We start from the raw sequence: 54,865 nt of genomic DNA on the forward strand, positions 1-54,865 counted from the left end.
CCCTCGGCGGCGGGGATGGTGGTGGTGGTGCGGTGCGGCCGGTAGAGGTTGTCGTAGAGCTGGTAGGCCACGGTGTAGGCGGAGCCGGTCGCGCCGCCGACGTAGCGGGTGGCGGTGGAGAGCTGGCCCTTGTAGCCGGTGGGGTCCCACACGTGCTTGGTCAGCAGCGGTCCGGTGGCGTCGCCGTCGTGGGTCTCGGTCTCACGGCCGAGGCCGTCGTAGAGGTGGGTGATGGTCCGGCCGCGCTGGTCGGTGGTGGAGACCAGCTGGTTGCGGTCGTCGAAGACGGAGGTGGTGGTCCCGTTGTCGGGATCGATCGCCTGGTACGGATTGCCGCGCTGGTCGTAGGTGTAGTTCCAGACGTTGCCGCCGGGGCTGGTCAACTTCGACAGCTTGCCCGACGGGTCGTAGTCGTAGAGCGTCCTGTCGTAGGCGCCGGTCGGGGTGGAGGCGTGGTACTGGTCCAGTTCGCGGGTGTTGCCGCGGGCGTCGGTGATGGTGGTGGTCGGGGTGGCGCCCGCCGGCGGAGTGACCGTGGTGCGGTCGCCGCCGTAGCTGGTCGTGGTGGTGGACAGCACCCGGCCGCCGTCGCTGTTGCCGGCCACCTGCTGGCTCTGGGTGACCCGGCCCAGACCGTCGTAGCTGTTCCAGGTCTGCGTCTCCACCGCCGCGGCGTCGTTGGGCGAGGAGAGGACGGTCGAGGGCGCCGTCGCGGTGTAGTAGGGGGCGAAGGACTTCTCGACCAGGCCGCGGGCGTCGTAGAAGGTGTCGGCCACCAGCATGCCCCCGTGGGGGCCGGGTGTCTGGGTCTGGCGTGCCCGCAGGAAGCCGTCGTAGAGCGTGTAGCTGGTCTGGGTGCCCGTGCCCGCGAGGGTGGTGGTGCCCACCGCGGTCGGCTTGCCGTCGGTGAACGTGTAGGAGAACGAGTAGTTGGGGGTCTGGTTGTTGGCCTTGGACCGGTCGGCCAGCCAGATCTTGGAGTTGCGGCCCAGCGCGTCGTAGACGGTGTCGGTGCGCTTGGAGTTGGTGTCCACCACCGTCAGCGGCAGGCCGCGGACCGCGTCCAGCGTGGTGGTGGTGGTCTGCGCGGTGGCGGAGTTCCCCGCCGTGGCCGGCGGAGTGGTCACGGCCACAGTGGTCGGGAAGCCGGTGGTCGGGGTGAAGACCATGGTGGTGGTCCGGCCGTCGGTGCGGTCGGTGCGCGTCGGAGTGCCGGTCTCGGTGGCCGTCACGTTGCCGGTGAGATCCGTGGAGGAGGCCACCCGCCCGTAGGAGTCGTAGGCCTTGCCGGACTCCAGATAGGTGATGGTGGTGCCGTTGTTGGACTTCAGCGTCGCAAAACGGGTCGCGTCACCGACGGTCGGCGCGGCGCCGTAGGCCTGCCCGTCGTAGGCGCTCAGGGAGTCGGTGACCACGTTCTTGGAGTAGTCCGGGGTGGCCGAGCAGGCGACGGACAGGACCAGTACCCGTGCGGACGCCTCCAGGATCCAGGCGCTGGTGTTGTCCACGTACGTGGTCTTGGTGCACCGGTCGTCGGTGGACGTCGAGATGTCGCCCTGGTCGTCGGTCTGGATGATGCGGCCGGCGGTGTTCTCGAAGGTGTTGGCGGTGTCGGTGATCCGCCACTTGGCGCCGGCGCCGTTGTCCAGCGAGGTCCAGGTACGGGTCTCGGCGGTGCCGGTCAGGTCGGCGGCGATCGATCCCCAGATCCGCACGACCGCCGCGGTCTGGTGGTGCCAGGGGGTGTCGACGGTCTTGTCCAGGACGCCGCCGCCGGGCCCGGAGTAGTCCTCGGTCTTGTACTCCGTCCCGGACAGGGAGTCGTGGTCGGTGATGGTGCCGCCGTTGTCGTCCGACACACTCACACTGCGGGTGCCACTGGAGGTCTTGTCGCCGTCCATGCCGCGCAGGAAGTAGTGGTCACTCTGCGAGAGCATCCCGACGGGGTCCTCACCGCCGGTCTCCACCCGCACATGGGCGAAGCCGCGGAAGGTGGACCAGGTCTTGTACTTCTCCTTGGTGATGCCGTCGTCCGAGTCCCAGTGCCACGCGGCTCCGCCCAGATAGTCGTAGCGGGTCACCGCGTCCGGGGCACTGCCGGTGCGGTCGGTCTCGATGACCTGGTTCACCACGTACTTGTTGAACCACTGCAGGGTGGGGTTCTCGTCGCCCTGCTTGGTGAAGTACTGCGGGAAGCACAGGGTGGTGTTGGAGTCAGGGGTGGGCAGGCTGGAGGCGTTGCAGGCGGCGGTGGAGTAGGTGACGTCGATCTGGCCGCCGGACTCGTCGTCGACGGTGGAGACGCGTTCCTTGATGAACGGCGAGGTGTTGTCACCGGGGATGTCCAGGCGGTTGGTCCGCTGGTCGTAGCCGAAGGTGACCTTGGGCAGGGTGATGTCGGGCGCGCCCTCGGGGGTGTCGGCCTTGCCGGTGTGCTGGATGGAGGCCAGTTCCAGCTGGTAGTCGACGTCGGCCATGCCCCACTGCTGGGCCAGGTCCCAGGAGTCCACGGGCGTGTAGCTGCCGTCGGACTTCAGCACCTGCGTGGTCACCGAACTCAGCCGCCTGCGTGACCAGAACGACATGGCGAAGTTCTCGCAGTTGCCGGTGGACTTGCAGTTCAGGTCCCACGGTGTGTCGTACCAGTAGAAGGACTTGGTGTCGATGTTGGCGGCGTCGCAGGTGCCGGAGGTGGTCTCCAGGCAGCGTTCCGCGGAGCCGAAGTCGACCCGGGCGAGGGCCTTGGCCGAGTAGACGGCGGTGGACTTCAGTCCGTACTCGATGTGGTCCAGGGAGCCGCCGCGGTCGTAGGCGGTGGGGGTGGAGGCGGTGTTGTCGCGGCCGTAGTAGTTGGATTCCTTTGTGTAGTAGTAGGCGATGGCGTTGCCGTGGGTGTCCACGGCGTAGTCCAGGTTCCATCGCCAGCCCTGCTGGCACCAGGAGGTGGCGTAGGTGGAGCCGTTGCAGGGCTCACCGGTGTTGTTGCCGTAGACCGGTGCGGTCCAGGTGGAGTTGGTGGTCGTGTTGCCGCTGGTCCAGCCGGGCAGCCGGTTGTAGCCGAAGTAGTAGCGGGTGCCGTCGGTGGTGGTCACCCGCCAGTACTCGTCGTTGTGGGCGCCGTTGGAGCGCACATCGGTGGAGCTGCCGTAGATCCGGTCGACCTTCGTACCGTCGTCGCCCGTGATGCGGAAGGAGTTGGTGCCGGTGGCGACCAGCTGACCGGAGTGGCCGTTGAAGGAGATCGTCGCGTTGTCGTACGCCCAGCACAGGTCGCCGACCTTGTAACCCGAGGAGTCCTTCACACCCTCGTCGGCGCAGGGCTTGTAGCTGCGCTCGACGAACCCCGGCCACAGGTCGAAACCGTCACCCGCCCAGGAGGACTGGTTGTTGGTGTTGCTGGTGCGTCCGTCCACCGCGCCGGAGTCGTAGGACAGGCCCACATCCGGGGTGAAGCTGCCCGGTACGTCGGGCACCGGCATGTCGTAGGACCACGAGAAGTCACCGGTGTTCAGACCCACCACCGTCGCCGAGGACGGGGCGAGCGACGAGGCCGAGTAGTCTCCCTGGTCGCTGGAGGCGCCCGAGGTCGCAGCCAGTACCACCGCGCTGCCGGCGGTGCTGCTCATGGGGGCCAGGGACACCGCGTCGGTGGTCAGCGTGTGGGCGGCCGGGTCGTTGAGCGTACGCAGAGGGGTGGGCGTGGTGCACGACGCCTTGCCGGGGGTGGTCAGCGCACACCCGGGCAGCTTCACCAGGTGCAGCCGCGCCGTGTACGCGCCGCCGTAGGCCTGCGCATAGCCGGAGTCGTCCAGGCGCACGCCGACGGTGTCGCCACTCGCACCCGGCTGCGCCGTGACGGTGAAGAGCAGGCCGTCCACCCCGGCAGCCCGCGCGGCCTTCTGGTCGAGCATCCGCACCGTGGCGGCCCCGCTCAGCGGTACGGCCCCGCCCCGCGCGGCCTTGGTGCCCGAGCCGGTCGCCGTCGCCGCGGGCACGGTCAGGGTCACCGGGAGGCTCCCCGCCCGGACGGCCGACGTCCTGCTTCCGGCGGCCGGGAGGGTGACGGCGGCGCTGCCCGGTTCCGCCCAGGACCGTGCGGGGGCGTGCGCCGGGTGGTGGGGCAGTCCGTCGCTGGTGCGCGGGACCGTGGTGGTGACCGAGTGGCCGGTGACCGGCTTGCCCGGGGAGGGCCTGCCGGGCATGTCGTCCGCCTGGGCCGCCGGTGCGGCGCCGGCCTGCAGCAGGCCGGCGACCAGCAGGCCGCAGACCAGGAAGGTGGCCCGCCGTGCGGCCCCGCCCCAAGGTGCGCGTCGTCCTCGTACCGAAGGTGCGCGTCGTCCTCGTATCACGCTCGTCCAGTCCCCGTCCCTCAACGTCCGTGGTGGACCGCGGCTGCGGCCCACCGGGGCACGGTCGCCCCGTCGGTCACCACGTCCAGCAGGTTGTGCGCAGGGGCGGCGCGCGGTGACCTCTTGCGCGCCGCCCCTGTTCTGTGCCGCCCCTGGTCAGGGGCCTGTGGTGGTGTCCAGATCGACCCCGGAGGCGAGTGCGGCGATCTGGGTGTCCGAGGCGACGCCGGTGAAGGTCCACACGTCGTCGATGACACCCGGCCAGTACTCACCCCAGGTGGAGGTGCCGGTCTTGATACGGCCCAGCTGCAGGCCCTTGGTCGCGTCGAACGGCAGGACGGAGGAGTTCCAGGACACCGTCTCCGTGCAGGTCGGGTCGTCCGGGGTGCCGTTGTCGTCGCTGTCCGCGCACAGGTTCTGCTGCAGCTCCCCGTTGACGTACAGGCGCATCTGACCGGCCATCAGGTCGTAGACGACCGTCAGGTGGTCCCAGGCGCCGTTGTTCTGGAAGCTGGTGTCCGGGGCGGTCGAGACGGTCGCACTCGTGCTGTCGGCGTTGGCCATCTGCAGCTGCCAGCTGCCCGCGTTCACCGGGTCGGTGGAGTCGGGCACATACCGGACGGCGAAGCCGTTGGCGTTGGTGCCGGCCATGCTCATCACCGTCACCGGCTTGGTCGGCCGCGCCGGGGTGGACACCCATGCACTCACGGTGAAGCTGGTGTTGGTGTGGATCGGTGAGGCACTGGTCGAGGCGTAACCGGTGCTGGTGCCGTTGAGCACCAGCGCCCCCATGCCCACCACGCTGCTGCCGCCGGTGGCGTCGATCTGGGCACCGCTGCCCAGGGTCAGCGGATGCCGGTCGGCGGCCGTCGCCAGGGAGTCGGGGGAGACCTGCGGGGTGCCCGTGGCGCTCTCCAGACCCCAGCGGCCCTGGACCTGCAGCTGGTTGTCGTACATGGCGGCTGCCTCCGGTGCGGACAGCGCCCGGTCGAACAGCTGGACGTCGTCGATCTGGCCGGGGAAGAAGCTGCCTGGCGCGCCGTCGTAGGAGCCGGCGCCGATCTGGGTGGCCCCGCCGCCGTAGAACGGCGCGGCGAAGGTGGTGGTGGCCACCCATGCCCCGTTGATGTACAGCCGCATGTCGTCGGTGTTGGCGTCGTAGGAACCCAGGAGCTGTGTCCACACCCCGGCGGGGGAGTGGGTGGTGTCGCCCTGGGCGGCGCGGACGATGTCGGCGGTGTCGGAGTCGGCGGTGTAGGCATCGAACGACCAGCCGTAGGTGGCGGAGTAGTACAGCTCGAAGCCCGGCCGGTAGGTGCCCGCCTGGGTGGCGATGATGGCGGCGTGGCTGGGTTTGGTGGACAGTTTCGCCCACGCCACCACCGAGTAGCTGTGAACGTTGTTGACGTGGGAGGAACGGGTGGCCGCGTAGCCGGTGGTGCCGTCCAGGGTCAGGGCCTGGTTCTGGGCGCCCGCGCTGCCGGCGGTGGCGCCGCCGTGCAGGACGGCCGGCTCCACGTCCGCCCGCCCGGTCACCTGGGTGGTGGCCGTGCCGTCGGTCTGGGTGGCGCCCTCGTCGAGCGGGAAGACCGCCCGGGCCGGGCGTCCGGTGCCCAGCGGCTCGCCCTTGTACAGGTGGGTCACGTCCGTGGCCACCAGCGGCTTGTCGAAGATGCGGACGTCGTCGATGGTGCCGGGGAAGAAGCTGCCCGCCGTGCCGGAGTAGTTGCCGGCGCCGATCTGCAGGCCGCGCCGTGCGTCCCAGGGGGTGCTGTAGCTGGTGGTGCCCACCAGCTGCCCGTTGACGTACAGCGAGAGCAGCTTGTCACCGTAGCTGTAGCTGCCGACCAGGTGGTACCACTGCCCGGCGGTCACCCCGCCGGCGGTGGACGCCATCGCGCGGACCGGAGTGGCGGTCGCGGTGTCGGCGGTGTACTGGTTGAACACCCACCGGTCGTACGCCTGGGAGTAGTACAGCTCGAAGCCGGGGGCGTCGTTGCCCGGCTGGGCCGCGATGATCGCCGCGGTCGTGGGCATCCGGTCCAGCTTCACCCATGCCGCCACCGAGAAGCTGATGTCGGTGTGCACGGTGGGGATGTCGGAGGCCAGATAGGAGTCGGTGCCGTTGAAGTCGATGCCGGTGCCCACCTTGCCCGGTGCACCCAGCGTCGGGGATCCCGTCACACTCAGGGTCCGGTCACCGGCGGTGCCTGCCGCCTGGGTGGCGCCCGCGGCGTCGTCCAGCTGCCACTGCGCCTCGGCCGGCTGGCCCTCCTTCACCCGGAACTCGTACACCTCCGGCTCGGAGGCGTTCCCGGCACTGTCCCAGGCCTGGGCATAGACGAAGTTGGTGCCCGCCCGGGTCGGCCGGAAGGTGACCGACTTCGCCGCACCGCCGGTGGTGGCCACCGTGTGGTCGGCGTCGCACACCGCGTCGGCGTTCACGCCGTAGCAGTACTTGACCACGTCCGTGGCGGTGGAGTCGAGGGTGAAGCTGCCGTCCCGGCCCACGCCGTCGTAGGAGGGGTCGTTGGGGTCGGAGTCGTTGACGGCGGGGTAGTCCCCGGAGGTGATCACCGGGCCGGCCGGCACACTGGTGTCGTACACCCAGTAGCAGTCGGTCGCCGAGCCGGTGTACGACCACGGCGAGTAGCTGTAGTACTTGCCCTCGTCGTAGTCCTGGGCGCGGACCGCCCAGCCGATCGTCTTGTTCTTGGGGATCGCCTTGCCGGACAGCGTGGCGGTCAGCTTGGTGGAGAACGTCGACCCGGACTTCTTGGGCCCGATCTTGGCCGACGTCCACTGGGTGGTGAAGCCCTTGCCGTCACCCGCGTCCCAGGACAGCTCGAACTGGACGCTCACCTGGTCCCCGTCGGGGTCGGTGACGTTCCCGGCGGTGATGGACGGCAGGGAGCCGATCCGCACCGGGCTGGAGGGGCTGTGGCACGACCCGCCCGGGCTCATCGACAGCTGCGACATGCTGATCTGCTTGGGCGGGAGGTTGTAGTGCACCCGCAGGTAGGCGTCGTCGGAGAACCGCTTCCACCCGTACGCGTCCGACTCGTCCGTGGCCCGCAGCCCGAACGTGGTGGTCGAGGAGTTGTGGGAGGCGGCGTACTTGACGCCGGTGGTGGCGTCGAACTCCACATCCGAGGCGGCGCAACCGGAGTAGCCGTTCGCGGTGCTCACCGTGTCCAGGCGCTCCAGCCAGTTGTCCGACGAGGAGTTCCAGGTCGTCCCGGAGGTGAAGCCCTTGGTGCGCCAGAGCTCGACCTTCCTGGCGCTGCAGCTCGGCGACCAGGTCTCATGCCCGATGAACGTCGCGCTCAGGATCGACTTGCCCGCGAACCGCGAGGTGGGGAAGGAGTAGAAGAGCCGCTTGGTGTCGTACGGCGCACAGTAGGACCAGCCGCAGTAGCCCACGCCCTCGTCCGAGTCGCCGTTGAAGCGGTACTGCGGGCTGGAGGCCCAGTACTTCGACACCATCGTCCAGTCCCCCGCCTTGGGGGTGTAGGTCTGCGGGTCGATGTACAGGGGGTAGGTCGCGCCGGTCAGCAGGGACTGGTCGGGCGTCAGCGTGAGCTGCGACGTCTTGGAGTCGACCGCGGCCGCGATCGGCGCGACCCGGGAGGTGCCCGTCGGGCCCTGCCTCGGATCGGCCTTGGCCTTGGCCTCGGCGGCTCCCGCGGAGGTGCTCCGCGCCGCCGCGCCGGCCGCCGTGCCGGTGCTGGAGTCCCACATGATCGGCTTGGGTGCGGCGAACACCACACCGCCGCCGTCCGCACTGTCGGTGGCCTGCAGGCCGCCGTCCTTGGTCCTCGACAGGGTCAGGCCGGTGGCCCGCACTCCGAGGGTCAGCCGCTTCAGGGCCGGGTTCCTCGCGGCGGCGGCGGAGTTGACCACCACCAGCTCGTGGAAGCCGTCGACGTCCGCCCGCATCTGCAGGTCCACGCCGGGCAGCACATCCGCGTAGGTCGCGGTGTCCCCGTTGAGCTGCGGAGCCGGCAGCGCCGACGGCCAGGTGTACGAGAGCTTCCGCCCGGCGCGCTCCACGGTCACCAACGGACCCGGGCCACCGCCCGACAGGGTCAGCCCGACCGCCGCCACCGCGGGCCCGACGCTGCCGTCGGGCCGCTTGACCAGCGTGTTGTCGATCGCCTTCCAGGCCCCGCCGACCCGCGCCCGCACCGGCCGAAGATGCTGATCCATCTCGTAGCCGCCGTCGGGGGTCGCATAGGTCTCGCTGGACTCCGTCAGCAGCGACGAGATCTCCACCTTCTGACCGGTGCCGGTCGCCTCGGTCACCGCCGCGCTCTCTGTCAGCGCCGTACGGTGCGCGCCCGCCCCGGCGGACTTCACCGGCTTCACGGTCTCGGCCGGCACCGCGGCACCGGCCTGGCCGGCACCGGCCAGGCCGACCGCGGGTGCGGCCCCCGCTACCAGTGCGGCAACCAGCAATGTCCTCAGCGCCCGCCGGGAACGCTGCCCTCCAACCCCACCCAACGCCATGTCCTCCTCAGGAAGGCAAACCCCACAGGCCCCACAGTTCACATGATCAACGAGAAACGTAGAGTGCCATGTTCACCTCAGGAAGACCTGATGGTGGGACTTGACCTACCTTTTACAAAGGACGCCGGGGGAGACTCGGACAATTGATGACGATGTATCACATTGGTTGAGTCGAACCACATGCAGGGGGCGCAGGCCCCCACGGGATCGGCACCGTTTCCCGCACAAACCGTGACGAGCCCGGCAGGGCGCCGGCGGCGGCGCCCTCCGGAGCGGCCGGGGGAGAGGACCGCGGCGCCGGGGACGATCGGCACTCCCCGTCAGGGGCGCCGCCCCGCGCCGCGGTGCGCAGGGCCCGCGGGCCGGCAGTGCCACGTCCCGGCGCCGGGGTGAGTGTCCGCCGATCGTGACGGTCCGACTCAGCGGCGGAGCATCCGGGAGCCGGAGATCGCCACCAGGACCGCGGCGAGGGTGACAAGGCCGACGAGCACGGCGACCGTGGGCCAGACGCTGAGCGCGGCGGCGGTGAGCAGCGGCGGGATGGTCATCCCGGCGTAGGCGATGAGGAAGATCCCGGCGAGCGCCTCGCCTCGACGCTCTCCGTCCACGACCGCGGTGACGGTGCCGAGGGCGGCTCGGAACAGGACGCCGATCCCCGCGCCCGCGATTCCGCCGCCGATGAGGAAGAGCGGTAGCGAGGCGGCGACGGCGGCACCACCGATGCCCGCCAGCCCGAGCGCTGCGAGCGCGATGGAGAGCCGGATCTGACGGTGCGTCGCCAGGCGCGCCGTGACGATCTGGCCGAGGGCCGCCGCCATGAAGACGACGAAGGGCGCCAGGCCGGCGAGCAGGTGCGAACGCAGCCCGAGAAGACCGACGAGGAAGGTCGAGGAGAGACCCATGAAGGTGCCGAACACCGCGAACGCCCCGAACGCCGCCGTTCCGGCCGCCCAGAACGCGCCCCTTCCCGCCGCCGGCACCGCGATGCGCTGCGGCCGGTAGGCAGGGCGCTTCTCACGGCGCTCGACCGTCTCGGGAACGAAGGCGACCAGGATGCCCTCGGCGACCAGGAGGACGGCGAAGGCCACGAAGGGCACCACGAGCGGCCGCGTGGCCCAGGTGGCGATGAGCCCGCCGATCAGAGGGCCGAGGCCGATGCCGCCGAGGTTGGCGAAGGCCACCACGAGGGCGACGCGCCCCTTGGCGTGGTTGGCCGCAGCGCCGAGCTCGGAGAGGTGTGCGGTCGCCGTGGCGGTGAGGATGCCGATGCCGAGTCCGCTGACGAAGCGGGCGGTGATGAGACCGGCGACGTCGTTCCAGACGATGAAGAGGACCGCGGCCGACAGGTTGGCGAGCAGCGAGCCGATGATCACCCGTCGGCGTCCGAGCCAGTCGGAGGTGTGGCCCGCGAGATAGAGGCTCAGCATGACCCCGACCGCGTATGCGGCGAAGACGACGGTGAGGACGATCGTCGGGAAGCCGTCGCGCTGCTGGTAGATCGCGTACAGGGGCGTGGGGACGGCGCAGAACGCGAGCTCGGTGCTGAAGGTGAGCGCGACCAGCCAGAAGCCCGTCCCGTGGGGGAGTCGTCCGAGGGCCGGCGTTCTGGCCGGATTGACGGGGGGAGCTGCCGTTGTCGTCATGCCTCCATGCTCGGCGTCTCCCCGTCATCGTGTCCAACGCATACTCTTGGTCACAGTTATCGTCGTGAACGATGGAACAGGAGACGCAGGGATGGAGACCCGACTGGTCGAGTACGCGATCGCGGTCGCCGACGAGCTGAGCTTCACCCGTGCCGCCCAACGGGTCCACGCAGGACAGTCGACCGTCTCCGCCGGCGTCCGGGCGCTGGAACGAGAGCTGGGCTCCGCGCTCTTCGAGCGGAACCAGCGAGGGGTGCGGATCACCGCCGCCGGAGAGGCGGTGCTGCCCGCGCTTCGCGCGCTCGCCGACGCCGAGGCGCGCGCCCGCACCGCAGCCGACCCGCGCGGCGAACTACGGGGCGAACTGCGCATCGGGGTGTTCTCCAGCGTGAGCTACCTGGCGATCCCGCGCGTCATCGGTGCGTTCCACCGCGACCACCCGCTCGTCGACCTCCGGCTGCGCGCGTCTCCGTCAGGCTCGGCGGAACTCGCCGACGCGGTGCGGCGGGGGCGGCTCGACCTCAGCATGTACGGGCTCCCGGCGGCCACCGCGGGACCGGGGCTCGCCGTGCACCGGCTCGCCACCACGCCCTACACGGTCATCCTCCCGGCCGGGCACCAACTCGCGTCGCGCACGGGACTGGCGCTGGCGGACCTCGCCGACGAGCGCTTCGTGGACGCGCCCGTCGGCTTCGGCAACCGGGACGTCCTCGACGCCGCGCTCAGCGCACGCGGGGTCGTACGCGACGTCAAGGCCGAGGCGACCGAGACCAGCGCGATCCCGGTCTTCGTCGCCAACGGCCTCGGCGTCGCGCTGCTCCCCGAACTGCTGGTCCCGCCGAGCGAGGGCATCGCCGTCGTCCCGCTGAAGGAGCGCATCACGTGGGAGCTCAACGTGGTGACGCGGACCCCGACCGGCGAAGCCACCGCGGCTCTGCTGGAGCGGTTGCTCGCGGCCTATCGCCCTCGGCGTGAGTGATCGCCGTACTACCCGGCGGCCGGTGCGTAGTGGAGCACGAAGTCGGTCATGTCGGCGAGGCCGCTGCCGTTCCGCAGCAGTTCCTCGCCGTGCCCCGAGCCCTGGTAGACCTTGAGGGTCTTCTGCGCGTCGTGGTCCGCCTTGTAGAGGTCCCTGGCGTTGTCCACATACGGGGTGTCCTCCGACTTGGCGGCGAAGAAGGCCGGCACCTTCAGCCTCCCGGCGGCCGCCATGGCGTCGGTGGTGTCGTACTGCGACGGCGCGCTCAGACTCACCACGGCGGCCACCTGCACACTGCCCGGGGCCGCGGCCGCCGCCAGTGACGCGGTGCCGCCCTTGGAGGCGCCGACCAGCACGACCTTCCGGGATCCGCGCCGGACCAGTTCCTGCGACGCCTTGAGGACGGCTCCGGGGTCGGCGCCGTCCATGGTGAAGGCGAGCACCCGGTAGCCGTGCTGGGTGAAGTGGTCGAAGTAGTCGGCCCATTCGCACAGGTCGCCGCCGAGGTGGTGGGAGAAGACGATGCCGACCTTCCCGTCCCCCTGGACATAGGCGTCGAGTGGGGTGCCGTCGTAGTCGAGGGTGATCGACCCCGCCGCGGCCTGCTTCTCGCTGAGGCAGCCGTAGTCGTCGGGCGGCGGACCCGCCTTGGCGCTGCCGCCGCCCGAGCAGCCCGTGGCCGCGAGCAGCGCGGCGCAGCCCAGCAGCGCGGCGACTGGTCCGCTGCGTCCGCGCATGACGGTACGGGTACGTCCCACGGCCTTGTCCCCCTGACGCCGGACCGGCTCCCCGGTGCGCGGACGGCACTGGTTCCGGAGCCGGACTCAACGGTTGGGGACCGTAGGCGGCGGCGCCGGGACGCGTCAAGCCGTACCGGCCCGCGCAGTGGATCAACCATGTCGTACCGCGATCGATCACGGGGTGTGCGGCGCGCCCCGCGCGGAGTCGGCGGCCGTGCCCCGCCGGGGGCGCGGGGGTGCGCCGCGGAGCCTGCGTACGGACTGCCCGTACGCAGGCTCCAGAGGTGCTCCCGGGGTGGTCAGCCGGCGGTCTTGGGCAGGCCGGGAGGGTTGATCTCCGAGGTGGTGACGGCCTCGTTCGACAGGCCCCAGCGCTTGAGCACCTGGCCGTACGTACCGTTCTTGATCACGGCGTTGAGGGCCTCGCTGAGCGCCCTGACCAGGCCGTTGTCCTTCTTGGTGGTGGCTGCGATCTTGCCCTGGACGGTGGCGCCGGCGCCCGAGTACGTCCCGATGATCTGGGTCTGCCCGGCGGTGGCGACATGGTAGGCGGCGGAGGGGTTGGGGCCGAGCCAGGCGTCGATGCGGCCGGAGCCGAGCGCCAGATAGGTGTCGCTGGTCGTGTGGTAGTACTTGATGTCGACCGGCTTCAGACCGTTGCTCACATCCTCCTTGCTCCACTCGACCAGCAGCTTCTCCTGGTTGGTGCCGCTGTCGACGGCGATCGTCCGGCCCGCCACGTCCCTGGGCCCAGTGACCTTCCAGTCGGTGCCCTTCCTGGCCTCGAAGGCGAGGTTGTCGAGGCGGTAGGTGGCGAAGTCGTACTTCTCCTTGCGCTCCTCGGTGTCGGTGATGTTGCTGAAGCCGACGTCGTACTTGCCGCTGTCCAGGCCGACGAAGATCTGCGCCCACTCCACGGGGTTGTAGTGCACCTTCAGGCCGAGGACGTCGGCGACCAGCGAGGCGATGTCGGGCTCGACGCCGATGACGGTCTTGTTGTCGGTGGCGTAGAAGCCCAGCGGTGGAGTGGATCCGCTGGACTCGACGACCTCCAGGGTGCCTCTCTTCCGGATCGCCGCCGGGACGAGAGCGGCTATCGCGTCCACTTTGGGGGTGGTGGTGCGGTTCTGTTGAGCGGTCAGATTGATCTTGATTCCGTCTGTGGTGGTGACCGTGTCTCCTGCCTTGTCCGTGGAGGTGCCGCCGGTCGAGGCGGTGCTGCTGCAGGCTGCGAGGACGAGGGCGGCGGCGAGACCGAAGGCGGTGCCGGCGGCGCGGCGGGGGAGGCGGGTCGACATGGATGTCTCCTTGCGAGGGGGCGTGTCAGGGGGAGGGGGCCGAAGGTGGAGAAGCTGAACGTGGAGGGGACGTCAGAGGACCTTGGACAGGAACGCCCTGGTCCGTTCGTGCTGCGGCCTGTCCAGCAGTTCCGAGGGGGGACCCTGCTCGACGATCACACCGCCGTCCATGAAGACCACGGTGTCGGCGACCTCACGGGCGAAGCCGATCTCATGGGTGACGACGATCATGGTCGTCCCGGCGCGGGCCAGGTCCTTGATGACATCGAGGACCTCACCGACCAGCTCCGGGTCGAGGGCGGAGGTCGGCTCGTCGAAGAGCAGCACCTTGGGCTCCAGGGCGAGTGCGCGGGCGATGGCGACCCGCTGCTGCTGGCCGCCGGACAGCTGGCGGGGGTAGGCGTTCGCCTTGTCCGCCAGACCCACCCGGGCGAGCAGCCGCTCGGCCTGCCGCACGGCCTCCTGGCGCGGCCGGCGCAGCGCGGCGATCGGTGCCTCGATGATGTTGTCCAGCACGGTGAGGTGCGGGAAGAGGTTGAAGTTCTGGAAGACGAAGCCGATGTGGGTGCGCTGACGCAGCACCTCACGCTCCTTCAGCTCGTGCAGTCTGCTGCCGGAGCGGCGGTAGCCGATCAGTTCGCCGTCGATGCTGATGTAGCCCCGGTTGAGCTTCTCCAGATGGTTGATGCTGCGCAGCAGCGTGGACTTGCCGGAGCCCGACGGGCCGAGGATGACGGTGACCTCGCCGGTGCGGACCTGGAGGTCGACCCCGCGCAGCACCTCCAGCGGGCCGAAGCTCTTGTGGACGCCGTGGACGTCCACCATCACCTGGGTGCTCACTCGGCACCTCCCTGGGTCCTGAGGGCGAGGCGGCCCGGCTGGACGGCCTCGGTGCGCCGGGCGGCGGCCCCGCGCAGGTCGCGGGCGAAGGAGCGGGCCCGCTGCAGCGGGGTGGGCGGCGGGTTGCGGTCCGCGCCGCGGGCGAAGTACCGCTCGACGTAGTACTGCGCGATGGACAGCAGCGTGGTGAGCAGGATGTACCAGACGGTGGCGACCATCAGCAGCGGTACCACCCGGCCGTTTCTGCCGTAGATCACCTGGACCTGGTAGAACAGCTCGCCGATCGCCATCACGGAGACGATCGAGGTGCCCTTGAAGAGGGAGATGACCTGGTTGGCGGCGTTGGGGAGGATGGCGCGCATCGCCTGGGGGAGCACGATGCGGCGCAGCTGCCGCAGCCTGGGGATGCCGAGGGCTGCGGCCGCCTCCAGCTGACCGCCGTCGACCGAGATCACTCCGGAGCGGACGATCTCGGCCGAGTAGGCGGCCTCGTGCAGGGAGAGTCCGATGACGGCGGCGCCGATCGCACCGACCAGCGCGTTGGTGCTGAAGGACCACAGGGTGGGGCCGAACGGGACGCCGAAGCCGAGCCGCCGGTAGAGATAGGAGAGGTTGAACCAGAACAGCAGCTGGACGATCAGCGGGATGGAGCGGAAGGCCCAGATGTAGGTCCAGGCGACGGTCTGCAGTACGGGGTTGTCCGACAGCCGCATGAACGCGAGGACGATGCCGAGGACGAATCCGAGCACCGTGGCGTAGAGGGTGAGCTGGAGGGTCACCCCGACGGCCTTGATGATCGTGTCCAGGGTGAGGAAGTCGGCGAAGGTGCCCCAGTCCCAGCCCGGGTTGGTGGCGAGGCCGTGCGCGAACTGTGCGACGACCACCAGGACGGCGGCGGCGGCCGCCCACCGGCCGTAGTGGCGGGCGGGTACGACCTTGAGCGAGGCGAGGTCGTCGTGGGCGGCCGTATGCGGTGCGGCCTGCGACGGGAGGTCTGCGGCGAGCGCCGGGGGGTCGGTGGCGAGTCCCATGGTGATGCTCCTGGTCACTGCTTCTCGGGTGGTCACCGCCTGTCGGGCGGTCACCGCCTCGTGGGCGGTCACTGCTTCTCGGGCGGGTTGATCTGCGACTCGGAGACGGCGGACTCGGTGGTCCCCCACTTCGCGAGGATCCGGGCGTACGTGCCGTCCTTGATCAGCTCATTGACGGCCGCCTGGAAGGCGGTGGTCAGCTGGGAGCCCTTCCTGAAGGCGAAGCCCACGTCGAGCCGGTGGAACTCGCCCAGGAACCGCACCCCGGCGGCGGGCTGGGCCGCCTGGTAGCGCAGGCCGTTGATGGTCGACATGACCACGTCGATGCGGCCCTGCTGGAGGCTGGTGAGGATCGCCCCGGTCTCGGCGAAGACCTTCACCTGGTAGGGCTTCCGGCCGGACTTGGCGCAGAGCCCCTTGTTGGCGTTCAGGGTGGACTCGAAGGTGGTGCCCGCACCGGTGCCGATGGTCAGACCGCACAGCTGGGTGAGATCGGTGACCTTGTTCAGGGTGGTGTTCCCGCGGCTGACGCCGAAGCCCTGCCCGTCGTCGATGTAGGTGACGAAGTCGATGGTCTTCAGACGCTCGGTGGTGACGCCGAAGTTGCCGGTGCCCAGGTCGTACTTGCCGCTGCCGAGGGCCGGGAGGATGGTCTCGAAACTCGCCACCTCACGGTCGACCTTCAGGCCGAGGAGCTTGGCGGCGGCGTCGGTGAAGTCGATGTCCTGGCCGACGGGCGTCTTGGAGCCGTCCGCGTAGTACCCGCTGGGCGGGTAGCCGACGGAGCTGCCGACCCGGACGGTGCCGGCCCTGCGGACGTCCTCCGGCAGCAGGGCGGCCAGGGCGTCGATCTTCCTGAGCCCCGCGACCACGTTCTCCGAGGGAGCGGGCGAGGCGCTGCCCCCGGGTGCCGCCGCGGCCGTGGTGGCGGCACCGGAGCCGCAGGCGGTGAGCACCGGCAGCGGGAGCAGTGCGGCGGCGGCCGCTGCGACGGCCAGGCGGCGTCCACGGTGAGGGCGGCGTGCGAAGCGGGCGTTCACGAAGTCAGGCCTTTCCGGTTCTGGTCGAGTCGGGGTCGAGGTGCTTCTCGAAGGGCAGCGGGCCGACGGTCTCCGGGTCGGCGTCCGTGTCGAACAGCGGCGTGTAGCCGGTGGCGAGGTACAGGCCGCGGGCCTCGGGCTGGCGCGGGCCGGTGGTCAGGTGGATCCGGCGGTAGCCGCGGGCCTCGGCCTCCCGCTCCAGTTCCGCGACGACCCGGCGGGCGAGGCCCCGGCGGCGGTGGGCGGCGGCCGTCCAGATCCGCTTCAGCTCGGCGGTGGAGTCGTCGTACCGCCGGAAGGCGCCGCCTGCGATCGGCTCACCGTTCTCCAGCACCAGGAGCAGCACCCCGTGCGGCGGCGCGAACTCCTCGGCGGGGTAGCGGTTCAGCTCACCGCGGGCGTCCCCGCCGTAGCGGGACGAGTACTCCCACTCCAGTTCCCGCAGCAGCGGCTCCACCAGCGGGTCGGAGACCGAGGCCCGGACCACCACCAGACCGGCGGACGGCTCGGCGACGGACGTCATGAGCGCACCGCCGTGAGTCCGGGGCGGTGCTGCCCCGCGGCGCGCTCGGCGTCGCGCTTGGCGACCTCCTCGCGGACGATCGGGATGACGTACCGCCCGAAGTCGACGGCGTCGCCCAGCAGGTCGTAGCCACGGGCGGAGAGGATGTCGACACCCAGGTCGTAGTAGTCGAGCAGCGCCTGGGCGACCGTCTCGGGGGTGCCGACCAGGGCGTTGGAGTTGCCGGCCCCGCCGGTGACGGCGGCGGTCGGGGTCCACAGCGCCCGGTCGTGCCGCTCACCGCTCTCCGCGATGGCGATCAGGCGCCGCGAGCCGGTGTTCTCGGGCGCGGCGCCCGTGTGGTGGCGTACGCCCACCGGGGCGCCGCTCGCCCGGCGGGCCCGGATGGCGTCGACCGTGCGATGGGCCTTCTCCCAGGCGAGCTCCTCGGTGGGCGCGATGATCGGCCGGAAGGCGACCTGGAAGCGGGGCGGTTCGGTACGGCCCGCCGCGGCCGCCGCCGCCTTCACCGCCTCGATCTGCTCGGCGGTCTGGGCCAGCGGCTCGCCCCAGAGGCAGAAGATGTCGGCTTCGGCGCCGCCGGCCGCGTACGCCGCCGGGGACGAGCCACCGAAGGAGACACCGGGGCGGGGCTGCTGCACCGGGAAGACGTCGCTGACGAAGTCGTGGAAGGTGTAGTGCTCGCCCTCGTGGTCGAAGGGCTCATGGGTGGTCCAGATCCGCTTGACGATCTGGATGTACTCGCGGGTGCGGGAGTACCGCTGGTCCTTGGTCAGCGTGTCGCCCTCGCGCCGCTGCTCGTGGTCGTTGCCGCCGGTGATGAAGTGGACGGTGAGCCGGCCGTCGCTGATCCGGTCCAGGGTCGCGAAGGTCTTGGCGGCGTACGTCGGATAGGAGACGTTCGGCCGGTGGGCGAGCAGGATCTGCAGCTTCTCCAGCCTCGCGGCGACATACGCGGCGGCCGGCGCCGGGTCGGGCGAGCCGGAGCCGTAGGCGAACAGCACACGGTCCCAGCCGTGGTCCTCATGGGCACGGGCGAGCCTGAGTGTGTAGTCCTTGTCGAACGAGGCGCCGGACCGCGGGCTCGTCTCCGAGCCGTCGTTGGTGGCGGCGATGCCGAGGAACTCCACAGGCATGGTGGTGGCCTTTCGGGCTGGGCGCAGCCGTACGCGGGCATGCCGGGAAGGCCCTCGGCGCGCGGACGCGACTGCGGTCGGAAAGGGATGCGGCTCTGGTGCGGTGGAGCAGGCGTGATGACGCGTCGGTTCGGAAGCGTCCGGGAAGGAGGAGCGGCAGCGTGCGCCCGTGGTCCGTACGCCGGCGGACAGCCCTGGTCACAGGGCGATGCGGCGGTACGGGAGAAGAACTCGGCCCGCGACGGGGTCACCGAGGGAGGGAGGGGCCGATCAGGCGGCCCGCTGCCGAATCAGGCGCGACGACACGCCGCGGACCACACTCGACCAAAGTCGATGTGGCCACGGCTGACCAGGCGCTGTTCGGCGTTCACCCCGCTAGTTGAGCAGCGAGCCGTGCAGTTCGTCAACCACCGTCCGGATCGCGGCACTTGCTTGACACCCGCACCTCGGCCACACGTACGATCGATGCGGACCGGCTCCGTTCCACCGGCGGCCGGTCCTGCCGCGTTGAGGGACGTGGCGCGCGTGATGACGCCGGAAAGGCCCGGCCGACCGTCCAGCGGTCGCAGCCGTGCCCGCGAGCCGCTGTGTGCACCACCGCAGCGAGTCGCCCCCCGCCCGCCGCCCGCTACTCCCTCCCGGAGGGCCTGCCATGGCCGCATCCCCAGACGTCATACCCGTGGCCTCCGTGCCACGGCCGAGGACCCCCGCCCCCGACGCCGAGCCGAAGCTCGTGCCCCGCCGCCACCTCGGCCGGCTGGCCGCCGCAGCGGCCGCCCTGCTGGTCCTCGGGATGGTGGTCAACTCCGTCGTCCGCAACCAGGCCTTCCAGTGGGACGTGGTCGGCCGCTACTTCACCACCACCGCCGTACTCGACGGGCTGCTGCTCACCCTCTGGCTGACCGCCCTCACCATGGCACTGGGCTTCGTGCTCGGCACCCTGCTCGCCGTGATGCGGCTGTCCGCCAACCCGGTGCTGCGCACCCTGAGCTGGGGCTATGTGTGGATCTTCCGCTCCACCCCGATCCTGGTGCAGCTGCTCTTCTGGTTCAACATCGGCGCCCTGTACCCGACCCTGGGGTTCGGCATCCCGTTCGGACCCGAGTTCGTCAGCTTCCGGACGGTGAACCTGCTGGGCGCCACCGCCACCGCCGTGATCGGCCTCACCCTCCACGAGGCGGCCTACGCCGCCGAGGTGGTGCGCGGCGGCATCCTCTCCGTGGACGGCGGACAGGTCGAGGCCGCCCAGGCGCTCGGACTGAGCAGGACCAGGGTGCTGCGCAGGATCGTCGTCCCCCAGGCGATGCGGTCCATCGTCCCCACCGCCGGGAACATGCTGATCGGCACCCTCAAGGGCACCAGCATCGTCAGCGTGCTGGCCGTCCAGGACCTGCTCTACTCCGTGCAGCTGGTCTACAACCGCACCTACCAGGTGATCCCGCTGCTGATGGTGGCCACCCTCTGGTACGTCGCGATCACCAGCGTGCTCGGCATCGGCCAGTTCTACGTCGAGCGGCACTATGCGCGCGGCGCCACCCGCGACCTGCCGCCGACTCCGCTGCAACGGCTGCGCGGACAGGCCGCCGCGGTGCGCGCCCGGCTGCGCACCGCCACCGCCGCCGACGCCGAGGTCCGCCTGGACGGTGACCGGTGAGCACCCCGAGGGCCGCCACCCTGGTCATCGTCGGCGCCGGCCCGCGCGGCACCGGCCTGCTGGAGCGGATCGCCGCCAACGCCCCCGAACTGCGGCCCGACCAGCCCCTGCACATCCACCTGGTCGACCCCCACCCGCCGGGACCCGGCCGTGTCTGGCGCCATGAGCAGTCGCCGCTGCTGCGGATGAACTCCATGGCCGAGGACGTCACCATGTTCACCGACGAGTCCTCCACCGTCGAGGGCCCGGTGCGGCCGGGCCCCTCACTGGCCGAGTGGGCCGGGCAGTTCTCCGGCCGTTCGCCCCGCCACGAGCCGTACGCCGAGCCCGACGACCCCGACGTCCTCGCCGAACTCCGCTCACTCGCCCCCACCGACTTCCCCACCCGCCGTGCGCAGAGCGCCTACCTCGACTGGGTGTTCCGCCGTACGCTGCGTGAACTGCCGCCGCACATCACCGTGCAGTGGCACCGCGCCACCGCCACGGCCGTCACCGGCCCCGCCGACGGACCGCAGCAGGTCCGGCTGGCCGGGCGGGCCGCGCCGCTGGACGCCGACGCCGTCGTCCTCACCCAGGGCCACCTGGACGCAGCACCCGGCGCCGGGCACCGCGCCCTGGCCGACTTCGCCGCCCGCCACGGCCGCTTCTACCTCCCGCCGGAGTTCTCCGCCGACGCCGACCTCTCCGCGCTGCGGCCGGGGGAGCAGGTGGTGCTGCGCGGGTTCGGACTGGCCTTCGTGGATCTGACGGTGCTGCTCACCGAGGGCCGCGGGGGCACGTACCGCACCGGGCCGGACGGCGAGCTGACCTATCTGCCCTCCGGCCGCGAACCGGTGCTCCACGTCGGCTCACGGCGCGGCGTCCCGTACCACTCCAAGACCGGCTACCGGCTGCAGGGCCCGCCCGCCCCGCTGCCCCGCTACTTCGGCGGCGCCGCCGTCGACGCCCTGCTCGCCACCGACGGGCCGCTCGACCTGCGGCGCGACCTGTGGCCCCTGATGGCGAAGGAGATCGGCTTCGGCCACTACCACGAGCTCTTCCACGCCCATGCCGAGCGCACCGCCCTCCCCTGGGAGGAGTTCCTCGCCGCCTACGACCGCCTCGACTGGTACTCCCCGGCTCTCGGCGCACTGGTCTCGGCCGCGGTGCCCGACCCCGCCGACCGGCTGGACCTCGACGCCCTCGACCACCCCCTGGCCGGGCTCGCCTTCCCCACACCCGAGGCCTTCCAGGAGCACCTGCGCGACCACATCGCCCGGGACGTCGAACGCCGCGCCGACCCGGCCCACAGCGCCGACCTGGGGGCCTTCCTCGCGCTGCTCTCACTCTTCGGCCAGCTGCCCCGGGTGCTCGCCTCCGGCAGGCTCACCGCCCACTCCATCGCCCACCAGGTGGACGGCTGGTGGTTCGGCTTCTTCAGCTATCTCGCCTCCGGGCCGCCCGGCTTCCGGCTGCGTGAGCTGCTGGCCCTCTCCCGGGCCGGCGTGGTCCGCTTCCTGGGGGCGGACATCCAGGTCCGGGCCGACGAGGCCACCGGCACCTTCGTCGCCTCCAGTCCCTCCGTGCCCGGCCACACGGTCCGGGCCACCGCGCTGATCGAGGCGTACCTGCCCGGCGCCTCCCTGCACCGCACCCGCGACCCGCTGCTGCGGCAGCTGCACTCCGCCGGCGCGGTCACCGAGGACGTCGTCTCCGACGACACCCACACCCACCGCTCCGGCCTGCTCAGCATCGTCCCCGCCGACGGGCGCGTCCTCGACCCGGCCACCGGCCCGCATCCCCGCCGCATCGCCCTGGGCGCCCACACCAACCTCCGCGCCGCGGCGGCCTTCGCCCGTCCGCGCAGCGACTCACCCGGCTTCCGGCAGAACGACGCAGCCGCCCGCGCCCTGCTCCGGTGCATGGCCGCCCTCCGTCCGGGGCGCGGCCCAGCGGACGGGGACGGCGTGGGCAGGCCGCAGGCCCGGACGACGGTGCCGGCCGGATGACCGGTCGCGGATCCCCTTCCGTGGAGAGTGTCTGGCGATCACTCACCCTCTCGGCGTGGGTAGGGGGCATCCGCTGACGGCGCGGTAGCTTGGGCGCGTGGCTGCCGACGGCCTCCCGCACTACGGGCAGGACCTGAGCGAAGCACGGACCATCTCAGGACCTTCGGGCAGGAGCGGGCGGATGAGCCGGATCCCCAGCGCGGCCGCGCGGCGCCGGCGGCTGCGCTTCGACGGCTGGATCGCGGGCGTGGGCACCTCCTCGGGAACGCGCATCGTGCTGGGGCACTGGCCGCGGTCGCCGTTCGGGCCGTTCAGCGATGTGATGGTCGAGCGGGTGGACGGAGAGCGGCTGCTGCTGGCCCCCACACAGGAGACGGCCGACTTCGTCCGGGCGACCTACACCTTCGACACGGTCCGGGTGGTGCCGGTCGAGGTGACCGCCGGCGCCGACGTCTGGACCGTCCGGGCGGGGACACTGGACCTGCGCTTCACCACCGGGCGACGAGGGCCCCTGGGGTGTCTGCTGCGCGCCGTACCGGGGGTGCTCGCCCGCCGTCCGGCCTTCAGCGCGCTGACGGACCGGCCCGCCCGGGTGCTGCTGGCCGGTGTGCGGACCCGCGGCAGCGCCGGCGGGGGCCGCCGGGAGTGGTACTGCGCCCGGGACCTGCAGCCGATCCGGACGGTGTCGGCGGTTTTCGAGGGCATCGGCCTCGGAGGGATCGCGCCGGTCGAGCCGCCCGTCCGTTTCGGCTTCGGTTCGGTGCCGAGGAAGCCGGCCCTCACCAGGGTCACCACGGTGGTGGCGCTGGGCCCGGAGTGACCGGGTGAGGGGCTTGCGGCGGCGGGCCGCGGGTGGCGGCCTCATCCGCTGATCACCAGCCCACCGGACGCCGCTTGACCTTGCCGCTGACGGCAGGGTTGAACGATGTCCGGCATGGACACCAACACCGCACCCCGGATCACCCCGATCGTCGCCGTCACCGGGGCCGGTACCGGGATCGGCCGGGCCACCGCCCGCGCCTTCGCCGCCGAGGGCGCCCATGTCCTCGCCGTCGGCCGGCGGGCCGCACCGCTCCACGAGACCGCCGCCGGACACGACCGGATCACCCCGCTGGCCGCCGACATCACCGCCGACGGCGGACCCGAGCTGGTCGTCCGGACCGCGCTGGAGACGCACGGCCGGCTGGACGTGCTGGTCAACAACGCCGGCATCGTCCGCAGCGGAGCCCTCGGCACGCTCACACCGGAGGCGATCGCGCCGCAGATCGCCACCAACCTGATCGCACCCGTCCTGCTGGCCCAGGCCGCCCTGCCGTCGCTGGAGGCGTCCGGCGGAGTGATCGTCAACGTGAGCACCTCGGTGGGCCAGCGGGCCTGGCCGGGCAGTTCCGTCTACGCGGCGACCAAGACCGCACTGGAGACGCTGACGCGCAGCTGGGCGGTCGAACTGGCGCCCCGCGGTATCCGAGTGGTGGCGGTCGCGCCGGGCGCGATCGACACCCCGATCGGCGAGCACCAGGGACTGACGCCTGAACGGATGGCCGCGGTGCGGGAGTGGCAGCTGGCGCACACCCCGCTGCGCCGGATCGGCCGGCCGGAGGAGGTGGCCTGGGCGATCACCCGGCTTGCCGCACCGGCCGCGTCGTTCGTCACCGGGGTGGTGCTCCCGGTCGACGGCGGGGCGGTCGTGGCGTGATAGGACTTGCACCCGGGAGGGCGGAGCGGGTGCGGATCGGTGAGTTGGCCACGGCGACCGGGGCGACCGCCCGTGCGCTGCGCCACTACGAGCAGGCGGGGCTGATCTCTTCGGAGCGGGCCCCCAACGGTTACCGCGTCTACGACGAGCGGGTGGTGGTGCGGGTCCGCAACATCCGCCACCTCCTGGCCGCCGGACTCACCCTGGACGACGTGCGGGTCTTCCTGCCGTGTCTGGACGGAGACGTGACGACGGCGCCGCCGTCCGACCGGGGCCTCCGGGTCGCGGTGGAGCGGCTGGCGGTCCTCAACGAACGCATCGCGGCCCAGACCGCGGTCCGGGACCGCCTCCAGGCCGCACTGCGGCAGAGAGCCGGAGGCGGGATCCGGCCGGTGGCCTGACCGCCCGCCTCACTGCAGGGGCCGAGCGGTTTCCGGCCCCGGCGGCAGCCGTCGAGGGGTCGATCGAGGCGCGGACCGGACGAGGTTGGCGGTCACTCACCCGTGGCGTTCGGCCGACACGCCCCTGAGGAAGACCGAGATGGCGTCGTCGATCAGCGTCTCGCCCTGGGACACCGTGATCCGCCGGGACGTCACGAGCGTCGAGATGCCCTGGACCGTCGCGGACAGCAGCAGGGTCAGCCGGCCGACGTCGCTCCGGTCGTACGCGCCCGCTTCCACACCCGCGTCCATGATGCCGGTCATGACGCCGAAGAGGCGTTCCGCGGCGCTGCGGACCGCTTCCGGGGGACCGTCGGCCTTGGTCGCGAACATGAGGTCGAGCAGTGCCGGGTCCCGCTCGGCGAACCTCAGGTATGCCGAGGCCGCCGCGTGGAGGGTGCGGGCATGGTCCGCGGGCACCTGTGAAACGGCCTCGCGGATCTGGTCGGCGAGCCGGACGAAGCCCCGTTCCGCGAGCGCGTCGAGCAGGGCCTTCCGGTCGACGAAGTGGCTCCGGGGGGCTCCGTGACTGACGCCCGCCTCACGCGCCAGTTCCCTGAGGGACAGCGCGTCGATCCCGCGCTCCCGAAGCACCGCCTCCGCCTGTTCTAGCAGCACGGCACGGAGGTTGCCGTGGTGGAAGGGCCTGTGGGACATGGCTGCATCCTACTGAAAGTAGACGTTGACTAGTTTCTAGACGCTGCCTAGTCTCGCTGGTGCGTTCATGCGACCCGACGACCCAGGCGAGCGGCCTGGCAACGGAAAGAGGCCCGGAGATGACCCGTCAGAACACCGCGCTGTGGCTGCCGAGGCGAGGTGCGCGCTTCGAGGTGGGCCCCGCTCCCTACACGCCTCCGGCGGCGAACGAGGTCGTCGTCCGCGTACGGGCGATCGCTGTGAACCCCATCGACGGCATCCCCGGCTTCCTGTACCGCCTGGCCCTGCCCTGGCTGACCTTTCCGGCCGTCGTGGGCTCGGACGTCGCCGGTGAAGTCGTCGAGACCGGTTCGGGCGTGACACGGCTCCGGCCGGGCGACCGCGTCCTCGGGCACGCGTTCGGCGTCGACAAGTCGCAGAACCGCGCAGCCGAGAGCGCCTTCCAGCACTACGCCGTGCTCATGCAGCACATGGTCGCCCCCATCCCCGACTCGCTGCCCTTCGCACAGGCGGCGGTGCTCCCGCTGGCCCTCTCCACCGCCTCGACCGGCATGTTCCAGCAGGACCACCTGGGGCTGGCGATCCCAGGTGCGCCGGACCTCTCCCAGCCCGTCGACCGGTCGGAGACGGTGCTCGTATGGGGCGGTTCGACAAGCGTCGGGGCCAATGCGATCCAGCTCGCCCGCAGTGCGGGCTACCAGGTCGTGACCACCGCCTCACCGCACAACTTCGACTACGTCCGATCCCTGGGCGCCGCCGCGGCAGTCGACCGCAGCAGTCCCACGGCCGTCGAGGAGATCGTGGAACGCATCGGCGGCAGCCCGCTCGCCGGCACGCTCGCGATCGGATCCGGATCCCTCACGAAGACGATCGCTGTCGCAGCCAGGACCACGGGCAGCAAACGGATCGCCTCCGCCCAGCCTGCCCTGTTCACACGCATCACCGCACGGCGCGCGCGACGGCTCGGGGTGCGGGTGAGCAGCATCTGGGGCGGCACTCTCAAGGACAACGAGGTCGGACCGGCGATCTACGTCGGCTTCCTGCCGGGCGCGCTCTCCACCGGCGCCTACCGCGCCGCACCGGACGCGACCGTCGTCGGCCACGGGCTTGCACACATCCCGGACGCGTTGCGGCAGCTCAAAAACGGCGTCTCCGCGCAGAAGCTCGTCGTCACCGTCTGAACGTCCGTGAGGCGAAGGGCCGGCCGGGGGCCGGCCCTTCCGGCCGACCGGAACGGAGGGACTCGACCGCCGGCGGGCGGGCCCGGGCCGCAGAGCCGGTCGGGGCGCTGCCCGGCAGTGGCGTCCGGCAGTGGCGGACCGCTGATCCAGGTCGCGGAAGCCGTGCCGGAGCGGGCGATCGACGGTGACTCCTCCCTCTGGCGCTTCCCGCGGCGTGGCGCAGCCGAGGCCGGGCGCCGCACCTCGCCGTCGTGCGCGATGCTCCGCCCTCCGACCTGGTCGATGATCCGTTCGCCCGCTCGTGCAGCAACTGGGGCGAAGCGCCCCTCCGCAGGGTCCGGAGCCCGTACCGGCGTTGGGACGGAGCCGCCCCCTGCGGCGCGGATCGCAGGGGGCGACGCGGGTCGCCGAGTGCGGCGGCCGAGCGGTGAAGGCCCGGTGTGCGCCCGCGCCGATCATCTCCGCGCTGGTTGCGGCCCACCCTGTGCTCGGGTGCCGTTCCGGGCTGCCGGATCGCGCCCGCGTCCGAACACCGGTGCCGCTGACGTGCCCGGTCGGGTCGGGGCGACGGCCTTCGGCGGGCTGCTCGGACGGCTGCGGTGGGCCGGGATCGTGCCCCCGTCGTCACCGGTGTGATCGCGCCGGGCACGGGCTGCGCGCGCCGACCCCGGATGGCCGCCACGAGCGTCGGCGCCCCCGGGAGCGGCTGGCGGCCGGGGTCTGCTGCGGACGCCCGTGCTGGCCCGCTCCGTTCAAGCGGCAACTTTTCGGCCGTCGACCGGCCGTGCGCCATGCCTGGTTCACACGGCATTTCCGGACGAGCCGCTTACTGGGCCAAGTTGTACAGCCAACTGGACCGTGCTGGGCGCGCGTGGCACCGCCGCACCCGTGACCAGCGTTTCACCGCCGGGCCGATGCGCCGGCCCGGCTGTCCGGCCCGCGCGCCCCGCCCGGACCGGACGGAGAGGACTCGTCACCCATGCCACCCCAGCCCGCCGACGCGGCCGCAAGCACCCTCGTCCTGGCCTCCCCGGCCGCACCGCACGTGGGCGACAAGCTGACCTTCGAGTGGACCACCGACCAGCCCAACGCCAAGAACTGGATCGGCATCTACGGTCCGGCGACCTCCCCGGGCTCCAGCTCCGCGGCGTGGGCCTATGTGACCTCCGGGACGTCCGGGTCCACCACCGTCGACACCCACGCCCTGGCCGGCGGTCCGTACACCGCGTACCTGCTCCACGACGACGGGAACCAGGTCCTCGCCCGGGCGTCCGTCCCGATCTCCTTCGCGTCCGGCGACAGCCTGACGGTGAACACCCTCGCCCCCTGCGAGGGTGCGAAGCTCACCTTCACCTGGAGCACCTCGACCCCCAACGCCAAGAACTGGATCGGCATCTACGACGGGGACCGCCGGCCCGGCGACGGAAGCTCCCTGGTGTGGGCCTACTCCGCCGCCGCCTCAGGCACCCTGACGCTGGACACCTCGGGCCTCACCGGCGGTCCCTACACCGCCTACCTGCTCTTCGACGACATGTACCCGATCCTCGCGAAGACCGGGTCGTTCAGCTTCACCCCGGTGCAGCCGCCGTACTCCGCCGTGGACGCGGTGACCGCCCCCGCGACCGCCGGGGACACCGTGCGCGTCCCGCTCGCAGGGCTGTGGGTGCGCCCCGCGGGCAACAAGCCCGGCACTCCGTCCTACCGGCGGATCTCCGGCGACTCCTGGCTGGTGGTGGCCTCCGACGGCACCGTCACCGCCAAGGCGCCCTCGCGTGCGCCGCGCGACCCGGGCCGGATCGTGGTGGGCGTGCAGGACAGCGCCAACGGCAGGGACACCGTGACCGTCCAGGTGCCGGTGCGCGACGAGAAGGACGACCTCACCCTCAAGGTCGCCTCCCTGAACCTCTGGGACGCCGGCGCGCACGTCAGCAGCGCTCTGGAGAAGCAGGCGCGGGTCGTCCTCACCCAGAACCTCGACGTGGTGGCCCTGCAGGAGACCGGCGGGACCGCGGCCACGGCCCTCGGCGAGGCGCTGGGCTGGCACGTCCACCAGAGCTCCGGCAGCCTCGGCATCGTCAGCCGCTACCCGCTGACCGACGTCACCGGACCCACCGAGGCCCTGCCCGCCGTCTCGGCCACCGTCCAGCTGCCCGGCGGCACCACCGTGCGGCTCTGGGCGGCCCAGCTCGACGAGGCCGACTACGGCCCGTACGCCGTCGACGGCGGGACCAGCGCAGCCCAACTGGTCTCCGCCGAGCAGCGTACGGTCCGCCACCAGCAGGCCCAGGCGCTGGTCGCCGCGATGCGGCACGATCTGGGCTCCCACACGCCCGTGATCCTTGCGGCCGGCCTCGCGTCCCCCTCGCACCTGGACTGGACGAAGAAGACGGCCGGCCGGCACGGCGGCATGGGCGCGGTGGACTGGCCGGTCACCGAGACGCTGGCGAAGGCCGGCCTCACCGACGCCTTCCGCGAGCTCAACTCCGACCCGGTGAAGACCCCCGGCATCACCTGGTCGCCGGTGCGCCGGGAGCACGACGGCGGCGGCGCGGAGCCGCAGGACCGTATCGACCAGATCCAGTACGCCGGCTCCCTCAAGGTCGTCGAGGCGCACAACCTCACCACCGGCTGGCCGAAGCAGGTGCCGGACACCTCGGCCAACGGCTGGCCCTCCGACCACGCCGCGGCGGTGGTCACCTTCAGGCTGCAGGCCGGTCACTGACCGCCGGACGCCCGCAGCGCCCCTGACCGCCGGACGGCCGCCCCGTCCGACCCCACCGCCCGACCGCACCGCCCGACCAAAGGACCCGCAAGTCATGACCCCTCTCAGCCGCCGTTCCTTCGTCGCCGCCGCAGCCGGCGCGACCGCCGTGGCCGGCCTGCCCGCAACGGCCGGAACCGCCGAGGCCGCCGACGCCGAATCGGCCGCCTCGGCCGACCGCCGCCCCGGCGGCAGCATCCGCGACGTCAAGCACGTCGTCATCCTGATGCAGGAGAACCGCAGCTTCGACCACTACCTGGGCACCCTCAACGGCGTCCGCGGCTTCGACGACAAGCAGGGCGTGGTCCTCCCCAACGGCAACTCCGTCTTCCAGCAGCCCGACGGCGGCCGGGCGGAGGGCTACTCGCTCCCCTTCCGCTTCGACACCAGCGCCTTCAAGGCCCAGGACTTCGGCGGCCTGGACCACGGCTGGTCCTCCGGCCACCAGGCCGTCAACCACGGCGCGCAGAACGGCTGGGTCGCCGCCAAGGGCCACTACACCATGGGCTACTTCACCCGGGAGGACATCCCGTTCCAGTACGCCATGGCCGACGCCTTCACCGTCTGCGACCAGTACTTCACCTCGCTGAACGGCCCCACCGACCCCAACCGGCTGTACCTGTGGACGGGGACCCCCGGCCCCGGCACGGACGGCACCACGGGCCCGTTCATCGACAACTCGATCGTCACCGAGAACCCGGTCGGCGACTGGACGACCTACGCCGAGCGGCTGGAGAAGGCCGGCATCAGCTGGCGCGTCTACCACAACCCGGACGGATCGGACGACGAGAACGGCGACTACGACGACAACGCCCTGTCGTACTTCAAGCAGTTCGCCGAGGCACCGAAGGACTCGCCGCTGTACGTCAACGCCATGACCAAGTACGACCTGACGGCGTTCGACAAGGACTGCAGGGACAACCAACTGCCCACCGTCTCCTGGCTGGTGGCCCCCTTCAACTACTGCGAGCACCCCAGCGCCGGCCCCGACTGGGGCGCCTGGTGGGTCAACAAGGCCCTGCAGTCGCTGATGTCCAACAAGGAGGTGTGGAAGAACACCGTCTTCCTCGTCATGTACGACGAGAACGACGGCTTCTTCGACCACGTGGTGCCCCCGTACCCCGAGGCCGGCACCGAGGGCGAGTTCGTGGGCGGCCAGCCGATCGGCCTGGGCAGCCGCGTGCCGATGTGGGTCTGCTCGCCGTGGTCGCGCGGCGGCTGGGTCAACTCCCAGGTCTTCGACCACACCTCGGTGCTGCGCTTCCTGGAGCAGGTCACCGGTGTGCACGAGCCCAACATCTCGGCCTGGCGCCGTGCCGTCTGCGGTGACCTCACCACCTGCTTCGACTTCACCAGCCCGGACTACAGCATCCCGAAGCTGCCGGACACCGACGAGCTCAAGGCCCGGGCGACCGCGCAGCACAACCTGCCGGCCGTGCAGGCCCCCACCGACGGCAAGCAGCAGATGCCCAGGCAGGAGGCCGGCGACCGGCCGCACCGCACGCTGCCGTACCGCCCGTTCGCGGACGTCACGGTGGACCGGCGCACCGGCAAGGTCACCTGCACGATGGTCAACGACGGCAGCGTGGCCTATGTCTTCACGGTGCTGCCGAACATCGTCCACCCCTTCAGCGGCACCCCGTTCCTGGTCCAGCCCCGCTCGTCGCGCACCTACGAGTGGGACACCACGGCCACCGACGGCCGGTACGACTTCTCGCTGTACGGCGCCGACGGCTTCGTCAGCCGCTTCTCCGGCACGGTCGTCCCCGAGGGCCAGACGGACGTGGCGCTGCCCTCGGTCACCGCGGAGCTGCGGGCGTCCGGGAAGCCGGAGCACGCGTCGGTCGAGCTGCGGCTGGTCAACGACGGGGACACCGAGGTCACCTTCGCGGTCACCGCGAACGACTTCGGTGACGACAGCAGCACCGTCCAGGTCGGGCCGCGGTCGCGGAAGAACGTCAGCTGGAAGAGCACCGACGGGCGCTACGACTTCACGGTCACGGCGTCCACGGGCACCCGGTTCGTCCGCCGCTACGCGGGCACGGTGCACCAGCTCTGAGTGGTGCGGCGGATGCGGGGGCGGCCCAGCGGCGGGCCGCCCCCGCATCCGCGGTCCCGGCCCGCCCGGCACATGGGCGCCGCCCGCGCCCACCGGCCCAGGCGGTCCGGCGTCAGCTGCGGGCGAGGACCGCCCGTGTGCCGTAGGCCGCGGAGCCGACCGCCAGCACCCCGGCCCCCCACAGGACGGACGGCAGCGGGAGGGCGAACGCCAGGACGGCGCAGCCCACCGCGCCGACGATCGGCACGAGCCGCGGGGGGCGCCTTTCGGCGGGGGTGAGGGTGAACGCGGAGACGTTGGCGATCGCGTAGTAGGTGAGCACGCCGAAGGAGGAGAAGCCGATCGCGCCGCGCAGGTCCGCCGTGGCGGCGAGGACGGCGACGAGGGCGCCGACGGCCAGTTCGGCGCGGTGCGGCACAGCGAAGCGCGGATGGACGGCTGCCAGGGCGTGCGGGAGGTTGCGGTCGCGGGCCATCGCCAGGACGGTACGGGAGACGCCGAGGATCAGCGCCAGCAGTGAGCCGAGCGCGGCGACGGCCGCCCCGGCGCGGACCACCGGGGCCAGGCCCGCCACGCCGGCCGCCCGGACCGCGTCCACCAGCGGCGCCGCGCTGCGGGCCAGGGGCTCGGGGCCGAGCACCGCCAGGACGGCGAGCGCGACCAGCGCGTACACGACCAGGGTGATGCCGAGCGCGACCGGGATGGCGCGAGGGATGGTGCGTTCGGGGTCGCGGACCTCTTCGCCGAGGGTGGCGATCCGTGCGTAGCCGGCGAACGCGAAGAAGAGCAGCCCGGCGCTCTGCAGGACGCCGTGCAGGCGGGCGTCCGCGGTGATCGCCCAGTGGCCGGTGTCTGCGGCGGAGCCGGTCAGGCAGACGGTGACCACGGCGGCCAGTACCGCGAGGACGACGGCGACGATCGCGCGGGTCAGCCAGGCGGCCTTCTGCACGCCGAGACAGTTCACCGCGGTCAGCGCGACCACTGCGGCGACCGCCACCGCGTGGGCCTGGGCGGGCCACACATAGGAGCCGACGGTGAGCGCCATCGCCGCGCAGGAGGCCGTCTTGCCGACGACGAACCCCCATCCGGCCAGGTAGCCCCAGAAGGCGCCGAGGCGCTCCTTCCCGTACACATAGGTGCCTCCCGAGGCCGGATAGCGGGCAGCCAGCCGGGCCGAGGACGTCGCGTTGCAGTACGCGACCACTCCGGCCAGCGCCAGGCCCAGCAGCAGTCCGGACCCGGCCGCGGCAGCGGCGGGGGCCAGCGCGGCGAAGACGCCCGCGCCGATCATCGAGCCCAGCCCGATCACCACGGCGTCGAACACCCCCAGATGCCGCCGCAACGTCCCGGCCGCCGTCGGCGCCGACCTGTCCATGTCCGTCCTCTCCACAAGTGCCATCGGTCCCGGCGCACGATAGACGACCGAGGTGTCCGGCGGCCGAACCGGCCTCCGGCCGCCGCCTGGCTGCGGCGTGCCGGGGCTGACCAGGGCGGACCGTGCGGGGCGGGCTCCCGCCCCGCACGGTCCGCCCGGGCCGTGGCCCGGGGCCGTCTCCCCGGCCGGAGCCCGGTACGACCGGAGGTGCCGCGTCGAGGGCGGCCCCCGGGGACCGGAGCTGTGCCCCGGACGCGGGCGCTCCGCACGGCCGGGCTGTCCGGGGACGAGAAGCGGTGCGGCGGCGGTCGGCGCAGGATGGTGAGGGGGTGCCTGCGCCCGCGTGCCGGCCCCCTCACCCCGGAGCCCGGAGCCCGGAGCCGGGGCCGTGCCATGCCGTGCCGTAGGCAGTGTGAAGGCGGCCGAACCATGATGATGCTTCTCCAGCTCTCGCCGATTCCCGCCGCCCCCGGCCCCGGGGCGGGGCCCGGTCCTGCATGCGGCGCCGGAGGCCGGGAGGGTCCAGGCGGTGCGGCCCGCCCCGGCGGCCGTCCGCGGCGGCCCGGCGCGACGGCAGGGTGACGGCTGTGGCGGACCCCTGGCTGCTGCGGTACGAGGGCGTGGACGCGGAGTCGGAAGGGCTCCGCGAAGCACTCTGCGCCGTCGGCAACGGCTATGTGGTGACACGCGGCGCGGCGCCGGAGAGCGTCGCGGACGGCGTTCACTACCCGGGGACGTACATAGCCGGCTGCTACCACCGGGCTGTCTCCCGCACAGCCGGACGCGAGGTGTCCAACGAGGACCTGGTGAACTGCCCGAACTGGCTCCCCCTGACCTTCCGGTCAGCGGGAGGGGGGCCCTGGTTCGGTGGGAGCGGCGACGCGGGGCCACCGCAACCGCCGACGGCCGAGCAACCGCCGGCGGCGGCCGTCCGGCCCGTCGGCGGCGCCGCCCCGGCACAGGACGCCGGTGCCGTCAGGGCGACCCGGGAGGTCCTGGAGCTGGACCTGCTCCGGGGCGTGCTCACCCGCCGGCTGACGACCGAGGACGGACAGGGGCGGATCACCGAGGTGATCCAGCGGCGCCTGGCCCATATGGGGCAGCCGCATCTCGTCGCCCTGGAGACCACGTTGGTACCGCGCAACTGGTCCGGGCTGCTGGAGGTACGGGCGGCACTGGACGGCACCGTGACCAACACCGGTGTCGCCCGCTACCGGGGCCTGGCCTCACGTCATCTCGTGCCGACGGCGCAGGACGGGGCGGGTGAGGTCGTGTGGCTGGAGGCGGGGATGGACGCGTCGGCGCTGCGTGTCGCCGAGGCGGCGCGCATCCGGGTGCACGGCGCTGGCGTTCCGGCGGCGGTGAAGCGGCGGACCACGGCCCGGCCGGGCTGGGTGGGACAGGACCTCACCGTGCGGGTGGCACAGGAGTGCCCCGTCACGGTCGAGAAGGTCGTGGCGGTGTGCACCTCCCGAGACCGTGAACTCGGCACCGCCGCCCCGGCCTCCTCCGCTCGGCGGCTGGTCGCACGCGCCGGCTCCTTCACCGACCTGCTGGACGAGCACGTCCTGCGCTGGGAGCAGCTGTGGCGGCGCTGCCGCACCGACATCGACCGCCCGCAGGACACCGGGAACCTGCGCCTGTACATCTTCCACCTGCTGCAGACCTGCTCCGAGCACTCCGCCGACCTGGACGTCGGCATCCCCGCGCGCGGGCTGCACGGTGAGGCCTACCGGGGGCACGTGTTCTGGGACGAGCTGTTCATCCTCCCGTTCTTCAACCTGCGCTTCCCCGAACGCAGCCGGGCGGTGCTGCGCCACCGCCACCGGCGGCTGGGCGAGGCACGCCATGCGGCCCGTGAGGAGGGCCGCGCGGGGGCGATGTTCCCGTGGCAGAGCGGGAGTGACGGGCGGGAGGAGACCCAGCGGCTCCATCTCAATCCGCGTTCCGGCCGCTGGCTGCCGGACCGGACGCGGCTGCAGCGGCACGCCGGCTCGGCGGTCGCCTTCAGCGTCTGGCAGTACTGCCGGGCCACCGGTGACGTGGACTTCCTGGCCCGGTACGGAGCAGAGCTGCTCCTGGAGGTGGCCCGCTTCTGGGGCAGCACGGCCTGGTACGACCGCACCCGCGACCGCTACCGCATCACCGGTGTCATGGGCCCCGACGAGTACCACACGGGCTACCCCTGGTCGGCGAGGCCCGGTCTGGACGACAACGCCTACACCAACGTCATGGCGGCCTGGGTGCTGAGCCGTGCCCTGGAGGCGCTGGAGCTCCTGCCCCCGTACCGGCGGCAGGAGCTGTCGGAGCGGCTGGGGCTGGACCGCGAGGAGTTGAACCACTGGGAGGAAGTACGGCGCCGTCTGGCGGTCCCCTTCCACCAGGGCGTCATCAGCCAGTTCGACGGCTACGAGCGGCTGCAGGAGCTGGACTGGGACGGGTACCGCCGCCGGTACGGCGACATCCGCCGCCTGGACCGGATCCTGGAGGCCGAGGGCGACAGCCCCAACCGCTACAAGGCCTCCAAGCAGGCGGACGCGCTGATGCTGTGCTATCTCTTCTCCGCCGACGAACTGCTGCCGCTGCTGGCCCGACTGGGCTGCCCGGCCGACCCGGAGCTGCTGCCCAGGACGGTCGCCTACTACCTGCGGCGCACCGCACACGGGTCCACGCTCAGCGCGGTCGTCCACAGCTGGGTGCTGGCCCGTTCCGACCGTGCCGCCTCCTGGCGGTTCTTCCGTGAGGTACTCGCCGCGGACGTCCACGACATCCAGGGCGGCACCACCGCGGAGGGCATCCACCTGGGTGCCATGGCCGGCGCGGTCGACCTGCTGCAGCGGTGCTACACCGGCCTGGACGTCCATGACGACGTCCTTCGGCTGAGTCCGGAACTGCCGGCGCAGATCGGCCGGCTGGACGTCGATCTGCGTTTCCGCGGTCACGACGGGATCCATGTGCATGTGGACGCCCACCGGCTGCACATCGCGCTTCCACCGGGCCCGGCGGCTCCCATCCGGGTCGAGTACAAGGGGCGCACGGCCGTCCTGGAACCAGGCAGCGGCATCGCATGGCCGCTGTGAACCGGGCGCCGAGGCCCACCTGCCGCGTCGGCGGCCGTGGGCGGTCGCAGCGGGTCGCGCTGTGCGGCGCCGGAACCGCTCGCGCCTCCGGTGGGAGACCTGCGCGGTGGCGGGCCACAATGGAAGTGCGGTACCGCACCTGGCACCCGACCGCAGGAGGCCACCATGCACCACCGCACCGTTGCGGACGTGATGACCCGATCCGTCGTCACCGCCCACCCGGACACCCCCTTCAAGGAACTCGCGGACCTGCTCGACAGCAACGCGGTCAGCGCCGTGCCCGTGGTCGACTCCGCCGACCACCTGGTGGGGTTGGTCTCCGAGGCCGACCTGCTCCACAAGGAGGCCTCCCTGCCGGATCTGCAGGGCCGTACGCACCCGTCGGCACCGACCCGCGCCGAGCAGTCCCGTGTGACGGCTGAGACGGCACAGGGCCTGATGGCCGCCGACCTCGTCTCGGCGCACCCGGAGTGGACGGTCCCCGAGGCGGCACGGGTCATGGAGCAGCACCATGTACGGCGCCTGCCGGTGGTCGACGAGGTGGACCGGCTGGTCGGCATCGTCAGCCGCACGGATCTGCTGCGGGTCTTCCTGCGCAGTGACACGGCGATCCGTGAGGAGATCGTGGACGACGTGCTGCAGGAGACGCTCTGGCTGGACACCAGGGACATCGCGGTGGAGGTCGAGGACGGCGTGGTCACCCTGCGGGGCGGGGTCGAGAACAAGAGCATGATCCCGCTTCTCGCCCGGCTCTGCTGGTCCGTCGACGGGGTGGTCGCCGTGCACACCGCGCTCGACTACCGGCTCGACGACATGGCCGGGCACGGACGTGACCCCGGGTCGACATTCGGGGGCCGGCACTGACGCCGCAGGAAGGCCCGGCCCGGGCCGCCCGTCGAGGTCACGCCGCCTGGATGGACCTGCCGGTGATCCTGGTCGGGAGGATGCGGACCCACAGGTCCCGGGTGCCGCCCGCCCACGAGCTGAGGACCGGGTCGGCCGGTCCCTGCACCGACTCGGCGTCGGCGATCCGCTCGGCGCGGCCGACGACCAGGACGCTCCACCCCTGGGAGAGGACGTCGTCCACCTGGTCGACCTCGAAGCAGACCTCGTGGTCGACCGCTGCCGCCGGTGCGCTCCCCGGCGTCGTCCGGAAGACGATCGCGCCCGCGACCATGGCGTAGTTGACCGGGAACACGGCCGGGCCCTCCGGCGTGACCACCGCCACCCGGCCGACTCCGCGGTGCTCCAGGTGCTCCCGGCACTCCGCCGGCTCCAGCCTTGCGAGTGCCGGGCGCGCGGCGGCCGGGGCCCGACCCGGCGGAGCGTCCACATGGCCGCCGAGCAGCCGGCCGGGGACGGTTTCCAGGGCGGCGGCCAGCCTCAGGAGCGCCCCGATCGGCACCTCGGCCGGCTTCTCCTCCACGTAGCGGACGTAGCTCTCCGCCATCCCCGCCCTCCCGGCCACCTCCTCCCGGCTCAGCCCCAGCTCCGCGCGACGCGCCGCCACGCGCCGCCCGAGATCACCCGGGTGCGGGAAGGCCTCGGGCGATGTGTCTTCGGGTTCCTCGGACACGGCAGCACACCTCCCAAGCTGCATACTCCTCAGTTCCATTGGATCAGGAAACGGGGGCTCCGGCGAGGGGAGTCCCCGCCCGGACAGAGCCCTTTGGGCGGCTGGTCAGAGGCCCTCCGGGGCACCCCGAAGGCCTTCCGCCCGCCGGGCCGGGAGCCGTGGCGGCGCCGGAGCACCGGACCGGGCCCACGGGCACAGGTGGCCTCCGGGCTCCGCCCGGCCGACCATGGAGGCAGATCGACGGGGCGCGGACGGACGGCTGCGACCATCCAGTCACCCCGGCCGCAGTGACATCGGGTGGTGACACCATGCACTACTTCCTGGACGACCTGAGTCAGGAGCACCGCACCACGCTCACGGACCTGGCGCGTGAGGTCTCGTTCCCCGCCGGTGTGCGGATCTTCGAGGAGCATCGCCGCGCGGACCGGTTCTGGGTGCTCCGCAGGGGTGGGGTCGATCTGGACCTGCACATCCCCGGCCATCGGCCCTCGGTGATCGAAACGGTCCACGGAGGGGATCTGCTGGGCTGGTCATGGCTGTTCCCGCCCTATCTGTGGACCCTGGGCGCCCGGACGCGAACGCCGGTGGAAGCCCTTGAGTTCGACGCGGCCGAGGTCCGCGCACGATGCGAAGCCGACCCCGCCTTCGGTCAGCAACTGGTGCTGCGCTGCGCGGCAGTGATCGGAAGGCGGCTGCGCACCACCCGCACCCGGTTGCTGGAGCTGTACGTGCCGTACGGAACCGAGGCCAACTGACGGCCCTGTGGCGGCGAGCACGGACCAAGGTCCGCTCGGCCACGGCGGGTCGCCCGCCCGGGCGGCAGCGCGGTCCTTCGGCACTGCCTTCGACAACTCACCCCTCCGGCCGCACCACTGCACAGCCCAACTCACCGCAGGCCGACAGGAGCGGAAGCGCTCACGGTGACATGCTCGACGGTAGGAGGTGCATGGCTGTGAGCGAGAAGAGCGCACCGTCCCACGGGGCACCGGAGGCAACGGCAGGCCCGCCCGGTGACATGGCCGGCCGGGTGGCCCGGCACTGTGCGGCCCTCGGGATCAGCACCGAGGAGCTCGCCCGCCGGGCAGGCATGTCCCCGCGCTACCTGGAACTCCTGGAGGAACTCGGTGGCGACTTCGATCCGGCGGGCCTGGCGAGGATCGCTGACGCCCTGCACATGTCGCCCCGAGAACTGCTGGAAGGGCCCGCCGGCAGGCGGCCCGGGACAGGGCCCGCGGCACGCCGTCCGCACCTCGGCAAGCTGAACCCGGACGAATGCCGGGACCGGCTGGGCACGCACGGAGTCGGCCGGGTCGCCGTGGTGACGCCGGAAGGGACGGCCGTGCTACCGGTCAACTACACGGTGCTCGCGGGCACCGTCGTCTACCGCACCGACCCCGATGCCGTCACGGCCGCCGCCCCGGGCGCCGAGATCGCCTTCGAGGTCGACGACGTGGACGACACCTGGAGTTCGGGATGGAGCGTCCTGGTCGTCGGCACGGTCGAGCATGTGTCCGATCCGGACGTGGTCCGGGTCCTCAGCGAGCAGGCGGTGGCGGAGCCCTGGGCCGGCGGGAAACGTGAGCTGTGGGTGCGGCTCAACCCGATCCGGGTCACCGGCCGTGTCATCCGGGTCGACTGAGCGACCCAGGAGCCCACGGCCGGTGGGCCGCCCGCGGCACACCGTGCCGATCTCCGCGGGGCGGTTGCGCCGTGGCGCCGTACCCGGCAGCTCCGTGCGGTGCGCCGTCGGGACGAACGGACGCCGACTGTCATCGTGGGGCGGGGCGGCCGGTGGTCTGCAGCACCGACAGGCGGCGCCGGTACTCCTCCTCCTCGATCTCGCCACGGGCGAAGCGGTCGGCCAGGACCTGCTCGGGCGTGGGCGCCGCGACCGCATGGTCGTGGTCGTGGCGGTGGCTCAGGGCCCGGAAGAGGAGCACGGCGACGGTGATGACCACCGCCCAGAACACGATCATCCCGACCGACATCGCCAACCAGCCCCAGCCGCCGACACCGTGGTCGTACCAGAACATCATCGGTCTCACCTCTTGCCCGGGGCGTCCCTCGACCACCCCACTCTGCTCACCCACCATCCTCGCCGCGCTCGCACCCGCGGTGCCTGGGCCGATGGTCCCTGGGAGACCCGCAACGGGCGCTGCCGGCTGTGCGGCACCGACGGCGGGGCAAGGCCGCCCCCGGCCTCCCACGGCTCATGTCCCGTGCCACACCGCCGAGTTGCGGCACTCCCGCCGGCCGACGCGGAAGGGGCGCACGGTCTTGTCGTCCTGGTGCTCAAGAAGGTGAGCTGGGCAGGGTGACAGTGCTGCCGGGCCGAGCAGCACCGCCCGCGGCCCCACGCCCGGCAGGACACCGGGCGAGCGGATCGGCCTGCGGCCCCGGGGCATCGGCGTCCGGCGGCGCGACGGGTCCGGTACTCCGCGCCGCGACCAGGTACCTCGGTCCGGTGCCCGTTCAGTGCCACGCACACGACCGCGGCCTCCGGCCGCCGCCGCGGCACGGAGTGCCGTGGGCCTCAGCCCAGGTCGAGGCCCCGGTCGCCGAGTGCGGTGCTGGACGCGGTCACTCCTTGGGCGTGGTCACCTCGATGCGGCGAGGCGACGCGGCCTCCTGCTGCATACCGATGCTGATCGTCAGGATCCCGGCCGAGTACTCGGCCCGGATGTCGTCCTCCCGGGCACCGACCGGGAGGGTCACCGTACGGCTCAGGGAGCCGTAGCGGAACTCGGAGCGGTCCTTGTCGCGGCTCTCCTCGGTACGTTCCGCCTGCAGGGTCAGCATGCCCTCCTGCACGGTGACCTCCAGATCCCTTCCGGGGTCGATGCCGGGGATCTCGGCCTTGACGACGTACCGATCGCCCTCCGGGTACTGCTCGATCCGCAAGGTGGCCAGATCGGGCAGCCCGGGCCAGCCGGGCCTGGACGCCAGGGACTCGAACCAGTCGGGCAGATCCGGGAAGAGGGAGTGTCCGTGCCTGCGTGCCGGAGCGGACATGACGGCACCTCCGCGTGGGTCAGTGAAGTTCCGACCCCTTCAGTCTGCGCTGCGGCTCCCGGGGACCGACTGGGCCGAAGGTCCCCGCGCGGGACACGCGGCTCCCCGGCACCCACTGCTCGCCCGGCGGCGAAGCCGCCGGCAGGCTCACCGGTGGGGCACGATCACGACCGGACAGGGAGCGTGGTGCAGCGCCGCATGGTTGACCGGTCCGAGGTGCATTCCAGGGCCGGGGTGGCGGCGCGCACCGACCACCAGGAGATCCGCTGCGGCCGCCGACTCCACCAGGACGGAGTGGCGCGGACCCCAGCGGGGGACCAGCTGCAGTGACACCTGAGGGTGCGCCGCTGCCTCATGGGCCGTGGCGCTTTTCAGGAGGCTGCCGGCCTGCACGTAGCAGGCGTCGGCCATCGCGCTCTGTCCGGGCCCGTAGGCGAGAAAGGGGTCCGGGGGTGCGTGCCAGGCGTGCACCGCCTCCAGCCGGGCGCCCCACCGCTCGGCGTACTCGAAGGCGAAGGCCGTGGTCGGGCCTGCCGCGTCCGTCCTGCCGACGCCGAGCACGATCCGCCCGTGACGCCGTTCCACCGCGTCGTCGTCCCCGCGGACCACGACCACCGGGCACGACGCCCGGGCGGCGGTCTGCAGTGCCACCGAGCCCAGCAGCAGTCCCGCGAAGCCACCGTGTCCCCGGTGGCCGACCACCACCAACGACGCGGAGGAAGCGGCCTCCAGCAGGGCCGGGACCGGTGCGTTCGGAACAACGTCCGCCTGGGCCGCGAGGCCCGGCCAGCGGTTGGCGACCCGGTCCTCGGCGGTCCGGACCAGGTCGGCGACGGCCCGGCGGGCCTGCGCCAGATCAGGGTTGTCCGAAGCGTCCGGCTCATAGCGGTCCCACAGCGAGGCGTGGACGATGCGCAGCGGCGCACCCCGGGAGGCCGCCTCCGCCGCGGCCCAGTCCAGCGCCCGTTCGGCGGAGGCGGAGCCGTCGACGCCGACGATCACGGGAAGTGGCATGCTCCTCCTTGGTCCGGGCGGATCCGACGACCCACACCTGGAGCGTGGGCGGGCGCTCAACGGTGCCCATTTCCCGTCGGGATACACCTGCGGTCCCCCGGGGCGCCGCTCACCGGCCTCGCCGCGGTGCCGCCCGAGGTGCACGGTGGCCGTCCCAGGGGATGACCTCTGCATCCTCGGTCCGCCGCTGTTCCCGTCCGACGGCGCAGGGGTGGTCAGCGGTGTCCCCCCGCCGCCCGGAGCAGCAGGCCGGATCCACGCGCGCCGGACGGGTCCGGCACCGCGCTCCGGCGATCGTCGGGCGCCGGTTCCCCACCATGCCCAGGCCGGAGCCCGGCCGGGCGCGCGCCGCCCCTGCCCCGACCACCACGGGCCGCGGCCGGCGGGGTCAGTGCCGTTCGACGGTCAGTTCGAGGAAGTGCGCCGAGCAGGAGATGCACGGGTCGTGGTTGCGGACGGCCCGCTCGCACCACGCGGTCAGCTCGGCCTCGCCCGGCAGCCGCGGGTGCGCCGCGTCGACGCGCGTCTGGGCGGTACGGCGCAGATGCTCCTCGATCGCCGCCTGGTTCTGCGCGGTGGGCGGGACGAGCCGGGCGTCGGTGACGAGGCCTGCGGCGTCCAGGGTGTAGCGGTGGTAGAGCAGGCCCCGGGGTGCCTCGGTGGCGCCGTGGCCGGTGCCGGCCCGTGGCGGCACCTCCACATGGGGCCGCGGCGGGGGCTGGTAGCCGTCGACGATCCGCAGCGCCTCCTCGACCGCGTACAGGACCTCGACGGCGCGGACCACCACGGAGCGGAACGGGTTGCGGCACGCCGCGCCCTCGGCGGGGTCGCCGAGCCCGCCCTCGCGGGCGGCCTGCAGGGCGAGCGGGGACAGCAGGCGGCCGTTGACCCCGTAGCGGGCCAGCGCACCGGTCAGGTGTCTGCGCCCGTCGAGCTCCGACCGAAGGGCGGTGGAGTGCGGCACCTGCCGCTCCACGACGTGCTCGGTGAAGTCGGCCACCGGGAAGGAGCGGGCGGGGCCGCCCCCGGCGGGCACGACGGTCGGCGTGCCCGCCTCGATCGCATAACGGTCGGGCCGGGCCAGCGCCAGCAGGTCCTCGTCGCACTCGGCGTCGGGGAAGTCGAACCCGGAGACCCAGCGCACGGTCTCCCAGGCGTCGTCCAGCGCGCGCCGGAGCCGCTCGGCGAGCGGGCGCAGCTCCGCCCGGGTGGGAGCGCGGTGGAAGCCGCCCAGCCGCACGTTGACCGGGTGGATCGACCGGCCGCCCAGCAGCTCCACCAGGGCGTTGCCGGCCTGCTTGAGACGAAGGCCCCGCTCGACCGCCACCCGGTGGGAGCGGGCGAGTTCGACGGCGTCGGCGCAACCGAGGAAGTCCGGTGCGTGCAGCAGATGGATGTGCAGGGCGTGGCTCTCGATCCACTCGCCGCAGTACAGCAGCCGGCGCAGCTCGGCGAGTGTGCCGTCCACGGTGACCCCGCAGGCGTCCTCCACCGCCTGACAGGCGCTCAGCTGGTAGGCGACCGGGCAGATCCCGCAGACCCGGGCGGTGATGTCGGGTGGCTCGGTGCAGTGGCGGCCCCGCAGGAACGCCTCGAAGAAGCGGGGCGCCTCGTAGATCCGCAGCCGGGCCTCCGTGACGCTGCCGTCGTGCACGCGCAGGTGCAGCCCTCCCTCGCCCTCCACCCGGGTGAGGGAACTGATGCGCAGTACCCGGGTGGAGCCGTGGGTCACGGACCTGCCCCTTCCGGCTCGTCGGGGCCGGGGCCGTCCCCGCGCGCCGTGGGCGCCGGCTGCGGCGCGGACGCGTCCTCCCCCTCCTCCAACGCGGTGGAGGCACGGGCGAACGCGGGGGAGTAGGCGTTGAAGGTCCGCAGCAGACGCACCACGGCCTCGCGGTCCATACCGTCGCGCCGCAGCAGCGGCACCAGGGCCCGCAGGTTGGGCGAGTCGGAGGGGCCGAAGCAGCCGTAGCAGCCGCGGTGGTAGGAGGGGCACAGCGCACCGCAGCCCGCGTGGGTGACCGGTCCCAGGCAGGGAGTGCCGTGGGCGACGGTGACGCAGACATTGCCGCGCCGCTTGCACTCGAAGCAGACGCTGTGGTCCGGGATGCCCGGTGTGCGGCCGGCCAGGTGGGCGGTGATGACCTCCAGCAGCTGTACGCGGTCGATGGGGCAGCCCTGCAGCTCGAAGTCGACCGGCACATGCGCGGAGACCGGCGTGGAGGTGGCGAGGGTGTCGATGTAGTCGGGGCGGGCGTACACGGCGGCGCGGAACTCCGCGACGTCGGCGAAGTTCCGCAGGGCCTGGATGCCCCCGGCGGTGGCGCACGCGCCGATGGTCACCAGACGCCGGGAGACCGCGCGGATGTGCCGGACCAGCGCCAGGGCGTCAGGTGTGGTCACCGACCCCTCGACCAGCGAGAGGTCGTACGGGCCCGGCGCGTCGGCACTGGACGCCTCGAAGAAGTGGGCGATCTCCACCCGGTCGGCCAGCGCCAGCAGCTCGTCCTCGCAGTCCAGCAGGGTGAGTTGGCAGCCGTCGCAGGAGGCGAGCTTCCACACGGCCAGCCGGGGCCTGGCCGGTGGGACGAGCGCCTCGGACACGGTGCTCACAGCTCCCTCACGGTCAGCAGCCGCTCGGCCCGGTCCCAGCCGACCACCGGGCCGTCCCGGCACAGCAGCACCGGGCCCAGCTGGCAGTGGCCGCAGTGCCCGGTGCCGCAGTGCATGGTGCGCTCCAGCGAGAGCTGGATCCGCTGGGCGGGCACGCCGCGATGGACCAGCTCGCGGGCGGTGGCACGCATCATCACCTCGGGCCCGCAGACGAACGCCGCGGTGCCGGGCGGGTGGAACGCGACCCGGTCGAGCAGGGCCGTGACCACTCCGACATCCCCCGTCCACCCCGGTCCGGGGCGGTCCACCGTCGTCGCGACGGCCACCCGCGGGGAAGCCGCCCAGGTCCGGAGCGTGCCCCGGTAGAGCAGGTCGGCCGGTGTACGGGCGCCGACCAGGACGCTGCACGAGCCGAACCGTCCCGGCCCGTCCACCAGCTCGGCCACCAGCGGGCGCAGCGGCGCCAGCCCCAGACCACCGGCGACCACCAGCACATCGCACCCCTCGGCCGCGGCCAGGTCCCAGCCGGTGCCGTACGGTCCCCGGACCCCCACCCGGTCGCCGGGCCGCAGCCCCCGCAGGGCCGCGGACACCGCTCCCACCGCTCGCACCGTGTGCACCAGACGCCCGCACGAACCGCCGGCCCCCGGGGGTTCCCAGCCGCTCACCGAGATCGGCGCCTCCCCGCGGCCGAAGGCGTACATCATGGCGAACTGTCCGGGCCGGAACGGTGCCAGCCCGGGCCCCTCCGGCTCCAGCAGGACCGTGGTGGTGTCGGACGTCTCCGCGGTGCTGCGCACGACCCGGTGGGGGACCGGGACGGTCATGGCCCGACCGTTCCGAGGCCCCCGGCGACGCGGGGGCCGTACAGGTCGAGCAGCCGGATGCGGGTGGCCTTGAGCCGCTCCCCGACCACCGCCCCGACCGCACGGGCCACCCGGTACCCGAGGGCCGGGTCCTGCTCGCACAGGGAGCGGACGGCCACGGCGTCGTACTCCAGAACCCGCGTCGCGTCCACGGACACCGCCCCCAGGTGCCAGACGTGCGGCGGGAAGAACCAGGACCAGCCGAGCAGATCGCCGGGCCCCAGCGTCTCGACCACGGGCGGCGGGCCCCCGGGGACCTCGATGTCCAGCGCCACCCGGCCGGTCAGCAGGATCCAGAACCGGTCGGCAGGTCTGCCCTCGTCGAAGATCCGGGCGCCGGCCGGGAAGGCCACCTCGTGCGGCGGTACGGACAGCCGCCCGTCCAGGCCGTCGGTGAGCAGGCCGAGGGTCCGCGCCGCGGTGCCGGTCACTGCGGGGCACCTCCCGCCGCTTCGGCCTCCCGGTGGATCGCCCAGGCCTCCTCGGTGAGGTCGATGCCCACCGGGCACCAGACGATGCAACGGCCGCAGCCGACGCACCCCGAGCTGCCGAACTGGTCGTACCAGGTGCTCAGCTTGTGGGTGAGCCACTGCCGGTAGCGGCTGCGGCCCGAGGCACGGACCGGGCCGCCCGGCAGGTGGGTGAACTCCAGGTCGTAGCAGGACTCCCACACCCGCCACCGCTCCGCGTGGCCGCCCGTCAGGTCGGTGACGTCCTCCGCGGAGGTGCAGAAGCAGGTGGGGCAGGCCATGGTGCAGTTGCCGCAGGTCAGGCAACGGGCCGCCACCTCGTCCCAGCGCGCGGCCTCCGGGTTGCCCTGCAGCAGCGCCCGCAGGTCCACCGGCGGCATGGTGCGGCCCATGCGTTCGGCGGCGCCGGCCACGGCGTCCCGTGCGGCGCCGGTGGTGGCCGCGTCCTCGGGCCGCCGCGGCAGCGCGGCCAGCACCCGGGCGCCGTCCTCGCTGCCCGCCCGGATCCAGAAGCGGTGCCCGGCGTCGTCCAGCACCTCGGTCAACGCCAGGTCGTAGCCGCCGTCGGCGGCGGGGCCGGTGCCCATGGAGACGCAGAAGCAGGTCGCCCCGGGTTCGGTGCACTCCGCCACCACCAGGAAGGCGCCCGTCCGCCGGGCTCGGTAGTCGGTGTCCGCGTACCGCCCCCCGGTGAGCACCCGATCCTGGATCGTGATCGCCCGCAGGTCGCAGGGGCGCACCCCGAGGAAGGCGTACGACACGGTGGGCGGCGGCTCCTCCCGGGCCGTCAGCGTGCCGTCCGTGCCGCGTTCGGCGCTCCACTGCCGGACCCGCTGCGGCTGGAGGAAGGTCTTCCAGGACTGGGGTCCCGCGCTGTGGGCGAAGGCGGCCCGGTCGGTGCGTCGGCGCAGCCGGTAGTACCCGGCCTCCAGTTCCACGCCCCAGCCGTACGGGAGCTGGTCGGCCGACTCCAGCTCGTCCAGCACGATCGCGCCGTCCCGCACCGTGGGCCCGACGACGGTACGGCCGCCCTCCCGGAGCACGCGGACCAGGGCCGACAGGCCGTCCCTGTCGATCACCGCGCCCACGGCGCCGCCCGTGTCCGCCATGGCTGGTCCTTCCGGTGCGCCGGGTCTGCTGCTGCCATCCTCGGCCCCGGGGCCGTTCGGGGCCCTGCCGAAGAGGCCGAACGGCTTCCCGGGGCCCGCCGAACCGTCGCCGCGTGACCGGCAGCGCCCTGGTCAGGGGTAGTCGGCGGCGCCCGCCGTGCGTGCGGCGATCAGGCCCGCGAGATCGGTGCCGGTGAGAATGCCGCACACCGTACGGTCGCCGTCGACCACTGGCAGCGCCTCCAGACGGCGCCGCCACATCACGGCCGCCGCATGGCTGACCGAGCAGTCCACCGTGACGCACGGCGACGCGTCGACGACGTCGTGCACCGTGCGCAGCCGCAGTACAAGGGGATCCGCGGGCCAGGCCAGAGCGAGCCCCCGGTTGGTCACCGTACCCGCGTACCCGCCGCGCTCGTCGACGACGACCAGGTGCCGCAGCTCCCGGGTCACGAAGGTGGTCAGTAGTTCCCAGAGGGTGTCGCCGAGCCGGACCGTACGGACGGGGGAACTCATCACCTCCGCGACCGTGACCCGGTCCAGCGGCCGGTCGCGCGTGGCGCGGAACCGGATCCACGACCGCGGCACGGCGGCCTCCCCCTCGCCCGGGCCGGTGGCTCCCGCTCCGCGCCGGACGGGTGCGCACGGCTTGGGAGAGTCGCGCGGGGTGCGGTCGGACTCGGTCACGGGCGCCCTACCTTTCCGTGCGCCGGGAGGTACGCGCTGCCCTCCCCGGTGCACCAAGCCGCTGCGGAGATGACGCTCTGTCGGTCGCGCTCTCCTCAAGGCTCCGCTCCCTCCACCCGGTCGGCAAAGGGACTGCTCCGGCGACTCGGCGCGTTCCCGGAGGCGCCTCGAATGCGCCCGGACGGCCTCCGGGCGCCGGACCGGGCGGGCGGCGGCCGGCCGGCGCGCCGTATCCGGGCGGGCGCCCCAGGCCGGACGGGTGGTCCGTCTCCGCCGCCGACCGGGACCAATGGCCCCGCCGATCCGCCCTACGGCCCCTGTGCCGCACCCCCGCGGACGCGGCAGCGTGGAGGGCAGGATGTGTCCCGATGTCACCGGGAGACCTGATGAACACCTACGAGTCCGGCAGCCGGCCCCCCGGCCGGGTGGTCGTGGGAGTGGACGGTTCACCTGCGGCCGGCCGTGCACTGTGGTGGGCGGCGCACGAGGCCGTCCGGCAGGGCCGGGTACTGCACATCGTGCACGGAGCGGGCGTCGTCTACGCCGACTACATCGTCGGTGAGGCCGTCCGCCTGCTCACCGGAGCCGCACGGGTCGTCCTGGACGAGGCGGCGGCGGAGGTCGGCAGGCGTCTCCCCGATCTGCCGGTCACCACCGCACTGTCCCATGGACCAGGCTCCGAAGCCGTCCTCGAGGCCGCACGGCCGGACGATCTCGCGGTCGTCGGCTGCCGGGGAAGAGGGGGCTTCAGCGGGCTGCTGCTGGGGTCGGTGAGTCTGAGCGTGGCCGCCCGGGCGAGCTGCCCGGTGGTCGTCGTCCGCGGCGGCCCCGAGCCCGGCGCCCCCGCCGGTGAGGTCGTGGCGGGGTTCCGTGACGAGCAGGACCTTCCGGCGGTGCGCTTCGCCGCGCGGATCGCCCGATCGCACCGGGCGGACCTGCGGGTCGTCCATGCCTGGCGCCTCCTCGACCAGGCCGCCGTCGCGATTCCCATGTTCGACGAGGTGGCCGCGATCAGGGAGACGGAAGGAAAGGCGTTCACCGCGTCCGTCGACGCGCTGCGCCGGGAGTTCCCCGGGCTGCCGACCACCGACGAGTTCGTGGAGGCGTCGTCCACCGCGGGGGCGCTCCTCCACGCGGCCGCCGGCGCCGGACTGCTCGTGGTCGGCACGCGCCGTCCCCACAGCCGGGTGGGGCTCAGACTGGGCCGGGTGACGCATGCCGTGCTGCACCACGCGGACTGCCCGGTGGCGGTCGTTCCCGGTCCTGCCGGGGCCGACGCGACACAGCCGTACTCGCCGGATCAGAACCAGTAGCGGCAGGCCCACCGCCCGGCGCCACCCCGGTCACCCCGCGCAGATGCCGGACGATCCGCGCCCGGATCCGTTCCGCCACAGGTTCCACCGCTGCGGACACCGCGGCGGACAGGCCCGTGCCCAGAGTGCAGTCCTGCCCCTCCACCGCGAGGACCAGCAGTCCGGCCGGCAGCCGGTCCAGTGCCCGGGCCAGCTCCACGGCGTCCCCCAGCCCGAGGCCGTGCGAACTGGCCGGAACCGCCTGCGGCCACGGCGCCCCCGTCAGCTCCAGCCGGTGCACCCGCCCGGGACACCCGGAGGAGACACGAGCGGCGTCGACCACGACGGCGAGCTCCGCCCCCTCCCAGAGAGCGATCAGCCGCGCCGGCTCACCATCGCTCACCGCGAAATCGACCTCGCCGGGCGGCCACTCGCCCCGCCCGGCCGGATCCGAGAGCCGGGACACCACGGCCCAGCCGATGCCGTCATCCCGCCGGAACGGGTTGCCGACGCCGATGACCACGACACCGGCCCCTGACCGCATGAACGCCCCAGCCTCCCGGTACCCCCGGGCCAGGATGGCCCACCCCGGCGGTCTCCGCACCCGCGGGCATCCGCGGCGGTCCGGCGGGGCGGGCCGGCAGTGCGCCGTCGGCGAACCGCGATCCGGGTCCCCACAGCGTCGTACGACCCGCCGTCCACGACCGGGCCGAGCAAAGGCCGCAGCCCCTCGCCGACCGACGACAAGCGGCACCCTGGAAGGTGGGGCCCCTGTGATCGAGCCGGCACCAGCCAGAGCGGACCAGCAGATGGACGAGATCGTCGAACTCCCGGGCGCGGACGACGCCCTCCTCGCGGACGGCACCACGGTGCACATCCGCCCCATCGGCGGACAGGACCGTGCGGCGGTACTGCGTCTGCACGAGAACATGTCGGACGAGAACCGCAGGCTGCGCTTCTTCGGCGTCGCCCGGGGAGCGCCTGGGCAGACCGCGGACCGTCTCTGCGGCGCAGCGCGGCCCGGTCTCCTCGCGCTGGGCGCCTTCCGGGGAACGGACCTCCTGGGCGTCGCCGAGTACTCCGTCGACGCCCGCAGCCCGGACACCGCCGAGCTGGCGATCGCCGTCGCCGACACCCGCCACGGCCACGGGGTGGGAACCCTGCTCGTCGAGCATCTGGCCCACGCCGCCCGCAAACACGGTGTCACCGCCTTCACCGCCGAGGCCCTGGCCGACAACCACGCCGTCCACCGGCTCTTCGCCGACCTGGGCCTCCGGCTGGACAGGCGCATCGACCAGGGCGAGGTGCACCTGCTGATCGCCGACCTGCCCCAGCTCGCCGAGGCCCGCATCGTGGTGGGCTCCGGCGCCACCGCGCCGCACCGCGCGCGCCTGCGGCTCGCCCCCACCACGGCTCACGACCCGTACCTGCGCCGACTCCGCCGTCTCCCGGAGCCCGCGGTCCGTGCGTGAAGGGCGCCGCCAGGGACCGTCCGGACCTGAGCGCCCCCACGGGTGTCGCTCGCGGAACTGCGCCCGCAGTGCCCGCGAAGGCCACCGGGGGCACCGGGATCCTTGTCACGGGGCGAGGGAGAAGTAGTTCTCCTCCTCCTGGGAGAAGTGCAGCCGCAGGACGGTGTGCAGTCCGTAGAGGCACGAGCGCAGGTCGTCGAGTTGGCCGGCGTCCAGGCCTCCATGGGCGTGGGCCAGTTGGAGATGGGTGGCGACACGCCGGGAGAGGCGTCCGATCTCGGCATGGGCGCGACTCATGGTGGCGGTGACTTCGGGTCCGCCGAGCGTGGGGGCGAGCGCTGAGTAGAGTTCGTGCTCCTCGGCGTACTCGTGGGGGAGGAGCCGTTCGGTCAGCAGCCGGTGGGTCTCCTCGACGGCCGCCAGGGCCTGCGGACCCGAGGTGTCGGACAGACGGTCCGCAGCGGCCCGCACCGCTTCCAGGACGTCCTGCAGATCGTCGTGTTCGGCTGCGAAGCGGTGGATGAGCGCTTCGGTGGCGGGAGTCAGGGCCGGTCGTGCCGCCTGGTCGACGCGCAGGGCCCGCAGGGCGTTGAGGATCACCACCACGTCGATGCCCTCCTGGAGCAGGGCTCCGACGGCGGGCGCGAGCAGACCGAAGGCAGCGGCGGCCATGGCGGCCAGCGACATCAGCATCCCGCCCATCGCGCTCTGCAGGGCGATGCGCCGGGCGCGGGCGGCGATGGCGAGGGCGTCGGCGAGGCGGTCCACGCGGTCGGCGGTCAGCACGATGTCGGCGGCTTCCGAGGAGGCGGTCGAGCCGCGGGCCCCCATGGCGACCCCGACGTCGGCGGCCGCGAGGGCGGGGGCGTCGTTGACACCGTCGCCGACCATGACGGTGACCGCCCGGTCGCGCTCGGCACGGACCGCGGCGACCTTGTCCGCCGGGCCCAGCTCCGCCCGTACTCCGTCGAGTCCGAGGACGGCGGCCACTTCCTGGGCGGGTTCGGCGCGGTCGCCCGTGAGCATCATGATCCGCTCGATGCCCGCCGTACGCAGGTGGCGCAGGGTCCGGGGGGCGTCGTAGCGGACCGGGTCGGAGAGCAGGACGGCGCCGCTCAGGTGCTCGTCGACGGTCAGCCAGGCGACGGCCGCACCGTCCAGCAGCGCGCGGTTGTCCGCCGCCCGGGCCCAGGACGGCACACGGTCGGCACCGCCGACGCGGCCGACGGACACCCGGTGCCCGTCCACGACTCCCGAGGCTCCCCGGCCCGGCTCCTCGGTGACGTCGGAGGGCACCGACAGGGGCAGCCCGCGTTCCCGGGCGGCATCGACGATGGCATGGGCCAGGACATGCGGTGAGTACTGGTCGGCCGAGGCCGCCAGGCGCAGTACCTCCGCGGGCTTCCACCCGGGCGCGGCGGCGACGTCGAGCACCCGCGGACGGCCACCGGTGAGGGTGCCGGTCTTGTCCAGCAGCAGGGTACGGGCGCGGCCCAGGTTCTCCAGAGCGCCACCGTCGCGGATCACCACACCGAGGCGGGAGGCGCGCGAGAGCCCGGAGACGATGGCGACCGGCGCGGCCAGCAGCAGGGGGCACGGCGTGGCGACCACCAGCACCGCGACCGCCCGCACCGCGGAGCCGCTCAGCAGCCAGGCCAGACCGGCCACCCCGAGGGACAGCGGCAGGAACCAGGCCGCACAGCGGTCCGCCAGACGGACCACCGGCGCGGATTCCGCGCCGGCCTGACGGGCCAGCCTCACGATCCCGACATAGGTGCTGTCCTGCGCGGTGGCCGTGGCCCGCAGGTCGAAGGCGCCGCCGGCGTTGACCACACCGCTGCGCACCGTTTCGTCCCTGGCCCGTTCGACGTGCAGGGGTTCACCGGTGAGCACCGACTCGTCGAGGACGGCGGCGTCGCTCTCCACGCGCCCGTCGACGGGAACCACCTCTCCGGGGCCCACCACGAGCAGGTCACCGGCGGCCACCTCGGCCAGCGGCACGGTGTGCGCCCCGGCGGCGGTGAGGCGCCGGGCCGTGCGCGGGGCGTGGTCCAGAAGGGCCCGCAGGTCGTGGGTGGCCCGCCGCTGGGCGGCGGCCTCCAGAGTGCGGCCGGTGGCGAGCATCAGGGCGATCAGGGCGCCGGCCAGGTACTCGCGCACGGCCAGGGTGCCGCCGAGGGCCAGCACCGCGATCAGGTCCACGCCCGCACGACCACGCCGCAACGCGGCCACCACCCACCCCACCGCCGGGACGATGGCGGCCACGGTGCCCAGGGCCCAGAGCAGACTCGCGAGGCCGCCGGCACCCAGGACCCAGGCCACACCGCCGGCCGCCAGGGCCGCCGCCGTGACGGCGAGGAGGGCCGGTTCCAGGTGGGCGGAGACGGCGGCGAGCAGACGGCGAACCGGCTGTGCGGTGGCGAAGTGATTCATGGGCACACCTCTGCTGTCCATCCTCGGCCCTCGCCCGGAGACCCGGAGACCCGTAGACCTGGACCTCGAGACCCGGAGGGGAACGGTTGGGGATGCGCGGGCGCCCGCGATGCCGTCAGCGGAAGCCTCCGGTCCGCCGGAACGCGGAACGTGCCTGTCGCCGCCGCCCCGGCTGAGTGCCCGACCCGGCCGGGGCGGCGAGATGCCCTCAGCGGGACCGGAGACCGGTCGGAGTGCACGGGCGAGGACGCCGCGGTCGCGGAGGGCGGTGTGTCCGGGGCGCCGGCGGCCGGTCGTTCCGGCCATGCGGCGGCGTGCCGCGGCTCAGGCCTGCCCCGGTGGCGAGGCCCGTGACCGGGGCGGTGGGTGCCGCCCCGGCCGGGGGTGGGGGATTCCGCACGAGGTGGGTGCGGTCAGGGAAGCTGCTTCAGAGCCTTCTCGAAGGCGGCGGCGTGCTTCGCCTCGTCCATGGCGTTGTGGGTGAAGAGCCGGGCGGCTTCCTTGTCGCCCACCGCCTGGGCGCGTTTGGCGAACGCCGGGTACATCTGGGTGGCCTTGTACGTCTCCCCCTTGACGGTCCGCTCGAGGTTCGGCCGGGTGGTGCCCACCAGACCGGCGAGATCGGCCTCGCCCGCGAGGTGTTCACGCAGCTCGACCTGGGCGGCGCCCATGAACAGCTTCGCCAGCGCGGCCCTGCCGCTCTTCTGGGCGTGTTCCGCGAAGAGCACGTACTTGGCGTGCGCGAGCGCTTCACCGTGGATGGCCGTGTCCAGATTGGCCTTCGTCCGGGCCGCGGAGACCTTGGGCGGTCCGGCCACGACCTTGACCGCGTCGGCCGTGGGCGGGGCCGGGATCTGGCCCTTGCCGGTAGTGATCACAGCGAGTGCGGCCTTGAAGGCGTCGCGGTGCTTTCCCTCGTCCTTGGCGATCTCGGCGAACAGGTCGGCGGCGTTGGCGTCCCCGTCCTGCCGAGCCTGCCTGGAGAACGTGGGATACATGGTGGCCGACTCGTAGGACTCACCGTTGATGGCGGTGCGCAGGTTGGCCTGGTCGCTCCCCACCAGGCCGGTCAGGGCGGCCTCCTCGGTGAAGTGCTCGTGGAGTTCCACGTGGGCGGTGTTCTGGTAGAGCCGGGCGACCGCGGGCAGCCCCTCGTGGGTGGCCTGGTCGGCGAAGAGCATGTAGGAGGCGTGGGCGAACGCCTCGCCACGCATCGACGCTCCGAGGTCGGTCACGGTCTGGGGGTTGAGCGTGCCGGGGGTCGAAGCGGCCGCCTTCGAGGCATGGGGGGCGGGTGCTCCCGCCGCAACGCCAGCCGAGGCGACGGTGGCCAGGATGCAGGCGCCGGCCAGCAGCGCGCGCTTGGAGTAGGAAGTCATCGTCTGTGTCTCCTCCTCGGGTGCCGCTTCGGGCACCTCGGACCCATCACAGCAATGCGTTCGGCTCCGAACCATCCGAGTGAAGCGAACGAGTGACCGAATCCGCTGTGGGCCACAGGGGCGCCCGCGCCGGGGCTCGCACCCGCGCACGGCCCGGGAACCGGGCTCGTCCGGGCCATGCGGCGGGGCAGGTTCTGGCACTCGCGCAGCGCGCGCACCAGGTGGCCGGCCCTGGTGGTTCAGCGCGCCGATGGCGGGCGTCACGCCGGGGCCGTGTCCGCCGCGGGGCCACGCGAGGTGGTCGGCGGTGGGCAGCCCGGTGTGCACCGGCGCGACGGCGGCGAGGCGCACGGCTTCCCCGTAGCCCCGCTTGGTCCGCGTCGGTGCCGTCCGGACCCGGACAGCAGACAGTCCGGGCCCGGCGCGCGCCTGCTGAGGTCGCGCGCCGGGCCCGGTGGGCCAGGGGGGTCAGCCCTTGTCGTGGCTGGTTGCGGTGGCGGAGTAGCCGTCGTGCCAGGCCGCCTTCGCGCCGGAGTCGCCGATGCGGTAGGTCTGCACCACCGCGCCCGCGCCGACGATGAGGGAGAGCACGATGGCGGTGGCCCGCAGCGGCGCGGTCACCGCGACCGCTGCCCCGCGCGGCTCCGCCTCGGCGGTGGCGCGGCGGCGCACCACCCACCACAGTGCCGCAGCCAGTACGAAGAGGCCGAGGGCCCAGGGCAGCAGGCCGTCCCCGAGACGGGCGTGCGCACGCACCAGAGGATCACTGTCCACGTGCCGCTCCAGCCATTCGCCGGCGTGGCTGGTCAGCGGGACGCTGGCCAGTGTCACCAGAGCCAGGACGGGGAGTGCCAGCCCCAGTCGGCGCGCGCCGGCCGGCCATGCGGCGCAGATCACCAGCGCCAGCGCGGTCAACGGGACCAGCACCACCACCACGTGCACCAGAAGGACGTGGGCGGGCAGGTTGTTGATGAGCGTGGGTCCCACCAGGATCTCCTTACGAAGGGGCCGGGGTCGTTCGCGGGTAATGTACTACAAGCTTGTAGACGCAAGGTTACGCACTTGGCTGGACGCCGACAAATCACGCGCCCGATCGGCCTAAAGCGACATCAGCTCTCAAGCCGGTACATAGCGGCATTGGCCGTGCAGACTCTCCTCATGAGTTTCGGTTTGATCAATGACCTGCCCGCCCACCCCCTCTTCGTCCATGCGACCGTCACCCTCGTCCCCCTGACGGCACTGGCACTCGCGGTCTGCGCACTGTGGCCCGGCATGGCGCGCCGACTCGGGTGGGTGCTGCCCGCGTTGGGACTGGTCACGCTGGTGGCAGTGGTACTGACCACCCAGTCCGGGGAGTGGCTGGAGGAACACGTCGAGAGCAGTGAGCTGCTCGAACGGCACACCGCCATGGGTGACGACCTGACGCCATGGGCGATCGGAATGTTCGTCCTCACCGTGGTGGTCTGGGTGCTGAGCCACCTCGCGCACCGCGCCCGGAGGCAGGGTCCCGGCGACGTCGACACCGGTGGGGACAGGTGGGCGCGGCTGGCCTCCGTCCCGGTGCGCATCGCGGCGGTGGTGCTGGCCCTGGCCGCTGCTGTCGGTGCGACCGTGCAGGTGATCCGGATCGGCGACTCAGGCGCGACAGCCGTCTGGACGGGCGAAGTCTCCACACAGAAGCACGCGAAGTGACGGCCGCTCCGCTTCCGCGCCGCATCCGGTGTGCGGCGGCTCCGGGTCGTCCGCCGAGCGAGGTCGCCCGGCTCCCCCCTCGACCGGCTCCGTTGCCTGCGGGAGACCGGCGGCGTCGCCGGCCGCCCCGGCGTCCCTGAGCGCGAGGCCCTGCTGGGGTGCGTCCGCAGCTGTGGGCGGATCGCCCGATCGAGCGGCCCCGCTCGCCCGCTGACACGTCCGTCAGGCCGTCGGCCGGTGAGGATGGGGGGCTGTCGGCTCGGGGGAGGGG

At 72.7% G+C, this 54,865-nt stretch carries 41 protein-coding genes and 1 pseudogene; 16 read left to right on the forward strand and 26 right to left on the reverse strand.

From position 1 onward, the window contains the following. From AOK09_RS08995 to AOK09_RS09005, 3 genes and pseudogenes are all read right to left on the reverse strand, one after another. Positions 1 to 4,349, reverse strand: a pseudogene (locus AOK09_RS08995) (sugar-binding protein); the annotation flags it as partial. 156 nt (positions 4,350 to 4,505) lie between these two features. Beyond that, positions 4,506 to 8,807, reverse strand: a complete 4,302-nt coding sequence (locus AOK09_RS09000; protein ID WP_055586593.1) for a LamG-like jellyroll fold domain-containing protein — start codon at positions 8,805 to 8,807, stop codon at positions 4,506 to 4,508. Positions 8,808 to 9,277: 470 nt separating this feature from the next. Then, complete coding sequence (locus tag AOK09_RS09005) at positions 9,278 to 10,501, reverse strand: MFS transporter (RefSeq protein WP_055586594.1); 1,224 nt, start codon at positions 10,499 to 10,501, stop codon at positions 9,278 to 9,280. 91 nt (positions 10,502 to 10,592) lie between these two features. Here AOK09_RS09005 and AOK09_RS09010 point away from each other — a divergent pair, with 91 nt between their 5' ends. Then, entirely contained in the window at positions 10,593 to 11,480 is an 888-nt protein-coding gene (locus AOK09_RS09010) for a LysR family transcriptional regulator (protein WP_055586595.1), read from the forward strand. Between the two features lie 8 nt (positions 11,481 to 11,488). Here the strand turns inward: AOK09_RS09010 and AOK09_RS09015 are convergent, their stop codons facing one another. From AOK09_RS09015 to AOK09_RS09045, 7 genes are all read right to left on the reverse strand, one after another. Continuing rightward, a complete protein-coding gene (locus AOK09_RS09015) occupies positions 11,489 to 12,217 on the reverse strand; it encodes an alpha/beta hydrolase family protein (protein ID WP_157875839.1) in 729 nt (242 codons plus the stop codon). 302 nt (positions 12,218 to 12,519) lie between these two features. Then, positions 12,520 to 13,518 (reverse strand): ABC transporter substrate-binding protein, encoded by a 999-nt coding sequence (locus tag AOK09_RS09020; RefSeq protein WP_055586597.1) that lies wholly within the window; start codon positions 13,516 to 13,518, stop codon positions 12,520 to 12,522. Between the two features lie 72 nt (positions 13,519 to 13,590). Further along, positions 13,591 to 14,343, reverse strand: coding sequence for an amino acid ABC transporter ATP-binding protein (locus tag AOK09_RS09025; RefSeq protein ID WP_055586627.1), 753 nt, complete (start codon positions 14,341 to 14,343; stop codon positions 13,591 to 13,593). Positions 14,344 to 14,354: 11 nt separating this feature from the next. After that, positions 14,355 to 15,389, reverse strand: a complete 1,035-nt coding sequence (locus AOK09_RS09030; protein ID WP_055586598.1) for an amino acid ABC transporter permease — start codon at positions 15,387 to 15,389, stop codon at positions 14,355 to 14,357. A gap of 68 nt (positions 15,390 to 15,457) precedes the next feature. Beyond that, positions 15,458 to 16,429: an ABC transporter substrate-binding protein gene (locus tag AOK09_RS09035; protein WP_055586599.1), complete on the reverse strand. Its 972-nt coding sequence runs from the start codon at positions 16,427 to 16,429 to the stop codon at positions 15,458 to 15,460. Between the two features lie 4 nt (positions 16,430 to 16,433). Next, on the reverse strand, positions 16,434 to 16,952 hold the full coding sequence (locus AOK09_RS09040; RefSeq protein WP_055586600.1) for a GNAT family N-acetyltransferase: 519 nt from the start codon (positions 16,950 to 16,952) through the stop codon (positions 16,434 to 16,436). Next, positions 16,949 to 18,088: an LLM class flavin-dependent oxidoreductase gene (locus AOK09_RS09045; RefSeq protein ID WP_055586601.1), complete on the reverse strand. Its 1,140-nt coding sequence runs from the start codon at positions 18,086 to 18,088 to the stop codon at positions 16,949 to 16,951. The genes AOK09_RS09040 and AOK09_RS09045 overlap by 4 nt, the downstream gene beginning before the upstream one ends. Before the next feature lie 652 nt (positions 18,089 to 18,740). On the opposite strand from AOK09_RS09045, the gene AOK09_RS09050 reads away from it, so the two are divergent. The 5 genes from AOK09_RS09050 to AOK09_RS09070 all read left to right on the forward strand — a co-directional run bounded on the left by AOK09_RS09050 (position 18,741) and on the right by AOK09_RS09070 (position 23,827). Beyond that, the gene (locus AOK09_RS09050; RefSeq protein WP_055586602.1) at positions 18,741 to 19,742 is read left to right on the forward strand and encodes an amino acid ABC transporter permease; all 1,002 of its coding nucleotides are present in this window, start codon (positions 18,741 to 18,743) and stop codon (positions 19,740 to 19,742) included. Continuing rightward, complete coding sequence (locus AOK09_RS09055) at positions 19,739 to 21,730, forward strand: FAD/NAD(P)-binding protein (RefSeq protein ID WP_055586603.1); 1,992 nt, start codon at positions 19,739 to 19,741, stop codon at positions 21,728 to 21,730. Before AOK09_RS09050 ends, AOK09_RS09055 begins: the two co-directional genes overlap by 4 nt. Positions 21,731 to 21,911: 181 nt before the next feature. Further along, positions 21,912 to 22,550, forward strand: a complete 639-nt coding sequence (locus AOK09_RS09060) for a hypothetical protein (RefSeq protein WP_055586604.1) — start codon at positions 21,912 to 21,914, stop codon at positions 22,548 to 22,550. A gap of 114 nt (positions 22,551 to 22,664) precedes the next feature. Continuing rightward, positions 22,665 to 23,426, forward strand: coding sequence for an SDR family NAD(P)-dependent oxidoreductase (locus AOK09_RS09065; RefSeq protein ID WP_407675374.1), 762 nt, complete (start codon positions 22,665 to 22,667; stop codon positions 23,424 to 23,426). Positions 23,427 to 23,455: 29 nt separating this feature from the next. After that, the gene (locus AOK09_RS09070) at positions 23,456 to 23,827 is read left to right on the forward strand and encodes a MerR family transcriptional regulator (protein ID WP_107101278.1); all 372 of its coding nucleotides are present in this window, start codon (positions 23,456 to 23,458) and stop codon (positions 23,825 to 23,827) included. 96 nt (positions 23,828 to 23,923) lie between these two features. Here the strand turns inward: AOK09_RS09070 and AOK09_RS09075 are convergent, their stop codons facing one another. Further along, a complete protein-coding gene (locus AOK09_RS09075) occupies positions 23,924 to 24,523 on the reverse strand; it encodes a TetR/AcrR family transcriptional regulator (RefSeq protein ID WP_055586607.1) in 600 nt (199 codons plus the stop codon). Between the two features lie 119 nt (positions 24,524 to 24,642). On the opposite strand from AOK09_RS09075, the gene AOK09_RS09080 reads away from it, so the two are divergent. The 3 genes from AOK09_RS09080 to AOK09_RS09090 all read left to right on the forward strand — a co-directional run bounded on the left by AOK09_RS09080 (position 24,643) and on the right by AOK09_RS09090 (position 30,524). Continuing rightward, positions 24,643 to 25,704 (forward strand): zinc-binding alcohol dehydrogenase family protein, encoded by a 1,062-nt coding sequence (locus AOK09_RS09080; protein WP_055586608.1) that lies wholly within the window; start codon positions 24,643 to 24,645, stop codon positions 25,702 to 25,704. 979 nt (positions 25,705 to 26,683) lie between these two features. Beyond that, complete coding sequence (locus AOK09_RS09085; protein ID WP_055586609.1) at positions 26,684 to 28,426, forward strand: endonuclease/exonuclease/phosphatase family protein; 1,743 nt, start codon at positions 26,684 to 26,686, stop codon at positions 28,424 to 28,426. Between the two features lie 94 nt (positions 28,427 to 28,520). Next, positions 28,521 to 30,524: a phosphocholine-specific phospholipase C gene (locus AOK09_RS09090; protein WP_055586610.1), complete on the forward strand. Its 2,004-nt coding sequence runs from the start codon at positions 28,521 to 28,523 to the stop codon at positions 30,522 to 30,524. Between the two features lie 112 nt (positions 30,525 to 30,636). Here AOK09_RS09090 and AOK09_RS09095 read toward each other — a convergent pair whose 3' ends face one another. Beyond that, positions 30,637 to 31,899 carry an APC family permease gene (locus tag AOK09_RS09095; protein WP_055586611.1) on the reverse strand — a complete coding sequence of 421 codons (1,263 nt, stop codon included), beginning with the start codon at positions 31,897 to 31,899 and terminating at the stop codon, positions 30,637 to 30,639. 587 nt (positions 31,900 to 32,486) lie between these two features. Between AOK09_RS09095 and AOK09_RS09100 the strand changes: the two genes are divergently transcribed. Together AOK09_RS09100 and AOK09_RS09105 are read left to right on the forward strand one after the other, a co-directional pair. Continuing rightward, positions 32,487 to 34,979 carry a glycoside hydrolase family 65 protein gene (locus tag AOK09_RS09100; protein ID WP_055586612.1) on the forward strand — a complete coding sequence of 831 codons (2,493 nt, stop codon included), beginning with the start codon at positions 32,487 to 32,489 and terminating at the stop codon, positions 34,977 to 34,979. Between the two features lie 165 nt (positions 34,980 to 35,144). Next, on the forward strand, positions 35,145 to 35,843 hold the full coding sequence (locus AOK09_RS09105; protein ID WP_055586613.1) for a CBS domain-containing protein: 699 nt from the start codon (positions 35,145 to 35,147) through the stop codon (positions 35,841 to 35,843). 37 nt (positions 35,844 to 35,880) lie between these two features. Here the strand turns inward: AOK09_RS09105 and AOK09_RS09110 are convergent, their stop codons facing one another. After that, on the reverse strand, positions 35,881 to 36,555 hold the full coding sequence (locus AOK09_RS09110) for a pyridoxamine 5'-phosphate oxidase family protein (RefSeq protein WP_055586614.1): 675 nt from the start codon (positions 36,553 to 36,555) through the stop codon (positions 35,881 to 35,883). 308 nt (positions 36,556 to 36,863) lie between these two features. Between AOK09_RS09110 and AOK09_RS09115 the strand changes: the two genes are divergently transcribed. Together AOK09_RS09115 and AOK09_RS09120 are read left to right on the forward strand one after the other, a co-directional pair. Continuing rightward, complete coding sequence (locus AOK09_RS09115; RefSeq protein WP_055586615.1) at positions 36,864 to 37,310, forward strand: cyclic nucleotide-binding domain-containing protein; 447 nt, start codon at positions 36,864 to 36,866, stop codon at positions 37,308 to 37,310. Positions 37,311 to 37,501: 191 nt separating this feature from the next. Continuing rightward, positions 37,502 to 38,194 (forward strand): helix-turn-helix domain-containing protein, encoded by a 693-nt coding sequence (locus AOK09_RS09120; protein WP_055586616.1) that lies wholly within the window; start codon positions 37,502 to 37,504, stop codon positions 38,192 to 38,194. Positions 38,195 to 38,324: 130 nt separating this feature from the next. Here AOK09_RS09120 and AOK09_RS09125 read toward each other — a convergent pair whose 3' ends face one another. From AOK09_RS09125 to AOK09_RS09165, 9 genes are all read right to left on the reverse strand, one after another. Further along, positions 38,325 to 38,591 carry an SHOCT domain-containing protein gene (locus tag AOK09_RS09125; protein ID WP_175609277.1) on the reverse strand — a complete coding sequence of 89 codons (267 nt, stop codon included), beginning with the start codon at positions 38,589 to 38,591 and terminating at the stop codon, positions 38,325 to 38,327. A 544-nt stretch (positions 38,592 to 39,135) separates the two neighbouring features. Next, positions 39,136 to 39,567 (reverse strand): Hsp20/alpha crystallin family protein, encoded by a 432-nt coding sequence (locus AOK09_RS09130; protein WP_055586617.1) that lies wholly within the window; start codon positions 39,565 to 39,567, stop codon positions 39,136 to 39,138. A 147-nt stretch (positions 39,568 to 39,714) separates the two neighbouring features. Next, positions 39,715 to 40,581 carry a universal stress protein gene (locus AOK09_RS09135; RefSeq protein ID WP_055586618.1) on the reverse strand — a complete coding sequence of 289 codons (867 nt, stop codon included), beginning with the start codon at positions 40,579 to 40,581 and terminating at the stop codon, positions 39,715 to 39,717. A 388-nt stretch (positions 40,582 to 40,969) separates the two neighbouring features. Then, entirely contained in the window at positions 40,970 to 42,313 is a 1,344-nt protein-coding gene (locus AOK09_RS09140) for a Ni/Fe hydrogenase subunit alpha (RefSeq protein WP_055586619.1), read from the reverse strand. Then, on the reverse strand, positions 42,310 to 43,194 hold the full coding sequence (locus AOK09_RS09145) for an NADH-quinone oxidoreductase subunit B family protein (RefSeq protein WP_245687194.1): 885 nt from the start codon (positions 43,192 to 43,194) through the stop codon (positions 42,310 to 42,312). The genes AOK09_RS09140 and AOK09_RS09145 overlap by 4 nt, the downstream gene beginning before the upstream one ends. Further along, a complete protein-coding gene (locus tag AOK09_RS09150) occupies positions 43,191 to 44,021 on the reverse strand; it encodes an FAD/NAD(P)-binding protein (RefSeq protein ID WP_055586620.1) in 831 nt (276 codons plus the stop codon). Before AOK09_RS09150 ends, AOK09_RS09145 begins: the two co-directional genes overlap by 4 nt. Further along, positions 44,018 to 44,491 carry a cyclic nucleotide-binding domain-containing protein gene (locus AOK09_RS09155; protein ID WP_063795896.1) on the reverse strand — a complete coding sequence of 158 codons (474 nt, stop codon included), beginning with the start codon at positions 44,489 to 44,491 and terminating at the stop codon, positions 44,018 to 44,020. The genes AOK09_RS09150 and AOK09_RS09155 overlap by 4 nt, the downstream gene beginning before the upstream one ends. Further along, positions 44,488 to 45,639: a 4Fe-4S dicluster domain-containing protein gene (locus AOK09_RS09160; RefSeq protein WP_055586621.1), complete on the reverse strand. Its 1,152-nt coding sequence runs from the start codon at positions 45,637 to 45,639 to the stop codon at positions 44,488 to 44,490. The genes AOK09_RS09155 and AOK09_RS09160 overlap by 4 nt, the downstream gene beginning before the upstream one ends. Positions 45,640 to 45,771: 132 nt before the next feature. After that, positions 45,772 to 46,326, reverse strand: coding sequence for a CBS domain-containing protein (locus AOK09_RS09165; protein ID WP_055586622.1), 555 nt, complete (start codon positions 46,324 to 46,326; stop codon positions 45,772 to 45,774). A 386-nt stretch (positions 46,327 to 46,712) separates the two neighbouring features. Here AOK09_RS09165 and AOK09_RS09170 point away from each other — a divergent pair, with 386 nt between their 5' ends. After that, complete coding sequence (locus AOK09_RS09170; protein ID WP_055586623.1) at positions 46,713 to 47,639, forward strand: universal stress protein; 927 nt, start codon at positions 46,713 to 46,715, stop codon at positions 47,637 to 47,639. On the opposite strand, the gene AOK09_RS37520 is transcribed toward AOK09_RS09170, so the two are convergent. Further along, positions 47,521 to 48,504: a hydrogenase maturation protease gene (locus AOK09_RS37520; RefSeq protein WP_322973156.1), complete on the reverse strand. Its 984-nt coding sequence runs from the start codon at positions 48,502 to 48,504 to the stop codon at positions 47,521 to 47,523. The two genes, AOK09_RS09170 and AOK09_RS37520, sit on opposite strands and share 119 nt — an antisense overlap. On the opposite strand from AOK09_RS37520, the gene AOK09_RS09175 reads away from it, so the two are divergent. Continuing rightward, positions 48,392 to 49,090, forward strand: a complete 699-nt coding sequence (locus AOK09_RS09175; RefSeq protein WP_055586624.1) for a GNAT family N-acetyltransferase — start codon at positions 48,392 to 48,394, stop codon at positions 49,088 to 49,090. The genes AOK09_RS37520 and AOK09_RS09175 overlap by 113 nt on opposite strands. Positions 49,091 to 49,195: 105 nt before the next feature. Here the strand turns inward: AOK09_RS09175 and AOK09_RS09180 are convergent, their stop codons facing one another. The 3 genes from AOK09_RS09180 to AOK09_RS09190 form a co-directional block, all read right to left on the reverse strand. After that, on the reverse strand, positions 49,196 to 51,523 hold the full coding sequence (locus AOK09_RS09180; protein WP_107101280.1) for a heavy metal translocating P-type ATPase: 2,328 nt from the start codon (positions 51,521 to 51,523) through the stop codon (positions 49,196 to 49,198). Between the two features lie 413 nt (positions 51,524 to 51,936). Further along, positions 51,937 to 52,902, reverse strand: coding sequence for a ferritin family protein (locus AOK09_RS09185; protein WP_245687195.1), 966 nt, complete (start codon positions 52,900 to 52,902; stop codon positions 51,937 to 51,939). 468 nt (positions 52,903 to 53,370) lie between these two features. After that, positions 53,371 to 53,889, reverse strand: a complete 519-nt coding sequence (locus tag AOK09_RS09190; protein ID WP_055586625.1) for a DUF2231 domain-containing protein — start codon at positions 53,887 to 53,889, stop codon at positions 53,371 to 53,373. A 171-nt stretch (positions 53,890 to 54,060) separates the two neighbouring features. On the opposite strand from AOK09_RS09190, the gene AOK09_RS09195 reads away from it, so the two are divergent. After that, positions 54,061 to 54,594 (forward strand): DUF2231 domain-containing protein, encoded by a 534-nt coding sequence (locus AOK09_RS09195; protein WP_055586626.1) that lies wholly within the window; start codon positions 54,061 to 54,063, stop codon positions 54,592 to 54,594. Positions 54,595 to 54,865: the final 271 nt, after the last annotated feature.

This window comes from Peterkaempfera griseoplana (genome assembly GCF_001418575.1).
GTDB classification, from domain to species: domain Bacteria; phylum Actinomycetota; class Actinomycetes; order Streptomycetales; family Streptomycetaceae; genus Peterkaempfera; species Peterkaempfera griseoplana.

Excerpts from the sequence above, each read along its gene's own strand:
- AOK09_RS09195 (WP_055586626.1), top strand. The coding sequence starts at position 54,061 with ATGAGTTTCGGTTTGATCAATGACCTGCCCGCCCACCCCCTCTTCGTC.
- AOK09_RS09150 (WP_055586620.1), bottom strand. The coding sequence starts at position 44,021 with ATGACCGTCCCGGTCCCCCACCGGGTCGTGCGCAGCACCGCGGAGACG.
- AOK09_RS09125 (WP_175609277.1), bottom strand. The coding sequence starts at position 38,591 with ATGATGTTCTGGTACGACCACGGTGTCGGCGGCTGGGGCTGGTTGGCG.
- AOK09_RS09020 (WP_055586597.1), bottom strand. The coding sequence starts at position 13,518 with ATGTCGACCCGCCTCCCCCGCCGCGCCGCCGGCACCGCCTTCGGTCTC.
- AOK09_RS09120 (WP_055586616.1), top strand. The coding sequence starts at position 37,502 with ATGGCTGTGAGCGAGAAGAGCGCACCGTCCCACGGGGCACCGGAGGCA.
- AOK09_RS09050 (WP_055586602.1), top strand. The coding sequence starts at position 18,741 with ATGGCCGCATCCCCAGACGTCATACCCGTGGCCTCCGTGCCACGGCCG.
- AOK09_RS09185 (WP_245687195.1), bottom strand. The coding sequence starts at position 52,902 with ATGACTTCCTACTCCAAGCGCGCGCTGCTGGCCGGCGCCTGCATCCTG.
- AOK09_RS09010 (WP_055586595.1), top strand. The coding sequence starts at position 10,593 with ATGGAGACCCGACTGGTCGAGTACGCGATCGCGGTCGCCGACGAGCTG.
- AOK09_RS09080 (WP_055586608.1), top strand. The coding sequence starts at position 24,643 with ATGACCCGTCAGAACACCGCGCTGTGGCTGCCGAGGCGAGGTGCGCGC.
- AOK09_RS09030 (WP_055586598.1), bottom strand. The coding sequence starts at position 15,389 with ATGGGACTCGCCACCGACCCCCCGGCGCTCGCCGCAGACCTCCCGTCG.
- AOK09_RS09060 (WP_055586604.1), top strand. The coding sequence starts at position 21,912 with ATGAGCCGGATCCCCAGCGCGGCCGCGCGGCGCCGGCGGCTGCGCTTC.
- AOK09_RS09075 (WP_055586607.1), bottom strand. The coding sequence starts at position 24,523 with ATGTCCCACAGGCCCTTCCACCACGGCAACCTCCGTGCCGTGCTGCTA.
- AOK09_RS09170 (WP_055586623.1), top strand. The coding sequence starts at position 46,713 with ATGAACACCTACGAGTCCGGCAGCCGGCCCCCCGGCCGGGTGGTCGTG.
- AOK09_RS09115 (WP_055586615.1), top strand. The coding sequence starts at position 36,864 with ATGCACTACTTCCTGGACGACCTGAGTCAGGAGCACCGCACCACGCTC.
- AOK09_RS09085 (WP_055586609.1), top strand. The coding sequence starts at position 26,684 with ATGCCACCCCAGCCCGCCGACGCGGCCGCAAGCACCCTCGTCCTGGCC.
- AOK09_RS09160 (WP_055586621.1), bottom strand. The coding sequence starts at position 45,639 with ATGGCGGACACGGGCGGCGCCGTGGGCGCGGTGATCGACAGGGACGGC.
- AOK09_RS09180 (WP_107101280.1), bottom strand. The coding sequence starts at position 51,523 with ATGAATCACTTCGCCACCGCACAGCCGGTTCGCCGTCTGCTCGCCGCC.
- AOK09_RS09135 (WP_055586618.1), bottom strand. The coding sequence starts at position 40,581 with ATGCCACTTCCCGTGATCGTCGGCGTCGACGGCTCCGCCTCCGCCGAA.
- AOK09_RS09025 (WP_055586627.1), bottom strand. The coding sequence starts at position 14,343 with ATGGTGGACGTCCACGGCGTCCACAAGAGCTTCGGCCCGCTGGAGGTG.
- AOK09_RS09045 (WP_055586601.1), bottom strand. The coding sequence starts at position 18,088 with ATGCCTGTGGAGTTCCTCGGCATCGCCGCCACCAACGACGGCTCGGAG.
- AOK09_RS09095 (WP_055586611.1), bottom strand. The coding sequence starts at position 31,899 with ATGGACAGGTCGGCGCCGACGGCGGCCGGGACGTTGCGGCGGCATCTG.
- AOK09_RS09015 (WP_157875839.1), bottom strand. The coding sequence starts at position 12,217 with ATGCGCGGACGCAGCGGACCAGTCGCCGCGCTGCTGGGCTGCGCCGCG.
- AOK09_RS09005 (WP_055586594.1), bottom strand. The coding sequence starts at position 10,501 with ATGACGACAACGGCAGCTCCCCCCGTCAATCCGGCCAGAACGCCGGCC.
- AOK09_RS09090 (WP_055586610.1), top strand. The coding sequence starts at position 28,521 with ATGACCCCTCTCAGCCGCCGTTCCTTCGTCGCCGCCGCAGCCGGCGCG.
- AOK09_RS09040 (WP_055586600.1), bottom strand. The coding sequence starts at position 16,952 with ATGACGTCCGTCGCCGAGCCGTCCGCCGGTCTGGTGGTGGTCCGGGCC.
- AOK09_RS09065 (WP_407675374.1), top strand. The coding sequence starts at position 22,665 with ATGGACACCAACACCGCACCCCGGATCACCCCGATCGTCGCCGTCACC.
- AOK09_RS09105 (WP_055586613.1), top strand. The coding sequence starts at position 35,145 with ATGCACCACCGCACCGTTGCGGACGTGATGACCCGATCCGTCGTCACC.
- AOK09_RS09130 (WP_055586617.1), bottom strand. The coding sequence starts at position 39,567 with ATGTCCGCTCCGGCACGCAGGCACGGACACTCCCTCTTCCCGGATCTG.
- AOK09_RS37520 (WP_322973156.1), bottom strand. The coding sequence starts at position 48,504 with ATGGGGCGGATGTGCACCGTGGTGCCGTCCGCGAGGAGGGCGTCGTCC.